We start from the raw sequence: 57,671 nt of genomic DNA, 5'->3' as shown, positions 1-57,671 counted from the left end.
CAACGGAGGCAACATTGATGATATGGCCGGAATTCTGTTCCTTCATTACGGGAATAGCAGCTCCGATCCCGTGCAGCACACCGCGAATATTGACATCAATCATACGGTTCCACTCCTCGATCTTTAATGCATCAAGTGGCGATAACGGCATCACACCTGCGTTATTTACAAGGGCATCAAGGCGTCCGAATTGATGAACTGTAAATTGGACGATTGATTTCATTTGCTCAAAATCCGTTACGTCGAGGGAATGGTATTCAGCAATCCCGCCCGCGCTTCTGATCTCCTCCGCCAGCTTTTCTAGCCTGTCCGTCCGTCTTGCACCGAGCACCACCTGTGCTCCACGCTTAGCGAGCCATTTGGCGGTCGCTTCTCCAATGCCGCTACTGGCACCGGTAATAAGCACTACTTTATCTTTTAATGTCGACATGCCACACCGCTCCTTTTATGAATGAAATACGCTTAGGTGTTACATGTTCATTATGCTGCCGACTTCAAAGCTTGCGGTAGCCGGATACTGTGAAGAGATTGCCTAATTCTCCAAAATGCAATAAAGTAAATTGTAATAGTCGCAGAATGGAGGAATACGCTTGACTGAATTGACCGAACGAATCGAACGTATTGCCGTACAAGATGGGACCATCGTTACCGCCTATCCTGCTCTTTCTTTTATTCGTTCTTCCGACATATCCGCGCCAGTGCCTGCGGTATACAAGCCATCCCTGTGTGTGATTGCTCAAGGTGCCAAGCGGGTAATGCTGGGACCGGAAAGCTATTGTTATAATCACGGAAGCTATCTGGCCGCTTCCGTGCACCTGCCAATTACCGGACAAGTCATTGAAGCCTCTCCAGAGACCCCGTACTTGTCCCTTCAGCTACAGTTCGATATGGATCAGATTTTGGATGTGATTCAACAATCCAATGTCACAGAAAACACAGGACAAGAACCTCCCCGCGCTTTGGTTATCAGCCGGATGAGCGATCCGCTTCATGAGGCTGTCATGCATCTAATCCGTTTGCTGGATACGCCGGATGATCTACCGGTGCTGGCTCCTTATGCAGTGCGCGAGATTCTTTACCGTATGCTGCAGACTGAGCAAGGGGACTCTATACGGCAGTTCGCTCTCTTGGGCAGCCGTGCCCATCAAATTGCCCACGTGATTGAAGGGATGAATCTCCACTATGCGGAACCCATGCGGGTGGAGAAGCTCGCGCAAGCAGCCGGAATGAGCAAATCATCTTTTTTTGCCTGTTTCAAAGAAGTGACGGCAATGACCCCCCTCCAGTATCAGAAACGCCTGCGGCTGACAGAAGCTCGGAAAATTCTCCTGGCGACAACGAGCGATGCGACAAGTGTCGCTTATCAGGTTGGCTATGAGAGCGCCACGCAGTTCAATCGTGAGTATGCCCGCTTGTTCGGCCAGCCGCCTATTCGGGATGTACATCGGTTCCGGGAAACGATATAGTTGCATCACACAAAAACACCGCCTATTCTCCTGAGAATGCGGTGTTTTTGTTATTCCTGTTATGTGGAAACTTGGTTTACTCCCGATACAAGACCATGCCTCCGTGATAGAGCACCGAATCGCGAAAATCACCATCGGCGGTGAAGCCGGTATCATCTACATATTCAATGTGATCACCTGTAATAGAATAACTTCCTTGATAAGCGCTTTTTCTGCTTCCGCGTGCTTCATCATAGCGGCCGTTAGGCAGCAATTCATGCCTTATATAACCATCTGCGGTTACCCACATCCCAATAAAAGGATGGGAGGGGTTAATGCTATCTTCCATTATATTCATCCTTTCTTTATTTATTTAGTTCTGCATGTTTATTATCCTCCTTCAATACAATGGGGGGTAGCCTGATTCATTGAGATTGTTGCCTAATCCTCCATTTAAGAGATTGAGAATATTATGACCAATTTAACCTCTTTTGTGGTGACACGGGTCTGCCATATCTGTCGTGCGTGCTTTACAGGCGCTTTTTATATCAGAATTAATCGATCAACAGCACGGCCTTACCGGAATATCTGCGTTCCAGCAGCGCCTCGGATACCTCCGCTATCTTCTCCCATGACGCTTCCACTTCAATGAGGGGTATTAATTGGCCTGTTGAGAGGAGGCCGGCCAGCAGTTTGAGATCGTCGGCTACGGAGTAACGGCTAACTTCTTCTCCAAGAAAGAAGCTGTACAAGGTTCTGCCGCCTAAGCCTCTGACATCAAGTGTGGAGTAAGGAGAGGCTGAATGTCCCATCGAGACTAGGGTCCCTCCCGGTTCCAGCTGAGGCATCAAAGCAGCCAGTGTATCACCGCCCACCGAATCCACGATTAGATGATAAGGCCCAAAAGGAATTGCCTGAGATATCGCAGCTTCTCCAACCACAACCTCATTAGCGCCGGCTTCCCGGGCAACCTGGGCTTTTTCCTTTGTTCTTGCTACACCTACTGTAAATGCCCCGGACTGTGCGGCTAACTGATGAGCCATGATTCCCACGCCTCCAGTGGAGCCGGTGATCAATATTTTCTTGCCGAGCAGCATCCCGCCCTTTCTAAGGGTGTAAAGTGCGGACAGGCCTGCTACAGGCAAAATGGCGGCTTGGGCGAAGGTTACGTTATCCGGTATCTCTGCCAAGAACGAAGCGGGGGCTGCTACCCGCTCTGCCCATGCCCCCATCGGAAGAAGTCCGGTGACACGGCTTCCTTCTCTGGGCCCGGTGCCGTTCCGGGCTTGCTGGACAACAGTTCCGGCAAAATCCCAGCCCGGCCGGAATCCCTCAGCCTCCTTCCTTGCATCAACAACTTCACCCCGGTTAAGGGAGAAGGCATGCACTCTAACGATTGCCTCCCCGGGCTGGGCCTTCGGTGCGGCGACTTCCTTGACGGTCAAATATCCCTCAGCCGGTGAGTCTGTAACAATTGCACGATTCATAGAATCTCCTCCATAAATATAATTAGATGCGTAATGGAAATTGCGCCCTGTTTTCATAGTGGAGTATACTGTAGGAATTGGCTTGTACCAAGAGTAGAACTACACCTCATTATGGATAAAGGCGGTGAGCCTGATGACTATACGTAAGGACCGGAACGTTCAGGAAGAAACATTGAAGGGCCTGATAGCTGAAATTGAGAACCTTCGCGTAACACGTCAACTGGATTATGCTAATCAACCCCATCCGTTGTTGAAACGGTTTACTCAGCAGGAGCTTAACGATATGGCTTGCCCTACGTATAAAAACCTATTAATGGGACGCTCACACCGCATGCCGGATCGCCGGATGATTATCTGTATTGCTGAATATCTGGAGTGTACAGCCGTTGAACGGAATGCTCTGCTGCTGGCTGCCGGTTATCTCCCGGTCTATCCGGCGCTTGAAGGCGCAGCTATGGAGCAGGCGCTGGAAGAAGTGAGGCAGATCCTGAGCAGCCTGCCGCTGCCGGCAATGATTGTGAACCACATGTTAAATATCAAGGCGGTGAATGAACGGTTTAGCCGGTTATTTGAGCTGCCTGCTTCCCCTGCTTTCTATAAGGGCTTGAATATGGCCGATCTTCATTTCAATGCTGATTATCCTGTGCGTTCCCGCTCAACCTTCAATGCCGCATCCTTTGAATTATGGGAATCTCATGCAGTGGAGGGTATACATGCTTACCAAAAATTACACACCGGCTCCAGACAGGAGCCATGGTATACGCATAGCCTCGAAAGACTCCGGCAATACAGTGATTTCAATAAGTACTGGAATAAGCGGCCTGACAACACAGGTAACGAATATGGTCAGCACAAAATGATCTTAGCCAGAATGGGTGCCTCAGATAAGTTGGTTCCTATCCGGTACAAGCAAATTCATATTTCCGCGGGCCATCATCTATATCCAAGAATTGAGGCCTACATACCGGTCGATGAAGCTGCTCATACAGTTTTTGAACAACTGGGAAGCTGCGTGTAAACTGGACATTATGTGTTTTCTGGAATGGAGGCAAGCCTTGTATGAAGTGTCTGACGATTCGCCAGCCTTGGGCCACCTTAATTGCGCTGGGTGAAAAACAGATCGAGACCCGTTCCTGGCCGACGTCTTACCGGGGGGATTTAGCCATCCATGCCGGTATGCAGGTAGATAAGGCCATATGCAAGACGGAGCCGTATCAATCAGTGCTTGCCCGGCACGGCTACACCGCGGATAATCTGCCCTCCGGAGTAATCCTTGCGACCAGCCGGCTGGCCGGTTGCTGTGGGGTTACGCCTCAGCAGGCGCAGCAGAGCTGGCCGGGCGGGAATGAATATGTGTTCGGTGATTATGCAGAAGGCCGGTATGCCTGGAAGCTGGAAGGGGTAGTTGCGCTGGCTCATCCTATACCTGCCAAAGGGCGCTTAGGTTTCTGGGAATATCCCGTTCTTGAGCAGGAGTGGTGAATCCGTTTGTGGCCAAATAAATAAAAATTTCATGCAGATCAGCTGTCAGCGGGTATGATAGGGATATTCAGCGGGTAATCTTCTTATATATAAGGAAAGCGGACTCTGCGGCGGTATGTTGCGGGAGCCAGGGCAGAATTGCCGGGAAGGAGCGTATGCATAAGAGATGGGCAGCCTTCTTATCGCATGGCTTTGTATGCTTTGTTTGTTTATTGTGTTTAAGGATCAGGTAAGCCGGAAGATCCTGTATCCCGTAGCGGCTGTGGTTATCTGCGGCACGCTTGGGTATTGGACGATTTTAATGTAATCTTTATCTGGGTATCAGCTTATTTTCAGGTAAGGGATGTATATTGGGGTTACCAAACATCCCCCGGTGTAATATGGTACCCTGAGGTCTTGCCGATCATGGCGGGCCTCTTTTTTATGAGGGGAGAAACGCTGAGAATTAACATCGCCAGAATGCTGTTCATCTCAAGGCGGTTGAATCCGGAGTGCCAAGACCCAGATATCTGCGCATGCGGATAGTAGACTGGGCGGTAATGACATCATCCAGCAGCAGCATCCGTTCATGGTAACCCCTGCAGACAAATTTGGCTTCAATGCCAACTTCCAGCTGCTGCTGTGCATAGACCTTCAGACCACGGGCTCTCATCTCGGTGCGGACATTCCGCAGGTCGGCTATGGCTGCGCCCGCCGCTGTCCGGACAACCTCCAGGTAAGGAGCGGGTGTGCGCAGCTCTGCGGATAGGATGGAAGCATCGCGTTCAAAGGCGGATAAAATGAGCGGCAGCAAGATATACGATTTCACCAGCATATTGTCCTGGCTCTCAGCTCTGTGCATCAATCTCACCCCCTTTGATGAGAACGTATATTCGTAATTTAACCCGAAGTTCAAAAAAAATCAATAGTATTTAAAAAAGAGGGCTATTAATGTGACATAATTCACAATAAAATAGGAAAAATTATTTTATATTAAAATTGAAATAATAAAGATTAAAAATAAATCAGTTTAAAAGGAGAATGGCAATGAGTCATGAAGGAAATCTCCGCCGCGGTTTATTATTCGGGTTATTCCTTAGCGTTCCGCTCTGGGTGTCAATGATTGGCTGGATTCAGCTGCTCTAAAAATGGATTCCTGCGTGTGCAGATTTTCAGCCCTCTACGCAAACTCCCTAGAACTGTCGATTAAAGACTGCTGCCAGGGTTTGCTTAGGCGCCAGTTTTTGTGAAAATATATGAATATCATAGAGCCCTTACTATAAAAGAGCTCTCCGGTATGAACGGAAAACGGGCGGTATCCTTAAAGGGGATAGCGCCCGTTTCTTCACGTTTACCATGGTGAGCTTTGCTTAAGCGGAGATGAGTTGGGGGAAGGGGGAAGGAATAGGACTAAAATACTAAATTTTAATATTTAAAATTGTAAGAAATAGCTATGTGAAAAGGAAAAAATACTGCGGCGAATTAGCGGGATTATCGACTTTTTTCGTCAGAAAGTTATATTCTCATCTTGTATAAACCCTTATATATAAAGGGTTTATCAATATTTTTTTATCAAAAAAATAGCTGTGAAATGAATTGGAAATATATTGACAATATGCCATTAGGCATCTAAACTGAAGTTAGTTCTAAAGTAACAAATATCACAGATTTCAGTTGGGTATTACATAAGCTTTTCCAATTTCATATCAATCATGTACAAACGCAAACCGTTTCGAAAGAGCGGGACGCAAAGTCAGGAATCTGATGCCCCTTAAGTCCGGGCTATGGTCGTCCGGCCGCCGTGAAGCTAACCCTTCGTGGCGGCCTTTTTTTTGTTATAGTTTTGCGGCGATTTCATAGAATAGTTGAATAGGAGGTGTAGATTATTGAGAAGAAAAATGCGAAAAGCGGCCGCCTTTATTCTGGCGGGCGTACTGACCGTAAGTAGCGCCTTTACTTGGGGGACGGAGGTGAGGGCAACATCTGGTGTGCCTTACAATCCAACGCCGGTCTTGGGGATTGCCGGGAATTTTAATGCTTTTATCTTTGACGATTTCACGCAAGGCAATGATCAAATTGAAGGCCGTCTTGCAGCGGGGGGGAATATTACTCTCTCTGGAGGTTACGGGGTAGCCAGGGCCTACAGGAATTCTTCAGCCACCGACGTACTCGTTGCCGGCAAGAAGTTTAAACATTCGGGCAGCGGAGAAATCTACGGAAACGTTGTGTATGGGGACACCATTGAAGCCAATGAGCCTAGTGTGAACATTATAGGCGCGAAGAAGCAGGGAAGCCCGATTGATTTCCCGGCTGAGAAGCAGTATCTGATCTCGCGTTCTGCAGCATACGGGGCATTGTCCGCTACGAAAGAAGTTGGTAATAATTATGGAACACTTACAATAAGTGCGCCGGATCTTTTCAACGTAGTTCATCTGGATGCGGCAACGCTGGCGAATACAAACAATATTCAATTCAACATTGCCCAGAATGCCACGTTAATTATTAACATAAGTGGAGCTACGGTCAATGTACCAAGTTTCGCAATGAATAACGGTAGAGCAAGTCAAGTGTTGTTCAATTTCTACGAAGCGACCAAGGTGAATATTGCGTATACGACCTTCTTGGGAACGATACTGGCGCCTAAGGCGGATGTCAATTATTCCGGTGCAGAGCTTTACGGAACGCTAATTGCCAAGTCTTTTAGCGGCGGAGTAGAAATGCACCTTGGAACATACGAGGGAGATGGACCGCCGCCAAGTCCGACGCCGACCGCAACACCAACACCCAGCCCATCGCCAACACCAACCGCAACACCAAGCCCGACACCAACAGTGAAACCGACTGCAACGCCAACGCCGACGGCGACGGTGAAACCAACTCCAACACTGACACCAACACCGACAGCAACGGTAAAACCGACACCGACGGTAAAACCAACCGCAACACCAACACCGACAGCAACGGTGAAACCGACACCGACGGTAAAACCAACGCCAACACCTAAGTGCACTCCGACGCCAACACCGACAGTGAAGCCGACACCAACACCAACGGTAAAGCCGACACCGACAGTGAAGCCGACGCCGACGCCGACACCAACGGTAAAGCCGACGCCGACAGTGAAGCCAACGCCGACACCTAAGTGCACTCCGACGCCAACACCGACAGTGAAGCCGACACCGACAGTGAAGCCAACACCGACAGTGAAGCCAACACCGACAGTGAAACCGACACCAACAGTGAAACCAACGCCGACAGTGAAACCAACGCCGACAGTGAAACCGACACCAACAGTGAAACCGACACCAACAGTGAAACCAACGCCGACGGTGAAACCAACGCCGACAGTGAAACCGACACCAACGCCAACGGCGGCACCGACACCAACGCCAACGGCAGCACCGACACCAACGCAAACAGCTGCACCGACACCAACGCCAACAGCGGTACCGACACCAACGCCAACAGCTGCACCAACACCGACACCAACGGCAGCACCGACACCAACGCCAACAGCTGCACCAACACCGACACCAACGGCAGCGCCGACACCAACGCCAACAGCTGCACCAACACCGACACCAACGGCAGCGCCGACACCAACGCCAACGGCGGCACCAACACCAACGCCGACGGCTGCACCGACACCAACGCCAACGGCGGCACCAACACCAACGCCGACGGCTGCACCGACACCAACGCCAACAGCGGCACCGACACCAACGCCAACGCCAACGGCAGCACCAACACCAACGCCAACGGCTGCACCGACACCAACGCCAACAGCGGCACCAACACCAACGCCAACGGCAGCACCGACACCAACGCCAACAGCGGCACCAACACCAACGCCGACGGCTGCACCGACACCAACGCCAACAGCGGCACCGACACCAACGCCAACGGCTGCACCGACACCAACGCCAACAGCGGCGCCAACACCAACGCCAACGGCAGCACCGACACCAACGCCGACGGCGGCACCAACACCAACGCCAACGGCAGCACCGACACCAACGCCAACGGCGGCACCAACACCGACACCAACGGCAGCACCGACACCAACGCCAACAGCTGCGCCAACACCAACGCCAACAGCGGCACCAACACCAACGCCAACAGCGGCACCAACACCAACGCCGACGGCGGCACCAACACCAACGCCAACAGTAGCACCAACACCGACCCCAACGGCAGCACCGACACCAACGCCAACGGCAGCACCGACACCAACGCCGACGGCAGCACCAACACCAACGCCGACGGCAGCACCAACACCAACACCGACGGCAGCACCGACACCAACACCAACGGTAGATCCAACACCAACGCCAACTGCAGCACCAACACCAACACCAACAGCAGATCCAACATCAACACCGACAGTAGCACCGACACCAACGCCAACGGCAGCACCGACACCAACACCAACAGCAGATCCAACACCAACACCAACAGTAGAGCCAACACCGACACCGACACCAACGGCAACACCAGTACCAACACCAACGGCTGAACCAACACCAACACCAACAACAGAGCCAACACCGACACCAACATCAACACCGACACCAACACCGACATCAACACCAACAACAGAACCAACACCGACACCAACAGCAGCACCGACACCAACGCCAACGGCAGAACCGACACCAACACCGACAGCAGCACCGACACCAACACCGACGCCAACACCAACAGCAGATCCAACACCAACACCAACGGTAGAGCCAACACCAACGCCAACGGCAGATCCAACACCAACACCAACACCAACACCAACACCAACACCAACAACAGAGCCAACACCGACACCGACACCAACACCAACACCGTCACCAACACCAACACCAACACCAACAACAGAGCCAACACCGACACCAACACCGACACCAACACCGACACCGACACCAACACCAACACCAACACCAACACCGACACCGACACCAACGCCAATACCAACACCAGAGCCAACACCAACACCAGCGCCGACTTTACCACCGGCACCAGTGCCATCGTCTGCACCGCCCGTCTTTATTAATGTAGTGCCAACGCCGACTCCAATAATCGGCTATATTGTAAATCCAGATACCATAATCATTGATGATCCGCTGCCTTTGGGCCCTGTGGCAACAGTAACACCTCGGCCGTTAGTGGTGACACCAAGTCCAACCCTAACGCCAAGCCCAAGCGCAACACCAAGTCCAACACCGATTGTGACAATCATTGATGAAGAGATTCCGTTAGGCAATGTACCTGCAGATGCCGCGCTCCCTAAGACTGGTGAGTCCAGTCCGGCTCCTTATTACTTAGTCGGTCTAGCCCTTGCAGGATTGGGAATATTCCTCGGCAGAAGATCCAGAACAGATAAACGTAAATAAATGCAATCCGTAAGATCCTTTCCGAAAGGCTGGCGATATGACCGCTAAATCGGGAAAAGGCTGCTTTGGGAGAAGACGTTCTCCTGAAAGCAGCCTTTTTTATATGGGATTTACATTTGTTATTATGTTTCCTCGTAAAAGAAAATGTGCTAAGGAGAAAGAGGTGCGTCTTTAAGATCATGGGCCCTCATGTTTATATTAAAATTTGCAATATTAAAATTAGTTCTTTATACATGGTTTCAAAATATTCTTGTAGGTGCCATCGAGGGCGTTGAGAGGATCGGGATTTAGGCGAAAAAGCTATAGATTATTAAAAAAAACCTTTTGTAACAGTGCTTTGGAATGAATCAGCAGATATAATCTATTACCAGATGTTTCAAAGGATTTCATTGACAATCAGCCTTGATAGCGGATAAACTAAAAATAGTTCCAAAGTAACGAATGTCATAGACATTGGTATAAAAGTTTGATTTAGTACATAATTTCACAACCTAATCTTCCACTGACGTATAAACGCAAACCGTTCGAAAGGACGGGACGCAAAGTCCAGGAGTCTAAAGCGCGATGGAGCGCAATGATCGTCCGACTGCCGTAAAGAGAGCAATCCTCTTTCCGGCGGTCTTTTTTTGTTATATAAATGTGGCCTATATCTATATTAACTGTGAGGTGAGCTGTATGTTCCAATTAAAAAAATTCAAACGTCTTACGGTGTTCGGACTTATATCAGTTCTGATTGTAGGAAGCGGCGGAATTATTTCACTGGGGAGCACCTCAGTTAAAGCCGAGGGCAACTCTTTGCCGGGTAATGCATCCAAGTATAATGTGTTCATCTTGGGAGATGTTGATGTTAAACATAGTGATATTGAAGGTAGATTAGCTGCCGGCGGAAACGTGAATTTAAATGTTAATTATTCTGTGGGACATAGTCTTACTAGTGAGGAAACGAAGGAAGCCTACTCTCTCATCGCCGGTGGTAATCTGTATTATTCCCAGGGAGAAACCGTGGGTGATGTAGTCTACGGGGGGAGTTATAGCGGCAGCGGCGGCCCGCGCGGGGGAACAGGAAGCTTACAACAACAAATAAATGTTGTGGACTTTGCAGCCGAGTTCAGTTTGCTCCGTGAGAAATCTCAACAGCTTGCTTCTCAGCCTGTTAATGGGGTTACCACTGCCAACTCCGGTAATTTCTTTTTGGAAGGTACAAATTCGGATGTTAACATATTTACTGTAGACGGCAGCAAGCTATCTAGTGCAAATGAGTTGAGAATTAAGATTCCCGATGGCTCAACAGCTATAGTTAACATCTCCGGTACTACAGTAACTATGAAGAATATGGGGACTGGAATTAATGGTAACGGAAATAAGGATAACGCTATGAACAGTAAAGTGTTATATAACTTCAGTCAAGCGACCAGTCTTCAAATCGAAGGTATCGGAGTTCTGGGATCTGTGCTGGCTCCATATGCCTCTATTCAATTTAATAATGGTCAAATCAACGGGAATCTGATCGGAGCTTCGCTCTTAGGATCGGGGGAATCGCACCATATTCCTTATAAGGGGCAAGATCCGCCAACGGCAACGCCGACGCCACCGGCAACGACGCCAACAGCAACACCAGCAGCGACACCGACGGCAACACCGGCAGCGACGCCGACGCCAGCAGCAACACCGGCAGCGACGCCGACGCCAGCAGCAACGCCAGCAGCGACGCCGACGCCAACGGCAACACCGGCAGCGACGCCGACGCCAACAGCAACACCGGCAGCGACGCCGACGCCAACAGCAACACCGGCAGCGACGCCGACGCCAACAGCAACACCGGCAGCGACGCCAACGGCAACACCGGCAGCGACGCCGACGCCAACGGCAACACCGGCAGCGACGCTGACGCCAACGGCAACGCCAGCAGCGACGCCGACGCCAACGGCAACACCGGTAGCGACGCCGACGCCAACAGCAACGCCAGCAGCGACGCCGACGGCAACGGCAACACCGGCAGCGACGCCGACGCCAGCAGCGACGCCGACGCCAACAGCAACACCGGCAGCGACGCCGACGCCAACAGCGACGCCAGCAGCGACGCCAACAGCAACACCGGCAGCGACACCAACGCCAGCAGCGACGCCGACGCCAACGGCAACACCGGCAGCGACGCCAACGGCAACACCGACAGTGGCACCAACGGCAACGCCGACAACAGCGCCAACGCCGACACCAACGGCAACGCCAACAACAGCGCCAACGGCAACGCCGACAGCGGCACCAACGGCAACACCGACAGCGGCACCAACGGCAACGCCGACAACAGTGCCAACGGCAACACCGGCAGCGGCACCAACAACAGTGCCGACCGCTGTACCGACAACAGCACCGACAGCAACCAGCACGAGCGTCTTTGTCCCAAGCTTCGTATTTCCGACATCAACCGCTCCGACAGTGATTGGGACTATTGTGACTGATACTGACACGACTATTATTGATGACCCGGTTCCTCTCGGGCCGGCAGCATCACCGGTTGTGACGGTGCTGACAACAACAGCGCTACAGCCAGTTGTGGAGGTTCCTGCACCTGGACCTTCACCTGTAGCAGGACCGGCACCTGAAGAAATCATTATCGATGACGAGATTCCTCTGGGCAGTGTGACTGCAGAGCAAACCCTGCCGCAGACGGGTGAATCAAGTCCTGCGCCGTACTATATTGCGGGTGTTGCTCTTGCCGGTCTGGGCCTGCTTCTTAGAAGAACTGCCAGAGTGAACAAGCGCAAATAATTATGATTAAGCCGCTGTGTTTGGATGAGGGCTGCTGCCGGAGAGATTCTCCGGGAAGCAGTCTTTTTGTATACGGGGAGCGCATTCAATTCGTAGCTCACTACTTACACACACCAGACAGCGCCGGACTGACGGCAGTGTTTTTAGTTGGACGGATACCATGCTATACTATGCTCAAATTATTCAAAAGCAAGAATACACATTTCCTCAAAGGGATGGTTGCTTACTGAAAGGGTGAACGTTATGTGGGGTATATACCTGCTAGTAGTGCTGGTTGTAATCGCGGGGATTTTGGCTTTTGCCGGATTTTACTTTTATGGAGTGGCTATTAAGCGGGCGCCCAAGGAATTCCTGGGCAAGACGCCGGATCTGAAGGTGGACCCGCCGGTAGCCGGAGCTTCGTGGGGGGAAGGGGCGGAATGGGTGGCACGGCAGAACTTCCGGGAAGTGGAGCTGGTCTCGGAAGATGGACTGAAGCTGCAAGGCTACTATCTGGCTTCAGAGCGTGCTGCGGGCCGTACCGTAATTATCGCCCACGGTTATTCCGGCAAGGCTAAGGACATGGGGGCAACCGCCAAAAACTATTATGACAACCTGGGATATAATGTACTGCTGCCCGACGCCAGAGGTCACGGGAAGAGCGAAGGGGACTATATTGGCTTCGGTTGGCCGGAGCGCCGTGATTATCTGCAGTGGATCGGATTTATTCTGCAGGAGACCGGGCCGGAGGCGCAAATTGTGCTGCATGGCGTATCTATGGGCGGATCGACAGTGTTAATGACCGCCGGTGAACAGCTTCCTCCGCAGGTCAAAGCCGTTGTTGCTGATTGCGGCTACACCTCAGTCAAAGCGCAGCTGACTTACCAGCTGTGGCGGATGTATCATCTGCCGGGCTTTCCCTTTGTGCAGATTGCCAGCCTGGTAACGCGGATGAAGGCCGGCTATTATTTCGGTGAAGCTTCAGCGCTGAATCAGGTGCGTAAAGCCCGGGTGCCCATTCTGTTTATCCATGGAGATGCGGATAAGTTTGTGCCTTTTGCGATGATGGATGAGCTGTATGATGCCTGCAAGAGTCCGAAGGAGAAGCTGGTGGTGCATGGAGCGGGGCATGGTCTTGCCTATGATACGGATAAAAGGGAGTATATCCGCACAGTAGGCGACTTCGTGGAACGTTACATACACAGTCCGGCAGCGGCTGATTGGGTCTAAAAAAGTCCCCGGAACGTAGACGCGCCCGATATCCGCAAACAGCGGGTATCGGGCGCTTATTATGTTCCACACATGGGGCCTTTCCCTGTGTCAGGGAAGCAGCCAGCCATGTCTTATCGGTATATGAATCCCCCGCCGTTTGTGAGCGAAACGGGTGTCGTTGTTCCTTGTTATTTCCAGCAGCCGTGTGGCGAGAGAAATCCTTCCAATACGACAAAAGCCCTACCTCTCTTTTGTCCTTGCGGCTCCGTGGCCGCGCCAGTGCGAATCGGAATGCTATGTTCGAATTTAATCTCATAAAAAGGAAAAGTACTGCAAGAAAACGTAAGATTTTGTGTCCAAACTGCCGATAGTAAAGACAAGTAATTCACCGGCCTGACATCTTCTTGATGGGGATAATCATACACGAAAACAAATATTATATTATTATAACATGTGATATATAGAAAAGCAAGCGGATATTGGGCTGAGGCCGGGACGGATGATGGGACAGATGAGATTATACAGAAGATTTTTGAAAAATCAGATCCGGAATTATATATTCGGCTCAGCAGTAGCGGTGCTGGCGGTAGGGAGTTTGATTCTGCTCTCCTCTCTGGAGATTAGCAGCATTGAATACTTCAGGCTCTTGCTTGTGCTCGCCTTGTCATTCGTGATTATGGCGGTCATGGAGATCGGGGTTTTTATCAATCAGATCAGACCGGTACGCAATGCGCTGTATGAAGAGAACCTTACTTTGTCTATGCTGGAAGAGGCGTATCTGCATACACATCAATTGCCCAAGCGCGCGGTTCAGCGGATTATGGGGCCTCACCTTCTGGGCTTGTCCCTCCCGGCTGTCCTGATGACATTCTGGATGATCTACAACGGCTGGATCACTATCCCGTATTTTTATCTGATTCTGGCTATGTGCGGCGCTGTTCTTGTGGCGTGTATGCATGCGCTGATTGAATTTTTTCTGACCTGTACGGCCATTATTCCGCTGATCAAAGAATTCAGGAACCGGGCGCTGGAGCAGTATGGCGTCGACTTTTCCCTGGAAGGCCATGTGTTTGTGCCTATTCGTCCCAAATTCCTGATAAGCTGCATGCTGATCGGCACCTTTCCGCTGTTTCTGTTTATCATGGCTACCCATATTCGTCTGAATGGTCATGTAGGTCCTGTAGTTGTGGTAGGGCTTCAAAGTTACTGGGCCTGGGCGAGTATGGTGCTGCTGATCGGCACGCTCTTCTCCTCCATTGCAGCATGGCTGCTGACCAACAGTGTGCAGCATCCTATTAATGAGCTGTATCAGGCAATGAATCATGTGAAAGACGGCAATATGATTCAGGTACAGGATGAATACTCCGATGAATTCTCCAAGCTGGTAGCGGGGTTTAATATGATGGTCCGGGGGCTGCAGGCCCGGGAGCAACAGAGTCGGCAGCTGCTCGACAGCTACTTCACTACACTGGCTGTAGCGCTGGATGCCCGTGATCCTTACACGGCAGGGCATTCCCTGCGTGTCGCGGAATACTCGGTCATTATCGGCCAGCTGGCCGGACTCACCGGGCAGCAGCTGGACGATCTGCGCAAGACGGCCCTGCTGCATGATATTGGCAAGATTGGGGTGAGGGACAGCATCCTGTTCAAGGAAGAAGCCCTGACCGATGAGGAGTTTGACCAGATCAAGAGCCATTCGGTGCTTGGAGAGAATATTCTGCGGCAGATTGAACCGGTAGAAAAGATGGCACCCTATCTGGGCGGCGTCCGTTCCCATCATGAACGTTATGACGGTAAAGGATATCCGGATGGCCTTGCCGGTACGGATATTCCTTTACATGGCCGGATTATCGCTGTGGCGGATGCCTATGATGCTATGACCTCTAACCGCCCTTACCGCAAAGGGATGGATCACGACCGGGCGCTGGCTATTCTGGAGCAGGGTAGGGGCACTCAATGGGACCCGGAATTCGCCGGCTTGTTTCTGTCTTACTTTGGACGGAAGCCGGAACCTCTTCAAACAGGCTGTCCCGTCAAAACAGGATGAGGATGCAGCGTTCTTCCGGTTATCCTTATATTTCTTGCAGAAGCGGATGCCATCCAGTTTATGGTGGGTTCCGCTTCTGCTTTGCGTGCCTATTTTGTGAACTGCCATTGAAATGCGACAATTAACGACTACATTCATTGAAGGATTGCGGGCGGACCGTTATAATTATTAAGTCTGGATTTTAATTAAAAAATAAGGGAGATTTCTATGAAACGCGCAGATGTGCTGCTGATTTCTATCGTTTTGATTGCTGCGCTCGCTTTTCTCGTGCCGAGATGGCTGTCAAATGATGCTGATAAAGGTGGGCCGGGCAAAGAACTTACGGCCAATATAACGGTAGACGGCAAGCTGTTCAAAACAGTAACGCTTACCAAAGAAGAGCAAACCATTGATATTCGCACAGATCGGGGCTATAACATTTTGAAGGTGCATGATTACGGGATTGAGATGTACGATGCGGATTGTCCCGATCAGGTATGTCTCGGCTTTGGATTTATCACGCTGCCCAAGCAGACCATAGTATGCCTTCCGCACCGGGTATTAGTTGAAATTGCAAGCGGGTCGGGGGAGGATGAAGTAGATGCCTATGTCCAGTAGTGAATCGGCTACAGCGCTGAAGCGGACGGTTATTATTGCGATTTTCGCGGCCGTTGCCGTAGTGCTGAGTATTGTCGAGGCTCAGATTCCGCTTGCTGGAATGGGGCTGATGCCCGGAGCCAAACTGGGTTTCGCCAATATTATGATTTTGACCTGTATTTACTTTTTGCGTGGACGAGATGTGTTCGTGCTGGTCATTCTGAAGACGCTGCTGACCGCATTTCTGCTCGGCACACTGTCCAGTCTGCTCTTCAGCCTGTTCGGCTCGCTGTTCAGCTTTGTGGTCATGTTCGCACTGGTGAAGCTCGGCGGCAAGAAATTCAGTGTGATCGGAATCAGCATTGCAGGGGGTCTGGCTCATAATACCGGCCAGTTGCTTGCGGCCTCGTTTGTATTCAATTCAACGAGTATTTTCTACTACTTGCCGATTCTGCTGATTACCGGGATTGTGACGGGGATTGCTGTCGGCTTCGCCGTGCGGTATGTCGTAGACTCGCTATCCAAGATATCCTTGTTTGAAGAGTTCCTGAACGGACCGGGCCACTAGCTGCGGAAGGATGACTAACATGAATCAATCGTACAAAGATACAGAGGCCGGTGAGGAACCGGCCGTTATTACGCTTGCTGGAGTCTCGTTCGGATATGATCCGGAGCATCCGATTCTCCACGACATAAACGTGTCTATCCCGCCGGGTCAATGGGTAAGCATTGTAGGACCCAACGGCTGCGGGAAATCTACGCTCGTCAAGCTTCTGAATGCACTGCTGCCCAAGAGTGCCGGGGAGATTACTGTCTGCGGACATACACTGCAGGAAGAGACCATTGGAGACATCCGGCAATGCATCGGGATGGTGTTCCAGAATCCGGATAACCAGTTCATCGGACAGACGGTAGAGGAAGATATCCTCTTCGGCCTGGAAGGCCTGTGTCTGCCCTACGAAGAGATGAAGCAGCGGCTTGATCTCTATACCGTGAAGCTGGGCATTGATCATCTGCTGTCCAAACATCCCGGAGAGCTGTCGGGCGGACAGAAGCAGCGTGTCGCGCTTGCTTCGATTCTCGCCATGAAGCCAGGCATCGTCATCCTCGACGAGGCCTCTTCTATGTTGGACGAAGGCAGCCGTGATGAGCTTATGGGCATTCTGCGGGACATGCAGGCAGAAGGGGCGTACACGATACTGCTGATTACACATGATCCGGATGAAATCCTGGCTTCGGACCGTGTGCTTGCGCTGCATGGCGGAAGCATAGCGGCGGATGTGCCGCCTGCGGAGCTGTTCCGTAATGAAGACCTGCTGGAGAAATGCCATTTGCGGGAACCCTACCCTTGGCGTCTTGCCCGTGAACTGCAGAACCGGGGGATTACGGTGGATGTACCCGCCAGCGAAAAGGAGCTTATAGACACACTATGGCCATACAACTTCAGCAAGTAAGCTATACGTATGCTGACCGCAGTATGTGGAAGCAGACGGCGCTGCATGGGATTAATCTGAATATTGCCCAGGGGTCGCTGACCGGGATTGCCGGGGCAACGGGCTCCGGTAAGTCCACGCTGCTCCAGCTGTTCAACGGGATTCTGAAACCGACAGAAGGTTCAGTGCAGGTGTTTGATATAACCATCACTGCAGGAGAGAAGTCGCCGAAGCTGCTTCCGCTGCGCCGCCGGGTCGGACTGGTCTTTCAATTCCCGGAGCAGCAGATGTTCGAAGATACGGTGGAGAAGGACCTCTGCTTCGGGCCGCTTAACTTCGGCGTGAGTCCGGAGGAGGCCAAGGAGCGGGCACGCAAAGCGATGACGGACATGGGCCTGGACCTTGCCCTGCTGGAGCGCAATCCGTTCCGCCTGAGCGGCGGACAGATGCGCAAGGCGGCCATCGCCTCGGTGCTGGCGATGGACCCGGACATTGTCGTGCTGGATGAGCCGACAGCGACGCTGGACCCGGTAAGCCGCGCCGAGCTGATCGCGCTGCTGGAGCGGCTGTGCCGTGAGCAGGGCCGGACGATCATCATCGTGACGCACCGGATGGATGAGCTGCTGCCGTATGCCGACAGCTGGGCCCTGCTTAAGGACGGCGGGCTCGCCTTCCAGGGCAGCGGCCAGGAGCTGGCCGCTGATCCGGCGATCCTGGAGCGCTGCGGACTGACGGTTCCGCAGTCTCTCCGGTACTGGCAGGCCGTCGCCCAGCGCTTCGGCCTGGCCGGCGAGAAGCCGCTCCTTACGGCGGAGGCCCTCGCGGAACGGATCGCCGCCCTGCTCGCAGAGCGCAAGAACGCCGCCGGCATGGAAGAAAAGGGGAATGGCCATGAATGAACGCCTGCTGCTGGGACGCAGCATTGATACGGGCTCATGGGTCCATAAGCTGGATGCCCGGTCCAAAATTACGGGCATGCTGCTCTATGTAGTGATTATTCTGCTGTCCGATTCGTGGATGGAGATTGGGCTGATAGCCGTGTTCTCCATCATTGTTATGGCAACCACCCGCATCCCGCTAAAATATTTCATTAAGGCTGCGAAGCCTTTGCGTTATCTGATGTTATTCATCTTCATTGTGCAGTCCCTGTCCGTGAAGGAAGGGGACGTCCTGTGGTCACTTGGCTCCTTCTCGCTGCATGAGGGAGGCCTGCGGCTGGGGGCGTTCTCGGTCATCCGCATGCTGTTCCTGCTGACCTTCACGGCACTGCTGACCTTTACGACAACACCCGGCAAGCTGAACCAGGGCCTTGAAGGTGTGCTTGCTCCGTTTAAGAAGCTCGGCCTGTCACCGGACCGGATTACGCTGATGATCAGCATCGCGTTGCGCTTTATCCCGACGATCCTGGATGAGGCGCAGATTATTCTGAAGGCGCAGGCCTCGCGCGGCGCAGATCTGAAGGAGCTCCCCTTGAAAGAGAAGGCGCGGATGCTAGTTTCCCTGCTGGTTCCGGTCATCGCCAGTGCTTTCCGGCGTGCCCAGGACCTGGTGTATTCGATGGAAGCCCGGGGCTTCCGTATGGATGCGCCGCGCAGCCGGTATCACCGCCTCAGGTGGGGCGCCGCTGATACGCTGTTTGTTGCTATGTTCGTTGTCTTAGGAATTGCAGTAGCATTATTGTAGGAAGTTTAGGAGGAAACAAGAATGGCACGTTATTTTAATGGTAAAGAGATTGAATTGTTGGCACCTGCCGGAACGTTTGAGATTTTCAAGGCTGTGATTGAATCGAAGTGTGATGCCGTGTATTTCGGCGGTCCGGTGCTGAATATGAGAATGATGCGCAAGGGCTATAACTTAAGTCATGAGGAAATAATTGAAGCCGTGTCGATCGCCCACAAGCTGGATAAAAAAGTATACGTCACCGTAAATAATCTGTTCAGCGAAGAAGACGTGGAAGAAGCCCGAGAGTACCTGAAGTTTCTGGATAGCGCCCGTCCGGATGCGCTGATCGTTCAGGATATGGCTGTGCTGGAGCTGATCCGCGAGATGGAGCTTACCGTTCCGGTTCACGCTTCGGTCATGATGAATGTGCATAATCTGGAGATGATTCACGCACTGAAGGAGCTTGGCGTCAGCCGGGTCGTTACCTCCCGTGAGATGGATCTGCAGACAGCGAAGCTGCTGGGAAGCAGAAGCGGTGTAGAGCTGGAATATTTCATCCATGGCGATATGTGTTCCGTGCACGGAGCGAACTGCTATTTCAGTTCCCAGGTGTTCGGGATGAGCAGCAACCGGGGCAAATGCATGAAGCCTTGCCGCTGGGATTACCGGATCAAACGTGACGGCTATGTCTTCCCTGCGGAATACCCGCTGGCCGTGAAGGATATGTTCATGTATGAGCATCTTCCGGAGCTGATTGAGTCCGGTATTACTTCCTTCAAAATTGAAGGCCGCATGCGCGACCAGGAATTTATGGTGAACCTGGCCAACAGCTATGGCGATGCGATTGACCGCTATATCGATGATCCGCTGGGCTTTGACCGTACGGTGGATTCCAAAGAGCTGTACAAGAACCGCAAACGTGACTTCTCCACCGCCTATGCTTTTGGCAAACCGGGACTAACGAATATCAACCGCCGCTATGAAGGTACAGGCAAGTTCTATAGCACTGGCAAAGTATTCAGTACACCGACTGCAGAGCGCGAGCTGTCCGAAGCACGGGTAATGCAGCTGCGCGAACGGATGGCCGAAGATAAACGCAGTAAGCAGACGAAGCCGGAGCTGGCTGTGCGGGTGAACAATATGGAACAGGCGCGCCTCGTGCTGGAGATGGGTGTAGAGAGCTTATATATTCCGGGTGATGTGTTTGAGCCGGACCGTCCGTTCACGAAGCAGGATATTAAGGAGCTTGGAGCCATCAAAGGCCGGACCAAGCTGTACCTCGGAATGCCTCGGATGATGACGGAGCTGCATTTTGATCAATATGACCACTTGCTGAACGGGGAGAAGCTGCCGATTGACGGCTTGATGATTACGAACCTTGGAGCAATCCGCCGCTACCGCGGGACCGGTTACCCGATGATTGGCGATGCCAACCTGAATGTTTACAACCACCTGTCTGCCGGACTGTATACCGGACTCGGCCTTACGAAGCTTACAGTTTCACCGGAAATGACGTTGGAGCACTTTGCCTCCTTCATCTCGCGCAGCGATTTGCCGCTGGAAGTTGTGGTTCACGGAACGCCGGCGCTGATGTATATGGAGCATGATCTGTTCGAGAATACAGAAGTGATGGAGCCGATTGGTGAGGAAGACAACCAGTTTGTCAGCAATGATGTGCTGGTGCTCAAAACCGACAAAGGTGAGAATCCGGTCTACCGCGACCAATATGGTCGCTGCCACCTGCTGTTCGCCAAAGAGCTGTGTTATCTGCCGATGCTGGATGAGATGAACGGACTTGGGATTGCGAGCTTCCGGATCGAAGGGGCTACTTACAGCACAGATGAACTGCGCACGATTATTGCTGCTTACCAGGCTGCGCTTAACGGACCGAAGCTGGATGAGGATCTGCTGGGCGGACTTAAGCCGGTATACGCGGGCTACACACTGGGCTCACTGCAATTTAATTAATAATAATTCAATTTTAAAATAACGCTTCGGCGAGTATAATAACGGTAAGCGGCGCATTTATAAGTTATTTTTTTCACAATCTAATAAGCCTGAATCGTATCTTCTTATTCACATTATGGCCATCATCTTGGATTATCAGCAGCTGAAAGCGAGGGAACCTTCATGGAACAGAGCAACATCATTGGAAGAGATGCGGTAGCCGCCAAAAGAAAGCAGTATTTCTACCCGTGCACTGCACATTTTTACCGGGATGCCCCGCAACTGGTACGCGGAAGCATGCAGTACGTGTACGATGAGAACGGCAAAGAATATACGGATTTCTTCGCCGGGGTATCGGTTGTCGCCTGCGGCCACTGCAATCCGGCGATTACCTCCCGCACGATAGCGCAGCTGCAGCAGCTGCAGCATACCTCGACCGTCTATCTGACCCAGCCGAATGTAGATTTGGCCGAGCGTCTGGAGGGTCTGCTGCCGGGCGCGTTGCGCCGGACCTTCTTCGTTAACAGCGGCTCGGAAGCGAATGAAGGGGCACTCCTGCTGGCACGGATGCATACCGGACGCAAAGGGTTCATTGCCCTGGAAGCCGGACTGCATGGACGGACCAATCTTACAATGAGCGTGACCGGCCTGCAAATGTGGCGGACAGACGCTTACCTGGATGAAGATGTGACGTTCATTGAGCGTCCGTATCATCCGGAGATGACGCTGGAAGAAGCTGCTGCGCGGTCGATTCAGAGCCTGAAGCGTGTACTCGCCGAGAAAGGGGATACTATCGCCGCCATGATCGTTGAACCGATTCAGGGGAATGGCGGCATGATTATGCCAGCCCTGTCTTATTTCCGCGAGGTAAAAGCGCTGCTGGAACAGTACGGTGTACTGCTCATTGACGATGAGATTCAGACCGGCTATGGCCGTACGGGAGCTATGTTTGCGATGGAGCATTTCGGCGTAGTTCCGGACATCATCAGCATGGCTAAGGCACTGGGCAACGGAGTTCCTGTCGCCGCATTTTCGACTACAGATGAGATTGCTGCATCGCTGAACAAGCCTTCGGCCTCGACGTTCGGGGGCAACCCTGTATCCGCGGCTACGGCGCTGGCTGTGCTGGATTATATCCAGAGTGAACGGCTGCCGGAACGTGCGGCTGAGCTGGGCGGACGTTTGAAGGAAGGCTTGCTCCGGCTTCAGGAGCGTTATCCTGCGCTGATCACCGATGTGCGGGGGACCGGATTCATGCTGGGTGCCGAGCTTGCCGGTTCCGAAGCTGAGGGGGCGGCTGAGCGGACAGACCATGTCCTTGAAGAGATGAAGGACCGCGGCTACCTGATCGGCAAAAACGGTATAGGCCGCAATGTTCTCGCCTTCCAGCCGCCGCTGGTCGTCACCGCAGAGAATATTGATGCTATGCTTGCTGCCTTGGATGAAGTACTGTCCCTGGTCAAGCAAGCGATTCATTGAAGAAAGAGGCACAACATTATGGTTATCATTAATGCTTTTAAGCATACGGCACTTAAATTGAAAATGTTCAGCGAGCTGGTTATGTTCTCCCATACGCTGTTCTCCCTGCCTTTTGCCATCATCTCGATGGTGTGGGCGGCGGGAGGCTGGCCTTCCGGCCATATGATGCTGTGGGGGCTGATCGCTCTGATCGGCGCGCGTAACGGGGCCAATGCGTTCAACCGCCTGGTGGACCGTACCTTTGACGGTAATAATCCGCGTACCGCACACCGGCATCTACCGCAGCGTCTGATCGCTGAGAAGGAAGTTATTCTGTTCATCATCATCAACTATGCGTTGTTTATTGTCGCTTCCGGGATGCTGAATCTGCTCTGCCTGATGCTGTCCCCGGTGGCCATCGTGCTGATCTCGAGCTATTCGTATACGAAGCGTTTTACCTTCCTGAGCCATCTGTATCTGGGCTTCGTGATTGCCTCGGCGCCGATCGGTGCCTGGTTTGCAGTAACTGGGAATATTGCCTTCACTCCATTCGTTATCGGAACGGTGGTCATGCTCTGGATAGCCGGCTTTGACATCATCTACGGGACCCAGGACATCGATTTCGACCGGAAAAATGGCTTGTGGTCCATTCCGAGCTTCTTCGGATTGGAGAACGCGCTACGGATCTCCAAGGGTCTGCATTTCATTATGATTATGCTGCTGCTGTTCCTGTATCTCTGGCGTGATCTCGGCTGGATGTATCTGGTCGGCATCGGGATTGCTACACTGCTGCTCATGACAGAGCATAAGATCATCAAGCCTTCGAACCGCAAGATGATGAAGGTGGCTTCTTATAATTTGAACCAGGTGATCAGTATGGTGATATTGCTGTGTACGTTGATTGATTATTTTTACGTTAATTAGTTTGCTAGGGGCTAGGTATGCGCTGGCGAGAGTGAGGTTGGGATGCTGCACTGCGCGGAATATTTGGACTTCCGATCGCTGTTAAGCTCGGAGTCCCTGATTAGAACCGCTGTGAGCGGTAGGAATCCGAGCTTAAAGGCGAACGCTGACGCTTCTCCAGTTCCAAAATTCCTCTCCGTTCCGTCCTAACCTCTCCCCAGGCAAGATTAACTTCAAAAAGACAACAAGCCTACCCAGCGGGGCGGGCGGCAAAGAGCGCGACAAGCTTAGGCTTCGCGCTTTTCTTTTTGTCTGCGTGAGACCCCCCCCAAGAGACAACCCACAAGGATAAACCCCAAGAGCCCCCCCAAGAGACAACCCCAAGAGACAACCCCCAAGGGACAACCCCCAAGGGACAACCCACAAGAGCAAACCTAAAAAGCAAAACCACTAAGCTAAACACGCTCACGTTCGCGTTGCTGCGTTCGCTTGTTTAGCAACATCAAACGGGTAGGAATAAAGCCTGGCTTAACTATTTCTGCTGCGCGCCGTACAATAGAAATCCATCAAAAAACACGAATGAGTCGTACCTATTGCGTTCTTGTATAGTTTAGGTCTCTATAAAGTACCTGAGTAACTCTGTACGGGCATAATGTTGTACGTTTTACAACTCTGATTCATCAATAGTAGGGTGTTCGGACGGATTGTTGTATGAAATACAACAATTGTTCCGCTAAGCGGCTCGGAGGAGAAAAAATGCTGCAGTTTGTACAACAATTTTACTTTAAGGCCCAGTTTATGAGCGAAATGTTGTATTCTGTACAGGATTTTCATAAGAATCACTGGGATATAGGCGGGGATTCGCATATAGCAAAAAAAACGAGCCCCAAAGGACTCGTTTACTTAGAAATTGATATAGCGTGCAGTGGTTAACCTGCTGCACGGACAATAGCTCCGGCTCACCGGTCGCGTCCAGCGAAATACTCCAGCAGGATCTCCAGATCGGCATGCGCCGGGAAGCTGGAGAGCTGCTGCACAATCGCTGCGGCCTTGGACAGGTAGTCCTGGCTGACAGCTTCTGTGCGGGCCAGAGCGTCGCTGTTCTTAACCAGCTCCAAGACATGCGCAACCTCTTCGGAAGAAGAAGAGGGGCCAATCCGGCGGATCACAGGAGCAAGCTCAGGATCCTGCAGGGCGAAGAGTACAGGCAAGGTAACCTGGCCATGGCGCAGGTCACTGCCTGCGGGCTTGCCGAGCACATCCGCCGACTGGGTGAAGTCGAGGATGTCATCCTGAATCTGGAATGACATGCCGAGCGATTCGCCGAAATTATAGAGAAGATCGGCGACTTCTTCGGTGCTTTCTGTGGATAGTGCACCTACCCGCAGGCAGGTAGCCATCAGCAGCGCTGTTTTGTTACGGGACTTCTCCAGGTATTGCTCAAGTGTCAGGTTGTAATCAAAGGCATGCTCCATTTGCTGGTATTCCCCCAGACATAACTGGGCAGTGGCCACAGAAGACAGATCGTGAACGTAACGGTTCTTATCACCTGAATACTTGCTTAGCAGCTCGATGACGCGGGCGGACATATAATTGCCGATATGCACAGCAGATAAGATGCCGGTCTTGGTATGCAGCGCAGGCTCGCCCCGCCGCAGTTCGGCGTCGTCAATAATATCATCATGAATCAATGAGGCGGCGTGGATGAATTCAGCGGCTGCGGATAATTGCAGGGTTCTGCGTCCGGCCGGCTTGCGTCCGAACCGGCTGCCGGCTATGACCATCAGCGGGCGTAGCCGTTTGCCGCCGGAGCCGGTCAGTTCGAGAATACTCTGCGCCAGCAGCGACTTTTTGGGAACATCCTTATCGCGGGTCACCAAATTCTTAATTTCGCGGTTAATTTCATCCAGATCAATATGCAAGGCTTCGTGCAGCTTCATCTTTTGTGTTCCCACCTGTCAAATGGCTTTGCTTGTGCGGCTTCGCTGTCTGCGCTCCTGAATGAGGAATTCATCAAACCCCTGGGCCGGATCCTGTTCCGTGAAATCTCCATTTGACCGTCCAATTTGCATTTTTTTGATTGAGGGAGCCAAATATGCAACCAGATCCAGCTCTCGGCATTTCACTGCAAACTGCAGGTAAAAGCTGTATAGGTAATCTCCATCCAAAATGCTGCGGGTCAGGTCAGGATGATGTGGGACACATTCCATATGGCGCTGTGCAGCCACGGTAAGAATGGTATAAATACCTAGCAAATGGACTTTGCGGTCATATTCCAGATCATGGCGTTCCAGTACCGAGAGCAACTGCTCGCATTCTGCCGGAGAGAGATACAACTGAATTCCGGCGATCGGGGACATTTCAGCCTGAAGCATCCGGAATGTATCTTCAATGAGTTTTTTGTTCACAAGATTCTCTCCTTCTTGTCGGTTTTGCCGGAAGAAACCACAGCCCTGATTATCCCTACAAAACCATTCTGTACATCTTTATGCAGATATGTGCTTTCCCCTTGTTAAACAAGGAGAGTAATGTGTCCTAGGGACACATTACTCTTAAGAACATCATATTCAGCTTGCAGCAGCGCAGCATGTGCGTACGCCGCTACTGTATTTGAGTTATACACTTACTAAGAAGTTACCCGTATGATCAGTCGGTAAACAGATACCAGCGCCGGACGAGTGGAATCCTCTTCCACTGCTTCTTGAGCCAAGGAAGAACATAGTAATCCAGACCGAACACGCTGCCGGATCCGCCGATGCAGGCAATAGCCGCCCCAACGTACCAGAGCATTTCTGTAGCTGCCATCTTGGTGGTCCAGATCATGACCGCCATACCTATAGTAGCCAGGGAAGAAATAGCTGTGAACAAACCAACGATAAGCATAACACCGAAGACGATTTCGGCACAAACCATGCCGATTTGGAACCATTTAGCCAGGAAGGTGTAAGAACCATCCGGGTTGTAGAACATAAGATCCATGAACCAGTTAGAAATATCGTAGATGAAGCCTGGAACCGGCAAAGCCGATACTGCTTCTTTAGCAGTGGATACTGCGGAAGCTGCAGACTGGGCATCTACGGTGTCTTTAACGGCATCCACAGCCACGCTGGCTGCAGAAGTAGCATCTGCATAAGGAGCTGCAGGAATCAGGAAAATCTTATTAGGATCAACCCAGATTTTTCTGATCTTCTCTATACCTTCATATAGCCACATGCCACCCAAAAGCATACGGAGCGGAACGAGCCAGAAGTTCGGCGAGCGCTTGGAGAAGTATCCGCCGACAAAGCTCTTGCGGTTCTCAACATGGAAGAACTCGTGCATCATGTAAGTCCATACTTTGTTGAAGCCTACAACCTGGGACAGGTAGAACATATTGATGAAATGTTTGGACAGCATAGCCATGAAGCCGGTCAGCATGAAGAATTTGCCCGGAAGACCAACGTTCGCTACACCGTAGCGGCTGCCGATCGAAACCATGGTGCCATGGAATCCTGGTTTGTAAGCTTTTTTAGGCGTGCCCTTGATATCGGCAGTAATATTGCCCGCGATAACAGGTGCAGCTTGTTCAGCATTCTCAACCATTTGTGGAACTGGACGTTCTTCGCCTTCAGGGATGAAGAAGATGTTATCCCCTACAACGTATACGTTCTTATGGTCAACACTTTCAAGGTGTTCATTCGTAACAATACGTTTGCGGCCTTGCTGCTGAACATCAAGACTGCCAACGATTTCGGAGCCTTCAACACCGGCAGTCCAGACGATAGTCTGAGCATCCACGATGTTTTTCTCGCCGAGGGCTACAGAACCTGTGCCAACTTCGGTGATTTTGGCGCCGGTAACGATTTCTACATTCATCTTACGCAGACGGGCTTCGGCTTTCTGAATCAGCTTCTCTGGAAGGATAGGCAGAATCTTCGGAGCCATATCAGCTACAATCAATCTTACTTCAGAAGGATCAATGAAGAATTCCTTACACAGTTCTTCACGTTGCTCAGCCATTTCACCAACCAGCTCGACGCCAGTGAAGCCGGCACCGATGATTACGAAGGTCAGCATGGAACGGCGTACTGCCGCATTCTTTTCCTTCGCAGCTTTGGTGTACATGTCGCGGATTTGACGCTTCAGGGCAACTGCATCGTCATAAGACCAGAAGGAGAAGGTATTCTCTTCAGCTCCGGGAATTCCGAAGAAGGTTGGTTTGCTTCCTGTGCCGATTACCAGGTAATCATAAGCATAGGTAGCTTTGTCGGACTTCAGCTTCTTGTTCTTGAAATCAATGTTGCTGATTTCGTCGAGCACAACATCCACTTTCAGGCCGGCAAAGATTTTCTTCAAGTCAATTTTGATCGAATCCTCAGGTGCGCGATTCGCAGAAACCTCATGCAGCTCAGTCAAGAGAGTGTGGTATGGATTTCGGTCGATCAGTTTGATTTCTACATCTTTGTCGTTCTTAAATTTCTTTGCCAGTTTCTTAGCCGTGAGTACGCCGCCGTAGCCGCCGCCCAAAATGACTATTTTCTTCAAGAGAAACTCACCTCATTCGTCTGATTAGCTGCAAAAGGATAGCGAATAATTATTTCGCGCCTTCAAGTGCTTTTTGTGCCAGTGTGAAATATTCGCCAACGTGGATAGATACGCCGGAAATTGCATCTGTTTTGCCTTCAGCATCCAGGGTAGGAGCTGCGCCTTTATTTTCAAGGAAGTATTTCTCAGCAAGAGCGATTTCTTCGTGCCATTCAGCAGAAGCGCCGCCAGCTTTCATTCCATACTTACCGTCTACAGAATATTGTTTCTTATCATCGCCTGCAGCATTCACGCCGCTGAAATTAACAGCTACAACGTTACCGCCGGCAACGGATACAGCTACAGTGGATTTCCAGCCGGATTCAGCATCCATTTCGCCTTCAGCTTTGTAACCGCCGTCTTTGTAAGGACCTACTTGTACTGGACCAGCAGCAAGAGCAGCTTGAGCAGCGCCTACGAAGTCACTAACATGTACGGATACGCCGGATACAGCGTCAGTATGTCCTTCAGCATCGAAAGCGAGTGCAGCCGGATCTTGTTTTTCAATCAGGAAAGCTTCAGCTTTAGCTGCTTGCTCATGCCATTCGGATTGAGCGCCGCCAATTTTAACCAAACCGTAGTTGCCGTCTTCAGATACTTTTTTCTTCAGATCGCCGGCTGTTTTGGTATTGAAAGCATTCCAGTCAGCTTTGGTGATTTTGCCGCCTTCTACAGTAAGCAGAACGAAAGTCTGCCAGCCAGTTTCTGCATCAACATCAACTGTTCCGTAGTAGGTGCCGTCTTGGTATTTGCCTGTTTCTGTTCCAGCGTTAGCTGCAGGAGCAGTTGTTGCGTCAGCAGCAGGAGCAGTGGTCGCAGCAGCAGGTGCATTAGTTGCAGCAGCGTTGCCCGCATTGTTGTTGTTACCACAACCCGCGAGTAAAGTGCCAAGTACCAGGGCGCTCGACAAGATTACAGAAGCTTTTTTCATTTTGATATGACCTCCAAGAAAATAGTTTAAAATATATATATTAAAATGTAAAACATTTTAATAGTAATTGGAAGTGATAAAAATCACTTTATAAATGACATTTGTCACTTTGAAATCGGTCTAAGGTCCCTTTTTGTAGCAGGCATACGACATATATCGGCAGGTAATAAGAAAAAATTTAATTATCTCGTTTCTTGTTCGATGGCATTCTAGCACAAGCTGGGAAATACTCATGTGAAAATAATCACTTAAATGATAAATAAATTTACTTCTGAAGTATATCAAATTTTAAAATATATGAACAGCTTTTTAAAAGACTATTATGTGACAAACTATGACTTTATTTGCGGTTTGCGCTGCAGTTCCATTATGGGGGCCTGTCCCGGGGGTTTGGATTCACACAAAGGGCCAACGGGTAATAATTCACTGAGAATTATTAGCTTGTGCCAAACAATAACCCACAGCTAAGGAGATGAGCTTGTAATGGACAACAATGTGCTAAAAGGTAAATGGTTGCAGATCAAAGGTGAAGCCAAGAAGCAATGGGGCCAACTGACGGATGATGACCTCGATGTAATAGACGGCGAAAAAGATAAACTGGTAGGTAAGCTGCAGGAGCGTTACGGCCATTCCAAGGATGATGCAGAGGCGGAATACCGTAACTGGGAGCAGTCGATCCGCAGCTAAACGAAGAATATGGCCAGGCCTCAGATCAGATCATCACAAATGCAGGGAGAGGCGGATGTCTATGAATAATTCCCCCGTCATTACAGGCCGGATTATTGAGATACATGCTAACCGGGTGCTGACACAGCAAGGAGATACCATCAGCACCTACCACCCCCGGTACTATATACTGCCGGAAGCAGAGACGTGGACACCGGCCGAAGTTGATCTGAATGAGGCACCTGTTATACAGCTTGGCGGCAATGGCGGAGCTTCCGTACCTAAAAGGCGCTGGAAGGCAATGATGCCCTGGTTCACGCCGCAGAAGAAGAGCGCAAATCGTATCTGATTTGCGCTCTTCTTCTGCGGACAGGCACAAGGGAGACTGCGTTTAAAAAGACCACCTCTTATACATATGCCATAACACTGTGGCTTCATGATTTCATTCCTCTATGATAGTATAAATAATAATCGTTGTTATATCATTTTTGGCTGCAGGAGTGAGGCTATGGAATATGTAAAAATATTTTTTGTGAATACCGCTTTGCTGATTACCTTGTCTTATCTGGCAAACTTAATATACAAACATACGGTGACCTACGCTTCTGAACCTGTGAAAAAAGTAAGCTGGGTCCTGCTCGCGATCTTCGCCGGGTGGGTAAGTACAATTTTCGGATACAGGCTGGACGAGCATGTGATTTTTGACCTGCGGTTTGTGCCGCTTATTATTTCTACGCTGGCTTATCCCCAGCCTCTGGTCCTGATCATTATTGGGGTCGGCACCGGGCTTACGCGGTTGACCTTCGGGGTTACCGAAGCAGCTGTGGTAGGCGTGCTGAATTTATCTATCCTGGGCTTCGTCTGCGCTGGCCTGAGCCTCTGGATGCAGCGTTCTTCTGCCTCTGTGATCCAAAAGGGACTGATTGCTGTCCTGGTGGTAAATGTAGTGAATGCGTTGAATATTACGGTGTTTGGAGTCATTCCGGCGCAAGAATACATAACGGATATTCTGCCGGTCACGTTCCCGGCAGGCGTTGCTCTCAGTGTGCTGTTTGCGATGATTATCCGCGACTTCCAGCTGGATCTGATGCGCACCGGACAGATTGTTAGAGCCAATGAGCTTTTGTCAGAGCAGACGGAGGAGCTTCATAAGAATAAAATCGTGCTGGAGGAGAGGGCTAAACAGCTGATGCTTGCCTCGCAGTTCAAGTCGGAGTTCCTGGCCAATATGTCCCATGAGCTGAGAACACCGCTTAACAGTATCATTAACCTGTCCCAGCTAATTGAAGAAAGCGAAGATGAACTGAGCGTGGAAGAGCTGGCAGAATACGGCGGGATCATTCACCGCTCGGGTGAGGATCTTCTCTCGCTTATTAATGATATTCTGGACTTGTCCAAGGTAGAAGCCGGGAAGCTGGATATTATTAATGAAGACTTCAATGTCAGTGAGATCCCTGATCTGCTCCTTCAGCAGTTCAGTGTGGTAGCCAAACAGAAACAGCTGGCCTTCGATATTTCACTGGATGCAGACATGCCGGGGGTTATCCATACGGATCCCCAGCGGGTGCAGCAAATTCTCCGCAATCTGCTCTCAAATGCCTTCAAATTCACTATGACAGGCGGTGTATCGGTGAATGTCCGCGTAGTGGAACGGCAAGAGGGGCTCTCCTCGCGGAAATGGGCCGCCTTTGAGGTGCAGGATACCGGGATAGGCATTCCGCCGGAGAAGCATGATCTGATCTTCGAGGCATTTGAGCAGGCGGATACAAACATCGGCCGCAAGTACGGCGGAACAGGGCTGGGCTTGTCAATCAGCAATGATCTGGCCAGACTGCTTGGCGGGTTCATTACTTTGCACAGCCGCGAGGGACAGGGAAGCTTATTCTCCCTGTATTTGCCGCTTTAACCCCAGAGAATGGGCAGATTCCGGGCTCCAACTTTATTTGTGATATCGGTGTATTGACAGGAGATTGATGCGGAGTAGAATGAAGCAAAAGCCGCATCAAAGGAGTGTTATCACCCCATGAACATCATGAGAAACCGGCCGCTGCGGAACCGCTCCAAGGAAGTCCGCAAGGCCTCGATACATCGTAAGAATCTGCAGATCGCTACCTTTGAGGGGATACCAGCCACAATATTTCAGGTGCTGCTGCAAGGGCAGTTCCTGACAGGCTTTCTGTTATATTTAGGGGCGAGCTCCAGCCAGATCGGATTCGTTCTGGCGCTTACGACCCTGGTGAATGTGGCACAGATTGGTGTAGCTTTCCTGATCCAGAAGCTGCCGAGCCGTAAATGGGCTATGGTTACTTTTATCGGCTTGCACAGACTGCTCTGGGGATCTACCGGTCTTGTGCCGTTCATTTTTCCGCAAGAGTATTGGGTTACCGCTTTCATAGTTATGTATACAATCGCTTTCATTGCCAATACGGCAGGCGGCGTGCTCTGGAGCTCCGTTATTAGTGACCTGGTTCCAGCGCGGGTCAGAGGCCGGTATTTCGGCATCCGTAATACATTGCTGAATGCGCTTGGAAGCCTGGTGATGTACGGAGGCGGCATTATTCTGGACCGTTATCCGGGCGGACACGGGTTCCTTATCCTGTATATTATCGTGTGGATTTTCTCGCTTTCCAATGTTATTGTGTTCTTCTTCTACCCTGATGTTCCGTTCGAGAAATCAGAAGAGACAGAATTTCTGCCAATGTTTAAGAAGCCGCTTCACGATAAGCTGTTTATGAAGTCCACGCTGTTCCTGGCCGCATGGCTGCTGCTGCAGAATTTGACCGTGCCGCTGTATTCCTATGTGATGCTGCAGCTGCTTCATATCAATTATGAGAAGCTGTCGCTGCTGAATGTATCGCAGACAATCTTCATGATGGGCAGCTTCTATGTATGGGGGAATCTGAACGCCAAGTACAGCAACAAACGGCTGCTGCTCTGGACGCTGCCGATTATCGCAGTCTCCTCGCTGATGTGGGGCCTGCTGTCCGTATTGCCTATGCTGCCGGTTCTGTTTGCCGCGCATATTGTATTTGGCATGGGCGTGGGGGGCTTCAACCAGCTGGCCTTCAACTTCATTATCGGGGATACGCCGAAGAAGGAACGGCCGATGTATATGGCTATGTATGCGGCACTTACGGGTCTGGCAGCCTTTTTCGGTCCGCTGCTGGGCGGCCGCATCTACGAATGGATTAAGAATTGGCCCGAATGGACGCAGGTGTACGGCATGCAGCTTGTGGTAGGGACGCTGATGATCACTTTGGCGCTGCTGCTGGGCCGGCGTATTTTGCGGGATGAATAGTGAAATGTTCTTAATAAAGGAGGCAGCCGGGTGACAAGAATTGCGTTAGTACTGGGAGCTACGGGGCTGGTGGGCAGTGCCCTGACAGAGGATTTACTGAATGGTGACTGGGATGAGGTCCGCGTGCTCGTCCGCCGGCCGCTGAAGCTGCAGCATGCGAAGCTTCGGCAGATCCAGATCGACTGGGATCAGCTTGGACAATATAAGGAGCAGTTCGCAGGAGTGTATGCGGTATTCTGCTGTCTGGGAACCACGATTAAGAAGGCGGGTTCACAGGAGCAATTCGAGAAGGTGGATCTCGAGTATCCGCTGGCCGCTGCGGCTATTGCCAAAGCGTCTGGTGTGAAGCAGTTCCTGGCGGTGTCTTCGATAGGTGCGAACGCGAAATCACGCAACTTCTATACCCGTACCAAGGGCCGGGTAGAGGACGGGCTGATTGCGGCCGGATTCCACGGTCTGCATCTGTTCCGGCCATCCCAGCTGCTCGGCGACCGGGAGGAATTCAGGCTGGGGGAACGTGTGGCTTCCGTGATCATGAAGGGGCTGGATTTCGCTATGGTCGGCAAAGCTGCGAAGTACCGGGCCATCCCCGCTGCCAAGGTGGCGCGGGCGATGAGGAATATTGCCCTTGCCGATACAGGCGGTGTGCATATTTATACCAATGAAGTAATTCATGTGATCGGCAAGCACTAGAACATCAGAGGGTTTGCAATAAGCAGACCACAGGACTTACAATGAGACATAAAATGATGTGTACATAACGGCCCACAGGCCGCGTACAGCAAGCAGGAGGAGCGAGTCATGAGTAAAAAGCAGGTAGCAACAAGCAAAGCCCCGGGGGCCATCGGACCGTACAGCCAGGCAATTATTGCCGGCAACTGGGTATACACCTCCGGCCAGCTTGGTATGGACCCGGAAACGGCCGCACTCGCGGACAATGTGCAGGAGCAGGCACGCCAGTCACTTAGCAATGTGAAGGCCATTCTTGAAGAGGCCGGCGCATCTATGGACCATGTAGTCAAAACAACGGTATATCTGAAGGATATGAATGATTTCGCAGCCGTTAATGAAGTATACGCCACTTTCTTTACTGAGCCTTATCCGGCACGCAGCGCAGTCGAAGTTGCGCGCCTGCCGAAGGATGCACTTGTTGAGATCGAAGCGGTAGCACGCAAGAAATAAGCTTTACTGAAGATAGAACCCGAAATGCTTGGCCGAATCCCACGTACCTCTTTGCAGGTGCGTGGGATTTTTGCTGCGGAATGGTGTGGAATAGAAAAAATTATTGAAGTTGTTGACATTCTACCTACTAGTAGGTATACTCGAATCAAGAGGTGAAGGAAATGAGCAGAGCCGATGAAATCATGGATGTGGCCAACCATTTTATTCTTGAGAGGGGGTACAGTGCGTTCAGCTATGCGGATATTGCCGGGGAGATCGGGATTCAGAAGGCAAGCATCCACTACCACTTTCCTTCCAAGGCTAATCTGGTGCAAAGTGTAGTAGGCCGTTACCGGCAGCAGATTAAATCCAATCTGGCTTTGCTGGACGGGATGGAAGGTGATCCGCAGGAGAAGCTGACACAATATTTGAACTATTGGGAGGTCTGCCTGGAGGCGCAGGCAACAGATATCTGTCTCTGCGCACTGCTGGCGTCGGAGATTCCGATTCTTCCGGATGAGGTGCGCAGTGAGATCAAGGCGCATTTTGAGGAGCTGACGGACTGGTTCACGAGGCTGCTTAAGGAGAGCAAGGTGCCGCTGCAATATACAACTGCTGATGTATCGGATGAAGAAATGGCTCATGGAATACTGGCAGGTATTCACGGCGGAATGCTTGCTGCACGGACATTTAATGATGTAGGGCAATTCCGGATGATCAAGAGCGGATTGCTGCATCAGATTCACCCGGCAAAGTAAGTTCAGTTAAAGATACCCGTCATATACTTGGAGCGGCAGAGTGACGGGTAAAGCAGAGCGAGCTTCATACAAAGATATAAGCCGTAAGGCATAACATATAGGTGGGGAAATCAGATTAAGAAAAGTAAAGTGAGATTATATTTTTTTATCTATAACCTACCTACTAGTAGGTAAAAACAAAGGAGATGTTTATAATGACAAAACCAACCATTATTTTTATCCACGGTGCGTTTGTAACCCCTAAGAGCTTTGAAACACTGATGGGCTATTTCAGCAGCCAGGGGTTCCCGGTGCTTGCACCGGCCTGGCCTTATCACGAAACGAAGGCGGCTAAGCTGAAGAGTGATCCTTCCGGTCAATTGGGCGGAGTCGGCCTCGGTGAACTGGTTGAGCACTATGCCCGTATTATCCGCACCCTGCCCCGGAAGCCGGTTATTATCGGTCATTCCTTCGGCGGAGCCCTGACCCAGCTCCTGATGGACCGGAATCTGGGCCTGGCCGGAATTGCCATTGATTCTGCAGGCACCAAAGGGATCGTCGCGGCGGCTTATCCGACAACTACCCGGACCATTGCCCGCATCTTCCTGACCCCCTGGAAGAAAACCTTCCTCATGAACCCGAAGGAATTCAAATACGGCTTCGTTCATAATATGCCTAAAGCTGAACAGGAGCAGGCATACCGGGAGCATGTGGTGCCGGAGACCTCACGGATCTTCTTCCAGGCCGCCGCCGCACCATTCTCTGCCAAGACGCCGGCAGCGGTCAATTACAACAACGGCGACCGCGGGCCGCTGCTCATGATTGCAGGAGAGGTGGACCGGATCATCCCTGCGAAGATGGTGCGCAAAAACTTCGGCTTCTACAATCAGAACTCGGGAGCGGTGACCGAATACAAGGAGTTTGCCGGCCGCAGCCACTGGATCATTGCCGAGCCGGGCTGGGAAGAGGTGGCAGAGTATATGGAGAGCTGGCTGGAACGCCAGCTGCCGTCAGATTTGAGCTGACAAGCAAATCCTCCGGTAAGCCGGTAATGATAAAGGCTGTCCCGTCCCTTTGCAGGAGCGGGGCAGCCTTATGTCTTTTCACCGATATCGTTAATATCTGCTGCGGGTACGCGGCGGGGTGAGCAGCAGCCAGATGCTGTAGAGCAGCAGAAGTCCTGCGGCAATCAGCCCGGTGAAGAAAATATTATCTGTATCCTTCTGTTCGATAGCAATGGCAATGAAGGCCCAGACGAAGACGAGCGGATAAATGCTGTCCCGGTGAGGGAAGCTTACAATAACAGCCAGCACTGCACCAACACAGAGCATAATTACAGCCCAGAGTGAATCGCTTAGCCCGAAGCCGTCCCAGTTGTTCTTCTCCAGCACGATGCTGACATTAACGATGGTAGCTACAGAGATCCAGCCGAGATATATGCTAAAGGGCAGTCTAACCAGCCATTTCTCGCCGGAGGTAGGGTCCGGGATGCTGCGGGTACGGCGGTAGATTACGATCAGTGAAACCAGCATAAGCACCATGACAACCAGCGACAGCTCGATGTACAAATAATGCCAGAGGAACAGCCAGCCCATATTAAATATACAGCTGAGCATGAACCATATGCCTATACGCTGCACGGAATCTCTGCCTCCGGTATCACTGCGGAACTGATAAATAATGAACCCGGCAAGCAGCAGGTAGATCAGAGACCAAATGGAGAATGCGTAGCCGGCCGGTGTAAGGTAAGTATGATATCTGTCTGAAATTTCTCCGGTACTGTTCCCGCCAAGCGGCAGCGTCACCGACAGCGTATTGACGGCAAGCACGCCGAGGTACAGCAGCAGATTCCACCACTTATAAGGGTTGCTTCTTCTCATGTTCTTGTCACTCCCTAAGTTAGGTTATTAGTACGTGCCTATCCTTGGCCTACATAGAATATACCCGCTTTAACAGCAATTAAGACTATCCCCGGCAAAAAAATGACCAACAAGTCATGAAATTAACGGATAGCATTCCGTAAGCTCGGGGTAATATGTAGAGAAGAAGAGCTAATACGGGAACGATTAAGATCAAGCAGGCAATAGCCGAAGGGGGACAAAAGGCATGGAGAGCAGCGAGGCGATACGCCCCGAGAAGATGGGACCACTCGTAATGAAGGAGACCTGGAACACTCCGGGAAGCGTGGTTTCCTGGGAACGGTCGGAGAATGTCTATATCTGCCGCGGGGAATGCGCCGGGGTTGTCTTTATCTTTTTGAGCGATGATATGTTCCGGATGAAAGTCTTCCATGGTGAGGTTCCTGACCTGACCACATCGGAGGCGGTGATGAATGAGAGCTGTATCCCGCATCTGTTTCCTGTGGATGAGACGGAGGAGCAGCTGATCTTCACGACGAGCGCCATCCGGCTGATTATCGAGAAATCATCGTTTCTTCTCCGCGTGGAGAATACCTCGGGCAAGGTGATTATGCAGCAGAATCTGACCAGCTGGAACCCGCGCGGCGCAAGTCATGCGGAGTATGATATGCAGCCGGATTCGCATTTTTACGGACTGGGTGAGAAGTCGAGCTTCCTCGATAAACGCGGGGAGCGTTATACGAACTGGAATACCGATGTTTTTGCCCCGCATTTGCCGGAGATTGAAGCACTCTACGAATCTATTCCGCTGCTCATTCACATGCACGGCGATCTCTCCTACGGATTATTTCTGGACAATACGGGCCGGAGCGATTTCGACATGCGCTCGCATGGCGTTGCTTTTACCATTGGCTGCTCTACGGGAGAATACGACATTTATTTCATTAACGGGCCTGAGATGAAGGATGTGGTCAAAAGATACACCTCGCTCACCGGCCGGATTGCGCTTCCTCCCAAATGGGCGATCGGCTACCACCAGTCGCGCTACAGTTATATGAACCAGCAGGAGGTGCTGCAGCTGGCCCGTACCTTCCGTGAGAAGGATATTCCGTGCGACGTTATTTATCTGGATATCCATTATATGGACGAGTACCGCGTATTCACCTTTGACCCCGTCAACTTCCCTGATCCGCAGAAAATGATCTCGGAGCTCGGGGAGCTGGGTGTGCGGATCGTGCCCATTGTGGACCCAGGTGTCAAAAAAGACCCCAAATACGAGGTGTACAAGCAAGGTGTGCTGGAAAAGCATTTCTGCCGCCGCCTGGAGGGCGATATCTTCTTCGGCGAGGTCTGGCCGGGGATCAGCGCATTTCCCGATTTCAGCGACAGCCGGACCGCCGAGTGGTGGGGCGACCTGCACAAGTATTACACGGACCTGGGCATCCAGGGGATCTGGAATGATATGAACGAGCCGGCGGTCTTCAATGAGACCAAGACGATGGATCTCGATGTGATGCATTTCAACAACGGCCGTCCGGTTACCCATGAGGAATACCACAATCTGTACGGGATGATGATGTCTAAAGCCACGTATGAGGGACTTGCCGAGCATATGGGGGGCGAGCGGCCTTTTGTGCTGACCCGGGCCGGTTATGCGGGCATTCAGCGGTATGCAGCCGTATGGACCGGGGATAACCGCAGCTTCTGGGAGCATATGGCGATGGCGATGCCGATGGTGCTCAATATGGGACTGTCGGGACTGGCGTTCTCCGGGCCGGATATCGGCGGGTTCGCCCATCATACGTCGGCACAGCTGCTGGTGCGCTGGACGCAAATGGGCGTGTTTTTCCCATACTGCCGCAATCATTCCTCCATCGGAACGCTGCGTCAGGAGCCCTGGTCCTTCGGGGAAGAAGTGGAGGGGATTCTGCGTGAATTCATCGGCCTGAGGTACCGCTGGATGCCGCATTTGTACAATCTGTTTCATGAGGCGGAAATGTGCGGGCTGCCTGTGATCCGTCCGCTTATCCTTGAATATCCGCGTGACCCGCATGTGACCAATCTGTGCGATCAGTTCCTGCTTGGCGAGAATGTGCTGATTGCTCCCGTCTACCGCCCGGATACAGATCACCGCTCGGTCTACCTGCCCGAAGGCTGCTGGATTGACTATTGGGATGGGGAGATTCACGAAGGCGGCCGTCATATTCTTGCTGCTGCACCGCTGCATATTATGCCGATGTATGTAAAGGCGGGCAGCTTCACGGCCGAAGGTCCGCTGAAGCAGTATGCGCTGGAGGACACGGAAGAGACGGTCATCTTCCATCTGTACGGAGCGGAAGCTGCCAAAGGATTCTCGGCGGCCTTCAAGCTGTATGAGGATGACGGGCACAGCTTCGGTTACCGAAAAGGGCAATATACGGAGCTTGCTGTGCAGGCTACGGGGACTGAAGGCGGTTTGGTGCTGCAATGGGTATATGGCGTACATGATTATAAGCCGCGCCGGGAGATGCTGCGGTTTGCGCTTTGTTATCCGTTCTTCACCGTGGCTGCGGTGGACGGCCTTGAGGAGATCACCCTGGAACAGCTGAATGAAGGCAAAGAGGGCTGGGTTTATAACGGCAAGAAGGGTGCGATTATTGTACAGGTAGCGGATGCTGCAGACGGCGGGGAGCTGCGGATTCAGGCGGACAAGTAACCCTTTTAGTCTATAAAGAGCCGGCTTCGCCTCGCATAGAGGGGAGGACGGTTCTTTGTGCTGCCTGGATAAAATCAGTTTTGCCGGGCACAGGTGATGTAAAGGACCGGAGTAGTTGGATTTTCTCCACCTGCTGGCAGATGAGGGGCCCTCTGATAAACAACAGTTGGAAAAAGAGCACTTAAATTTCTGCATATGGGCCAAGCCAGCAGTAATGGACGAAATTAAGTAGCGTTTATCCAATTATTTGATGAGAATGGCTTAAAATAGCCGAATTAAGTTACATTATTCCACTTAATATTCTATTGATGTCCTTTGTAAGGACTGAAAATGAGTTTGCACAATCCTGCACAAAATACAACATTCCTATCATGAAATCTACCGGAATCGGAAATTGTTGTAAGGAATGCAGCATTTTCTCTCATTCAAGCGGCGTGGGGAGATAATTCTTGCATTTCATACAACATTCCTTTCGGAAGCCTTCGTATTATGGGATCAAGGTTGTAATACATACAACATTTTGGATTTATTTGATCTGACCACCGCCGATTGAGCGGTTGCGTGTTTAAAATTAGTTTTAAATACTTAAATACGGCTATCAGAGTTTAATTGCGGCGTATGGGATGAGGGGAAATGAGGAAGGTGGTATTGAGTTCTCAAGGTGCCATGGAGTTCTCAAGGTGCCATGGAGTTCTCAAGGTGCCATGGAGTTCTCAAGGTGCCATGGAGTTCTCAAGGTGCTAGTGAGTTCCCTAAGTACTATTGAGTTCCCGCTATGTCATTAAGTTTCCTGAATTGCCTGCGAGTCCTGTACAGTGCAGTTGAGGTCCCCGAAAGACATGCTAATTACACAATATTCCTAGTGGCGTTAGGCTGACGCTTGCGGCTGCCGGTTTTGCTGTGCCCATGGTGTGGGATATCTGACAATTGGGTTAATGATTATCGTAGGAGGTACCAAGGGCTTAGTCCAATTGCGAGGCAAGTCAAATGACTTCAAGCTTCAAGCAGCCCCGATTGGGTCTGAGGACCCCTCCGGAATGCTGACGGAACTGCGAATGGGGCAGATTTGCAAAAAAATCTGCAGATTTTCTGCAGAAAACGTGCAGAAAAGTTTTTAAATATAGACTTTTTCGTATAAGATGAAGGGATGAAGAAAAAAGTTGCAGTGATAACCACAATGGGATGGCTGTACAGTTACTGCTGCTAGTACAGCTTCATAATATATTTCTCGCAGAGAAGGAAACAGTCTTCCCGCTGGGACGGACTGGCTCTTTCTGTTTGCTTAAAAGAATGGAGATCATCAATGATTAAGCATCTGTATGCAATATGGTTAGGGGACGTATTATTTTGCTTCTCGGGTGAAACTTCTGAGCCGAAGGTGGACGCGTGGACACGTGTGATTAAACGGCTGGAATTTCAGAGCGGCTGGCGTCCTTTTGCGGGTGCTGCGCTGCGGCTGGCGGAAGTGAAGTATCCCGCCGCCACCGCCGTGGAAGGGAAGACGGCGCGGCGCGGAATGCCGGGGCGCACCCTCGAAGGGCTGGCCCTGTCGCCCAAGGACGCTTTCGAGCTGCTCCTTGCCTGGGATGAGCAGGCAAGCCGCGCCCAGGGCATAGAGCCGGGCGGAGAACTGCGCTACTGGTCGGCTGCTGCCCGGTTTGCGCTGGAGCTGATGGGCAAGGGCGGGATTGTCCCCGGCGCTCAGCCGCCGCGCAAGGTGGGCTCACGCCGCCGCGGAGGCGAGCAGGCGGCAGCGGTATGCTGGTCGCCGGCTTTCCGGGAAGAGGCCGATAAGGAATTCTTCCTGCAGATGGCGGCTTCCATGCCGGTGCTTGCGCTCGGCACTCACGTTGCCGAGGAGGGGGATCTGTCCTCGCGTGAGGAAGCAGGCGGGTACGTGCTCTATTCGTTCCTGCAGGCTGTGATGACAGCGGAGATCAAGAATGTGGTCGCGGCCAACGAGAGTGCGCTGAGTCCCTTCAAAGCGAACTACCGCCGCGGCTACTCGCCGCTTACTGAACTGTGGTGGAACAGTCTGCTGACCGGCAGCCGGGATATCCCTGTTCAGGGGACTCCGGCTGAAGTGACCGAGCTTCTGGCTGCCGTGAGTGAGACGGCAGGCAACGAGGTGCCGCATTTCGAGACTGAGGAGGCACGCAGCGGACAGCTCAGCCTGGGCCTGCGGCTGGAGCCGCCTGCGGACGACAGTGAGCTGTGGCGGCTGACGTTCTGGGCGGAGAGCCGGGAGGAAGGTGAATTCTGGATTCCGGCCGAAGCGGTCTGGAGCAGCCGGGAACGGGAATTCACGCTGTGGGGCAAGCGCTACCGCAACATTCAGCAGCAGCTGCTTGCTGCGCTGGGGCGGGCAGCCAAGATCTCGCCGGACATTCAGCGAGCGCTGGCCGAACCGGCGCCGCGCGGGGTAGAGCTGCTTCCGGAGCGGCTGTATTTCTTCCTGAAGGAGAGTGTACAGCAGCTGCGTGAACGGGGAATTACGGTGCAGATGCCTTCACGCTGGAGCCGCGAGGGACGGCGGCGGATCGGGATGAGAATGAAGATGCAGCCGCCGCCAGGCGGAGTGGACGGCCCTGTACAAGCAGCGCTGGGCATGGAGGAGCTGATCTCCTTCCGCATCGAGGCCTCCCTGGGTGATTCGGAGATCAGCGAGGACGAACTGAATGCTCTGGTGGAAGCGGGAGTACCTTTTGTACGTTTCCGGGGCGAATGGATCGAAGTGGACCCGAAGGAGGTCCGTCAGGTCCTGAGATATATGAAGCGCAACGAGAGCGGAGAGATGACGGCAGCAGACTGGATGCGCCTGGAAGCCGAGGATGGCGAAGAACGGCTATGGAAGGGCATGTCGGTCACGGGCATGGAGACCTCCGGTTTGCTGGCCTCTCTTATGCATGGCGATGTGCTGCGCGGGCTGCCCATGCGTCCGGTGCCGGAAGACCTGAACGGTACCCTGCGGCCTTATCAGGAGCGGGGATATCAATGGCTTACGGCGCTTAGCGGCCTTGGCTTCGGGGTCTGTCTGGCCGATGATATGGGGCTTGGCAAAACCGTGCAGGTGATCACCTGCCTGCTGGACCGTGCCCTGAATGCGCCGCCGGGCGAGAAGCAGGAGCCTGTGCTTATTCTCTGCCCGACCTCACTGCTGGGGAACTGGCAGCGGGAACTGCAGCGGTTTGCACCTTCGCTTAGTGTGCATATCCATCATGGCGGCCGGCGGGTACGCGGAGAAGGATTCACCGAGCTTGCCGCCAGCCATGAGATTGTACTGACTACGTATCATCTGGCAGGCCGGGACAGTGAGGATCTGGCCGGGGTGCGCTGGTCAACCGTTGTGCTGGATGAGGCGCAGTATATTAAGAACCACCGCACCAAACAGGCGCAGAGTGTCATGAAGCTGAACGCGCCGCACCGGATTGCGATGACCGGTACTCCGGTAGAGAACCGGCTCGGCGAGCTGTGGTCGATCTTTCATTTCTTGAATCCGGGGTATCTCGGAACCTATCATTCCTTCCGCCAGCGGTATGTATCCGGCGAAGGCGGGGAACGGCTGCGTGAGCTTCACCGCCTCGTATCGCCATTCCTGCTGCGGCGCCTGAAGAGTGATCCCGATATTTCGAAGGATCTTCCCGAGAAGATTGAGCTCAAGTCGTATTGTCCGCTAACAGAAACGCAGGCAGCCCTGTATCAGGGCGTTGTGGATGAGATGCTCGGCGTAATCGGTGAGCGGTCGGGCATGGCCCGGCGGGGGCTGGTGCTGTCCTCGCTGACCAAGCTGAAGCAGATCTGTGATCATCCGCAGCTGTTCCGCAAGGATGACGGCCGGAGCCTGCGCAGTGAGCCATCCGGCAAAATGGATGTGATGTTCGAGGTGCTGGACAGCATCTCCGAGCTTGGAGAGTCCGCACTGATCTTCACGCAGTATGTGGCGATGGGCGAGCTGCTCGTCAGCCGGCTGGCCAGAAGGTACGGACAGACACCGCTCTTCCTGCATGGCGGTATTCCGAAGCGTGAGCGCGACGAGATGGTGCATGCTTTTCAGGAGGGGGAAGGTCCTGCATTCTTCGTCCTGTCCCTCAAAGCCGGGGGCGTAGGCCTCAATCTGACGAGAGCCAATCATGTGCTGCATTATGACCGCTGGTGGAACCCGGCAGTGGAGAACCAGGCTACGGACCGGGCATTCCGGATCGGGCAGCACAAGAATGTTCAGGTGCATAAGCTGATCTGCCAGGGAACGCTGGAGGAACGGATCGATGAACTGATTGAGCGTAAAAAAAGTCTGTCCGAGCAGGTAGTCGGCTCCGGCGAGAATTGGTTGACCGAAATGTCCAACCATGAGCTGAAGGAGCTGATCGAGCTGCAAGGACAGGACTGGATGTAAATGATAGCTGTATTGCAGAAAGAGGGGAACATTCATGAGTGAACTGCTGGAGTTGAAGCTGGAGGTGCTGCCGGGAAAGATCAAGGCCACCGGGAGCCTGGGAACCGCTGCTGCGGAAGGTGTAGGCAGACGGAACGGCAAATCCGGCGCAGTTGCAGAGGAACAAGCGCAGCGCGCGGTGTTCACTTTGCATATTCCGGAATGGACGGCCGCCCGGAAGAATGAGGTGCTGCTACAGCTCTCTGCGCATCCGGGTGAATTGTATGAGCTGCTCCAGGGCAGCCTGGAAGGCGGACTTGCTGCCCTGGAGGTGCTGCCTGCTGATGCCGAGCTGGAACAGGCGGCCAATGAACAGGGCACAGGCTTGCTGCCCGCTGGGGAGCTGCGGCTTCGGGTGAAGCAGCAGCTGGCGAAGGAGCCGCTGCTGGCTTTTGCCCTGCGCGGCCTGTCCAAGGAGGAGCTGCTCTCCGGGGTGTTTGCTCTCTGGGCGGAGCAGGAGAATGAGCGGGTTATCGAAGAAGGGATGCCTGCACCTGTAACGCTTGCGTCCGAGCTGGCCCGGCTGGAACGTAAAGGTCCGGCGGTGTCCTCGGGAGAATGGCTGGCCGAAGCGGCTGCGGAGGGCTCACTCCATCAGCCGGGGCCGCTGTTTCATGAGATCTCTGCCCGGCCATTTCCGGCAATGCCTGATGTCATTGAACCGGAAGAGGACTGGAGCGCCCTGCTGCCGCAGACGCCCAAGGCCCGGGAAGGACTTGCCCTGCTGATGCGCCGGGTATCAGAGGCCGCCGCCAAACGTGCGGCTGGCTTGAATAAATTGTAAGCGCACAACGCGAATAAAGGCAGTACTTTAACATCCTAGCCGTTAAAGTACTGCCTTTATTGTATACAAATATACTTATACTAAGGGATCATTACTGCTGCCTTCCGCTTCTGACAGTTCGAGGATCTCCCGGCGCAGGCGGAGCATCTTCTGATCCAGTTCATCAGCGGCACGAGCAGCCTCCTTCAATTCCTCAGCCACATGCGGCGGCAGCTGTTTGTCAAATTTATAGTAGAGAATATGCTCCATGCTGGCCCAGAAATCCATAGCGAGTGTACGGAGTTGAATTTCGGCTTTGACCCAGCGGGTTCCTTCCAGCAGCACAAGAGGGATGGCGACGATAAGATGCAGACTCTGATAGCCGTTAGGCTTCGGATGGGCAATGTAATCCTTAATTTCCAACACACGGATATCCTCGCGCGCGCACAGGTGATCCACCAGCCGGTAAATATCCTTCACAAAAGCACAGACGATCCGCATACCTGCAATATCGTGAATGTGCTGCTCCATATTTTCCAGCGTAAAATCATGGCCTTTGCGTTCCATCTTCTGTACAATGCTCTTTGGTTCCTTAATGCGTGACTTCACATGCTCAATGGGACTGAAGCCGTCGCGCACCTGCCACTCTGTGCGGATGACATCAATTTTATTCTCAAGCTCATTCAGAGCATGTCGGTAAAGCGCCGGCAAAGCTTTGAAATTCTCAACCTGCTTGGCAAAATCTTCGTGTACCTGCCACTTCTGCATATCCTTCACATGGACCTGCAACTTGTGTAGTGTAACCTGTGTATCGTATTCTTCCACTGAAACTCTCCCGGTATTCGTTATTTGTGACTGTAGACCATGAACGGATGACTACGGCGTTCACATAAAATGCGCTGCAGTTTATGTGATTCTATTTTAACCGAAGTACAGCCCCGGAAGCAAAACAAAGCCGGATGAAGCAGAAGAGAAACATTCTTCCCGGAGCCGCGTATTAGCTCACAATAGGCCTATCTGTCAGTCGGGACGGGGCTTTCCGTTCCAGATTAGGGCGGCAGAGCCGTTTCTACTTGTTAGTCGGAGAACCGCCGCCGTACCCTTCATCCTGGTAGCCGGTATTTCCAAGCCTCTGCAGAACATTCATTTCATCAATGAGCCCGCGCGTTTCGTCTGTGCCGTGGTCATGCAAATACTGGAATAGATGAATGGTGGCATCGTCAAACTGCTCCGCAGCATCATCATGATCGGCTGATTTATAGGGGACAAAAGCACGCCGGAAGGCATAGTCGTCCTCACCGGCCAGACCTTTCAGAAGATCCTGGAGCACGGTAAGCTCTTCATCCGAGAGCAGAACCTCAAATTCGTTCGAGTCGTTACGCACATCCTGGATCAGGCCATGATTCACGGATACGAAATATCGTTTATGGTTATCGTCAGGCAATGTTATCCCTCCATTATTCGATAATGTTCGTCATGTAGTATTTAACACCTGACGACAAATAATGAATCTGTCAGGGACTTTTGGTATGATAGAGTCACGTTTCCACTGCTGTACGGAGCGATAAGGATGTATGGGTTATTTTGCGGCTGCGAATCAGCCTATTCTCACTCTGGAGAAGGAGGAACTACAATGAATTTTCTGCAACGCATTAAAGACGGTGCCAGCCGGGTGAGTGAAAAAGCGCAAAGCTCGGTGGAAGTAGGCAAGCTGAACGGGCAAATTTCTGATATCGAACATGAGATGCAACTTGAATTTTTGAAAATGGGAAAGCTTTTCTACGAAGGATATCGTTCCAGAGATATGTCGGTGGCAGAGGGGCAGATGATCGAGCTGGCGCGCGGCTGTAACAAGCTTCAGGAGCAGATTGAGGGCGTGCGCTCAAGAATTGCCGAACTGAAAAATGAACGGCTCTGCGCCTGCGGCCAGATCGTAGCACTGGATGCCAACTTCTGTCCGCACTGCGGACGCAAGCTTGAGGAGCTGCCACTGCGCAAGGAACCGGTGCTGAGCAAGGAACCGGCGCCAACCGTTACGGTACATACCGTACATGAGCACGAAGATGAGGAAGATCAATACTACGGTGAGGAAGAATTGACAGAAGCGGAGCGGGAACTCGCTAAGAGACCTGAACAGCCTGTCCAGTACGCCGACGTCTTGCCGGTAATTGAAATTGAACCGGAGCCTGAAGAGTATGAACGGGTTCTTCCGGATACAGAACGGGGCCGCCGCGAGGCCGATGAACTGGAGCGTGAACGTGAGCGCCAGCTGGAGCTGGACCGCCGGATCCGCGACTGGAAAGCCAGTGAGCCTGCAGAAGAGACTGCCGTCAGCGAATCGGGTACACGGGATATTGTGAAATGCCAGATTTGCCGCGCCGATCTGCCGAAAGGCTCAATGTGGTGCCCGCGCTGCGGGTCGGAGCAAATTTAGACAGGGTTAGACAGACAGCTTAGGGGGACAACATAGATGGAACAGTTGCTGCTGCATCTGCGCAATTTGGGTTTCACAGAGATGGAATCCAAAATTATGGTTGAGCTGGCCACCAAGGGCCAGGCTTCGGGCTACGAAGTGGCAAAGCAGCTAGGAGTATCAAGATCGAATGTATACGCGGCGCTTCAGCGCCTGACTCAACAAGGCTACGTGCGCTGCGGGGAAGGGGAGCCGGCCCGCTACAGCGTGCTGGACCCTGAAGAGCTGGCAACGATGATATCCGGCCGGGTACAGGCGTCGCTGGCGTATATGGAAAGTGAAATGCCGCGCGGAGGCCCGGTCAGCCCTTCATTCTATAACGTGGAAGGTGACCGCAACGTAACGGGAGCCCTGAGCCGCCAGCTGAATCTCGCGGCTCAGGAGATCGTGGTCGATGTATGGCGGGAGGAAGCCTCGCTGCTGCGCAGCGAGCTGGAGCAGGCAGAGCTGCGCGGAGTGAAGCTGCTGTGGGCTTTTGACGGCGGCAACGCGGCCTCTGCACCATACCCGGTATGGCCGCCGCTGGACGGTAAGCCACAGCGCAGCGGAGGGCGGAAGTTTTCTTTTGTCATCGACCGTTCCTGGTGTATGCTCGGCATGCGTTATGAGGACGGAACCGCGCAGGCGGTGGTTACCGAGCACCCGGTGCTCGTGGAGCTGCTGCTGAATCATTTTACACAGGAAATGGTATTGTTCGAGCTTGAAGAAGATATGGGGCCTGAGCTGCAGAAGCGGTACGGGGAACGCTATGGCCGGATATACAGCAAATATGTACTGCATGACCAGGATGAAGCCGGGGAAGAACAGGCGGAGTAGCTCCTGGGATGCAGAGGGTACTAAGCTAGGGAGGTGACAAGCGTGGAGTGTATTGTTCATTTTGATGTGCAGCATTCGGAAGGCGTGAAGCCGTTACGCGGATTGCTGTTTTTGGACGAAGGGAAGACCCCGGGAGAGCAGGATCTGATCGGCATGTTTAAGGACATGAATTTTAATGTCCGGCTGGAGGACAGGGAGAAGTTAGTGTTCAAACCTGTGGGACCTGGAGAGAAGTATTCAGAGATTCGGATTACGAGCTTTGACAACGGCAAGAAGAACAGCAAGCAGGATAACGAGCTGAAGTCGATTGTCGGTAATCTGCTGCCCCAGAAACCTACGGGTCTGTAGCAGACGAAGCAGGGTCCATTTGAGGATAGAGGAGGAGCACGGATGGAGTTATTGAGACAAAAGGTCATTAACGAAGGTATTGTTCTCGGCCCTGGTGTGCTCAAGGTTGATTCTTTTCTGAATCACCAGATGGACCCTTTCCTGATGCGTGAAGTAGGGCGCGAGTTTACCCGCCGTTTCGCCGGGGAAGGAATCACCAAGGTGCTGACCATCGAATCCTCGGGGATTGCCCCCGGCATTATGACGGCGCTGGAGCTTGAGGTCCCGATGATTTTTGCCCGCAAGCAGAAGTCGCTGACGCTGACGGAAGATATTTATGTGGAGAAGGTCTACTCCTTCACGAAGAAGGAAACCAATGAAATTACCGTCTCCCGAAAGTTCATCGCACCCGGTGAGCGCGTGCTGATCGTCGATGATTTCCTGGCGAATGGTGAAGCGGCCTTCGGGCTGGCCCGGATCGTTGAACAGGCGGGCGGCAGTGTTGCCGGGATCGGGATTGTGATCGAAAAAGCTTTCCAGCCCGGCAACCGGCTGCTGAAAGAAGCCGGCTACCGCGTGGAGTCGCTGGTGCGGATCGCTTCGCTGGATGACGGCGTTGTTGGCTTCGTGGAGGAATAGGAGAACTGCCGGGTGGACTTTTGCGGCAGAAGTGAATAACAGGCAGGCCCACGGAGGTTATCCGTGGGCCTGCCTGTTTGTGTTTGAAGGCGGAGCGCAGATAGCGCAGATAGCGCGGCTGAAGCTGCAGGTGGGGGTGGGGTGCAGGCTGCAGCCCCGCGTAAAAGCAGGGCCGCTCACGGCTGACGCATCCAGCGTGCGGCCAGCCATACGCCGCCCGAGCTTCGGCCCGGCGCTGGTTTTGGCCTGCTGAGTAATGGGGGGCGGACTGAGTCGAATCTGCTGGACTGAAGCTGGAGGGATGAGCGAGCTAGTTTGTGAGTAGCATGGGCCTTGAGGGGCAGAAGAGTGAGTTGATGGGAGCATGGGGTGATGGAGTTGCGGCGGGCCGAAGAGTGAGTTGATCGGGGAAAGGGATGATGGTGTTACGGGGAGAATGGAGTGTGCATTGTAGAAGCTGGTGTGAGTAATGCAGGTGTTGTGCGAGAGCGGGAGGGTATGAGTGAGTTGGTTTGTGAGTAACTGGGGTTCGGGCGGGCTGAAGAGTGCGTTGGGAGCAAAGGATGATGGTATTACGGCAGGACGGAGAGTGAGTTGATGGGGGAAAGGGATGATGGTGTTACGGAGAGAATGGAGTGTGCATTGTAGAAGCTGGTGTGAGTAATGCAGGTGTTGTGCGAGAGCGGGAGGGTATAAGTGAGTTGGTTTGTGAGTAACTGGGGTCAGGCGGGTGATAAGTATGTGCAATGTACTACGCGGACTGAAATGCGCTTATTTGGGAAATTTGGCGTGTTTTTGCTGCCAAGCGGACTCCAGTGCGCTTATTTGTTCATTTGGGGCATCAGATCACTCAATTTGTGGGGCATAGCGGAATCTCAGTCCGCAAGTCAACTAAAAACCCCCTTGCCGGAGAGAATAAGGTCCTCTCAGTCCGCAAGGGGGTACACAGTGGCTAGATCGCCGAAACGTTGTTGGTGGAAGCAGCCTTAAGCGGTAAAGGGTGCGTTGGCTGCTGCGACTGTGGACGGTACCGGCTGCAAGCATTGAGACCACAGCCAGCCGCTTTTGCCGGCGCAGCCGTTAGCTCAACCGGCCGTGCCTCCTGCCGTCCACGCCCCGGCTCCCTAGCCGCAGCTGCACGCGCCCCGCCTAGCCGCTCGCGTGGCACGGCCCGGCCGCGCCCTGCGCGCCGGCCGCCGCCAGCGGCGAGAGCACGCGCAGCGCCCCCGGCTCGCAGCGCACGGCCAGCGGCGCGGTGCCGAGGCCCTCGCCGTCGCCGATGGCATGGCGCGGCTGCGCGAAGTGGACGGCTACGCTGCGTCCGCGCAGCATGGTGACGTAGGGCAGCGCAACATGCTTGCCCTTCACCACCGTCGGGAACAGCCGCAGCAACTGCCCGCGGCTGATCCCGTGGACGACGCAGACGTCGAGCAGGCCGTCGCCTGACTCCGCCTGCGGGCAGATCAGCAGCCCGCCGCCGTAGCTGGGCAGGTTGCAGACCGAGACCAGCCACGCCCGGTCGAAGGTCTGCTCCCTGCCGTCGCAGGTCACGCTGACCCGGCAGGACTTGAAGGTGATCAGCGTATGCAGAATGCCGATGATATAAGCCAGGCGGCCGGCACCGATGGCATTGCACAGCCGTTTGTAGCGGCTGTTGTTCACATTGACGGCTACCTGGGCATCGAAGCCGCTGGCTACGGCGGTCAGGGTGAGCCCGTCCGCGCCCGAGAGCAGATCAGCTTCGAGGCAGCGGTCCTGCAGCGCGTTATCCAGCGCTGCCTCCGGAGTGAGCGGGATGCCGAAGCCCCGCGCGGTGTCGTTGCCGGAGCCGGCGGGGATTACGCCGAGCGGCACCCCTCTGCGCCGCAGTGCGCCCAGCACGCTGTGGATCGTGCCGTCGCCGCCGATAACGATGGCGGCGCGCCAGTCCTCGCGGCGTGCAAGGGCGTGCAGCACCTGATTCTCCGCGCTGTCTGCGCTTTGCGTGAACAGTGCTTCATGCGCAATGGCACGTGCCTTGAGCATGGCTTCAACGGTATGCCAAGTCCGCAGCCCCGCTCCGCCGCCCGAGCGGGAATTTATGATCAATAAATACATGGTTGTTCCCCCAGCCTGTAAAGATTCCTGTAAGTCCTGATTCCATTGTACGGAGAGGACAGGCAAAAGGGAATCTTTTTTACCGGTTACAGCTGCCGCAGCTGACTCTCGGCAATTGCTCCTGCCCAGGGCAGCTTATACCATCTTCCGCCCAGTGCGTGGTAGATCATCAGCAGCCATACGGCGAAGCCCAGCAGGGAGAGAAGGGCGGCCACGACAGGACCGAGAAAAGGGATGAAGCCGCTCAGTACATGGGCTACCATCAGCACCCCGAAGGTAATCAGGGATTGCAGCGAGTGGAACAGGACGAACCGGCTGCGCTTCTCCAGCGCGAGGAACACAATGGCACCAATGAACGGGAAGAAGTAACACAAGGCGGCGGCAATATTATCGGGCAATCCGGTGGAAGATCTGAAAGGGGACAAAGGGCTCACTCTCCTTGGTTTGGAGAAGAAAGGCACGGATAATCAACCTTCTTCCCTTCAAGCCTATGAAGAATCACGTTAAAGTATGAGCTGCACAGGGGATATGTCCAATATTTTCTGCAGCATTGGGTAGACTAATATCAGGTTCCCGAAGCTGGCGGCAGACATACTATATATTTTAGCCACAGGGGGCCGGACGCGTTGCTGAGGTCAGGTCAGGAGTAGCGGTTGTAGCGGAAAATGAGGAGCTTACTTAGCGTGGAAGCTAAAGAAGTATAAAAAATTTCCATTCGCATATTTTACAAGGAAAGGTGGAACTTGGACTGGAATATGATACAATATAACGATAAAGCCCGAAAGGAGTGATTCAGCAAGTGGCTCTTCGGGTAACTAAAGTGTCAAGGTGTCTTTACTCTGAGACATCCTTACTCTCAGCCCAAATCACGACGAACCTGCTTCACCGGCAAGGCGGATTTCCGGAATACCGGAAGGATAGTCAAGGCGGATAATGCAAGCCACGTATGTGTAATGGTTTCTTAACTTGCATTTCAAGGTTACGGCGGACTTTTCATCATGCATTCTCTACAACGGAGCATTCATTTTCAATGTTTTGGGAGGGAACTGATCATGGCAAGTAAAGGTCATAACGAAGTCAAGGAAAGTCTACGGGAAATGACACGCATTTTCCGGCCCAAAGATCCCAAGAAATTTGTGAAGGAGTACGTCCGGAAGTATCGGATCACGGGAGGCTATGAAGAAGAGCTGACCATGGTTGTGGAGCATGAACTGGTAAGAATGAATTCGTCCGTTTCTTAAACAACAGATAGAATTGTTCTGCTTCTGCTTTTTGATGACAACATTTTGCGCTATAACATCCATGAGGATTCTCATAAACCGTGCCCGGGCAGCCTGCTGCCGCTGGAATCGGTTTTTTTTGTATGCCCGGTTTACCGGATACAGGTCCATATAATTAGTCAAATGAATTAATAGACACAAATACATATAAATACGCTTTAAAAGTAGTTTAACAGTTCTTGGCTTATTTTGAAAGCGCTTTTAAAATCAGTAAGGACAAGCTTTTTTCTTTTTCAAAATGATTATGTGAAATTGTTGTGAACGATTGACAAAACAGTGGGGCGAACTTATATTAATAGTGATTGTTATAATTGACAGGAAAATACTCTAATCTACGAATTCGGGAAAAGCGGGGTAGATCAATGATGAAAACGTGGCAGGCTGGAAAGCGGCTTCTTCCCATGACCGCAGCGCTTGGACTCATTCTTGCCGGATGCGGGCGGGAAGACTTGTCGGTACTCAGACCGCAGGGACCCGCAGCGGAAAGCTCGTTTGCACTAATGAAGCTGTCGATCTCAATCATGATCGTGGTGCTTTTGGTCGTCTTCTCCATTGCAGCTTATGTATGGATCCGTTTCCGCCGGAAGCCGGATCAGAACGAGATTCCCAAGCAGGTGGAAGGCAGCTTCAAGCTCGAAGTGCTGTGGACGGTCATCCCGCTTATTCTCGTAGTTGTGCTGGCGGTTCCTACGGTGAAGGCGGTGTTCGCTGCCGGCAATGATCATTCGGAGGATAAGGATGCCATTAAGGTCAAAGTGACCGGCCATCAATACTGGTGGGAGTTTGAATATACGGATTACGGGGTGACAACAGCACAGGATCTGGTGATTCCCGCCGGCAAGGATATCGCTTTTGAGCTAAGCACCAAGGATGTCCTGCACTCCTTCTGGGTACCTTCACTCTCCGGCAAAATGGACACCAACCCCGACGGAACGGTCAACCGCTTCAGCTTCAGTGCGCCGAATGAAGGCGTTTACCGCGGCAAATGTGCGGAGCTGTGCGGGCCTTCCCACGGCTTCATGGAGTTTAAGGTGAAGTCAGTCAGTAGTACGGCCTTTGAGGAGTGGTTAGCTTCGATGAAGGCTCCTGATTCCGTGTTGCCGGATGATCCGGCGCTCGCGGAGACCTTCAAATCCCAGTGCCTGACCTGCCATGCGACTGGAAGTATGCAGGATCTTTCCCAGGCTCCCAATCTGACCGGAATCGGCTCCCGCGAATCGGTGGCCGGCATTCTGCTTAATGACGACACGCGCGTGGACGGGGCACCGGTAGAAGAGAATCTGAAGACGTGGCTGCATGATCCCCAGAGCGTGAAGCCGGGCAACAAGATGCCGGATCCCAAGGATCTGGGCTTAAGCGATGAAGAGATTGACGGAATTGCCGAGTTTCTGGCCGGTTACACGCTGGACTGAAGCTGGATAGCCTATAGCCCGAAGCGGAAGCAGCATATTTGAAAAAGGGGGTACGTACCTTGGCCGAAGCAGCGCAATCCTTGCATCCCTCCCAGCCCTTGAAGCATGGCCACAGCGTTAAACGGCATACCGGGCTAATGGACTGGATCACCACCGTCGATCATAAGAAGATCGCAATTCTCTACCTGTGGGCTGGAGGCATCTTCTTCGGCATCGGCGGACTGGAAGCGATTCTGATCCGTATTCAGCTGATCAAGCCGATGAATACCTTTCTGGATGCCCAGACCTTCAACGAACTGATTACCATGCATGGCACAACGATGATCTTTCTTGGCGTGATGCCTGTTATCTTCGCACTGATGAATGCAGTCATACCGCTGCAGATCGGTGCGCGTGACGTAGCCTTTCCTTTTCTCAATGCGCTCGGATTCTGGACCTTCCTGTTCGGCGGTATTCTGCTCAACCTCAGCTGGGTAATGGGCGGCGCGCCTGATGCGGGCTGGACCTCATATACCCCGCTCTCCAGCACGGGCTACAGCCCCACGCACGGGGTGGACTTTTATACCATCGGACTGCAGATTGCAGGCCTTGGCACACTGATTGGCGGCATTAACTTCCTGGCCACCATCATCACGATGCGCGCACCGGGGATGTCCTTCATGCGGATGCCGATGTTCGCCTGGACCACTTTTATTACTTCAGCCATTATTCTATTCGCTTTCCCTGCTATTACTGTTGGCCTTGTCCTGCTTACTTTCGACCGGATACTGGAAGCCAACTTCTTCAATGTGGCCGGAGGCGGCAATCCGGTGCTGTGGCAGCATATCTTCTGGATCTTCGGCCATCCCGAAGTATACATTCTGATTCTTCCGGCCTTCGGCGTCATCTCTGAGGTTATTCCGACCTTCTCGCGCAAGCGGCTGTTCGGGTACAGCTCCATGGTGTTCGCGACGATTCTGATCGCTTTCCTGGGCTTCATGGTCTGGGCGCATCATATGTTCACCACCGGCCTCGGTCCGGTAGCGAATGCGTTGTTCTCAGTCTCCACCATGCTGATCGCCGTTCCGACCGGGATCAAGATCTTCAACTGGCTGTTCACCATGTGGGGCGGACAGGTACGCTTCACCACCCCTAATCTGTTCGCAGCCGGCTTCATCCCAACCTTCACCATGGGCGGGGTAACGGGGGTCATGCTGGCCTCTGCACCTGCGGACTTTCAGTTCCATGATACTTACTTCGTAGTGGCGCATTTCCACTATGTTATTGTCGGCGGTCTGGTGCTCGGGCTGTTTGCCGGACTGCACTACTGGTGGCCGAAAATGTTCGGGCGGATGCTCAGCGAGACGTTAGGCAAGTGGACCTTCTGGACGTTCATTATCGGCTTCCACCTGACGTTCTTCGTGCAGCATTTCCTGGGACTGATGGGCATGCAGCGCCGTGTATTCACCTATTTGCCGAATCAGCAGTTTGATCTGCTTAACCTGGTCAGTACTATTGGTGCGATGCTGATGGGGGTCGGCATGCTGATCTTCCTTACGAATATCTTCCTGACCTCGAGACGGCCGGCTGATGCAGCCGATGATCCGTGGGAAGACGGGCGGACACTTGAATGGACGATTCCTTCACCGCCGCCGGAATATAACTTTAAGCAGACGCCGCTGGTGCGGGGACTGGATGCCTTCTGGAAGGAAAAAATGGCCGGACACAAGGCGATGACCCCGTCCGAACCGGTGGGCTCGATTCATATGCCTTCGGCAACGATCCTGCCGTTCCTGATGTCGGTCGGGATTTTCATAGCGGGACTGGGCTTCATGTTCAGCCGTGATGAGTTCAGCAGCAGTATAATGAGCTTTCTGTTCAATAACTATATCGTTACGGCACTGGGACTGCTTATTACCTTCGGGTCCATGCTGATGCGGTCGCTGTTCGATGATCCGGGCTGGCATATTGAACCCGAAGAGCTGGAAGGAAGGTGAGCGGATATGACTACAGCACATGCTGAAGCAGCGAATGGGACACTCCCGCATGAACCGGAAAAAGCAACACTCGAAGGACGCAACAAGGTGCTGGCCTTCTGGCTGTTCCTTGGTGGGGAAGCGGTGCTCTTCGGCACCCTCTTCGCAACCTTCCTGGCGCTGCGCAATCAGACCAATGAAGGCCCGTCTGCGAATGAGCTGTTTCATCTTCCGCTGGTCGCGGCGGCAACTTTTCTTCTGCTGGTCAGCAGTCTGACCAGTGTCTTCGCGATCCAGGCGATGCACCGGGGCCGCGTCACCATGCTGCGGAACTGGCTGCTGGTCACGGTACTGCTCGGACTATGCTTCCTGGTCCTGGAGATTTACGAATTCAGCGTATACATCAGGCATGAGGAATTCGGAATGACCACCAGTGCATTCAGCTCGGCTTTTTATACCCTGGTCGGCTTTCACGGTGCCCATGTGGCCTTCGGTATTCTGTGGATATCAGTACTGATCGGCCAGTTAATGCATAAGGGGCTGACGGTGGTAACTGCACCGAAAATCTATGTGTCGGCGATGTACTGGCATTTCATTGATGTGGTGTGGGTCTTTATCTTCACGGTAGTATACCTCCTCGGAAAGGTGGGATGAAGCCATGGCGACGAAGCAGCATTCTCCGGACTCTCCGGTGAAGCACCGTCACCGCCCGGAAGGACCGCAGCGGCATATTGTAGTCTTTGTCTTCTCCATTGTACTGACGCTGATCGCCTTTGCCGCAGTAGCTGCCGGAGGGGTAAATCCCACCTTCGCCGTTATTCTGCTGCTGGTGATGGCTGTGCTGCAGGTAATTCTGCAAATGGGCTTCTGGATGCATCTGAAGGACAAAGGGCATATGATGCCGATTATCTTCATGCTGGGCGGATTTTTTATCGCGGGCACTTGCATTATAATGTCGCTCTACTGGGTATGGTGGGATTAAGACTGTACGGGGGGAGGGCTTGCCATGATGCCGGGATTACAATACTTCAGCTTTACTGAACTGTGGAGTCCGCTGTTTCTGGCCCTGATGCTCCTGCTGACTGCCGGGTATTTTGTGCTGATAGGTCCGCTGGCCTCCCGGTTTGAGGGCAGTACTGCAGTCCCCTTCTGGCGGAGGGGGCTGTTCTTATGCGGAATGCTGGCCCTCTATCTGGCGCAGGGCGGTCCTGTCAGTCTGCTGGGGCATATCCTTTTTTCGTTCCATATGGTCAGTATGGCCTTGTCTTATCTTGTCGCAGTCCCGCTGATTATGCTGGGGATTCCTGACTGGTGCTGGCGTGCGCTGCTCCGGGTGAATCCGCTGCGCGGCCTTGCTTTTCTGGCTAAGCCCATCGTTGCCGCACTGCTCTTCAACGGATTATTCTCGCTCTACCATATCCCGGCGATTCATGATTATGTCATGCTGCATTTCGCGGTTCACCGCCTGTATTACGCCGTATTATTCCTGACTTCAGGGCTCATGTGGTGGAATCTGATTAATCCCCTGCCGGAATACCGGGCGCTGGGCGGCCTTGGTCAGGTGGGGTTCATCTTTCTGAACATGGTCCTGCTGACACCGGCCTGCGGGCTGATTATTTTTGCCGGTTCTCCCTTGTATGCTACGTATAGTGACCCCAATACCTGGGCGATGGCCATGGGCTACTGTGTACCGCAGAGTCCGGCTGCTTTGCTGCAGGCTTTTGGCGGTCCCGGCTTCTTCGGATCTCTGTCCCCCAAGGTAGATCAGCAGGTCGGCGGCATCGTGATGAAGTTCATTCAGGAA

At 52.6% G+C, this 57,671-nt stretch carries 49 protein-coding genes and 2 riboswitches (2 of these 51 only partly in view); of the genes, 36 read left to right on the top strand and 13 right to left on the bottom strand.

What is annotated here, in order from left to right:
• Positions 1–430, bottom strand: the 5' portion of a protein-coding gene (locus MHI42_RS18005) for an SDR family oxidoreductase (RefSeq protein WP_342424652.1). The gene continues 308 nt to the left of window position 1, outside the view; the window shows 430 of its 738 coding nt (coding positions 1–430); it begins with the start codon at positions 428–430; its stop codon lies beyond the left edge, outside the window.
• Positions 431–590: 160 nt separating this feature from the next.
• On the opposite strand from MHI42_RS18005, the gene MHI42_RS18000 reads away from it, so the two are divergent.
• Entirely contained in the window at positions 591–1,466 is an 876-nt protein-coding gene (locus tag MHI42_RS18000) for an AraC family transcriptional regulator (RefSeq protein ID WP_231575271.1), read from the top strand.
• Between the two features lie 76 nt (positions 1,467–1,542).
• On the opposite strand, the gene MHI42_RS17995 is transcribed toward MHI42_RS18000, so the two are convergent.
• Together MHI42_RS17995 and MHI42_RS17990 are read right to left on the bottom strand one after the other, a co-directional pair.
• Positions 1,543–1,794, bottom strand: coding sequence for an Atu4866 domain-containing protein (locus MHI42_RS17995; protein ID WP_342424651.1), 252 nt, complete (start codon positions 1,792–1,794; stop codon positions 1,543–1,545).
• Between the two features lie 205 nt (positions 1,795–1,999).
• Positions 2,000–2,932: a zinc-binding dehydrogenase gene (locus MHI42_RS17990; RefSeq protein ID WP_342424650.1), complete on the bottom strand. Its 933-nt coding sequence runs from the start codon at positions 2,930–2,932 to the stop codon at positions 2,000–2,002.
• Positions 2,933–3,065: 133 nt separating this feature from the next.
• Between MHI42_RS17990 and MHI42_RS17985 the strand changes: the two genes are divergently transcribed.
• Positions 3,066–3,950, top strand: a complete 885-nt coding sequence (locus MHI42_RS17985) for a hypothetical protein (RefSeq protein ID WP_342424649.1) — start codon at positions 3,066–3,068, stop codon at positions 3,948–3,950.
• Between the two features lie 41 nt (positions 3,951–3,991).
• A complete protein-coding gene (locus MHI42_RS17980) occupies positions 3,992–4,414 on the top strand; it encodes an ASCH domain-containing protein (protein WP_039307636.1) in 423 nt (140 codons plus the stop codon).
• Between the two features lie 466 nt (positions 4,415–4,880).
• On the opposite strand, the gene MHI42_RS17975 is transcribed toward MHI42_RS17980, so the two are convergent.
• Complete coding sequence (locus tag MHI42_RS17975; RefSeq protein WP_042133162.1) at positions 4,881–5,255, bottom strand: hypothetical protein; 375 nt, start codon at positions 5,253–5,255, stop codon at positions 4,881–4,883.
• An 849-nt stretch (positions 5,256–6,104) separates the two neighbouring features.
• Positions 6,105–6,197: riboswitch (cyclic di-GMP riboswitch) on the top strand.
• 82 nt (positions 6,198–6,279) lie between these two features.
• Between MHI42_RS17975 and MHI42_RS17970 the strand changes: the two genes are divergently transcribed.
• From MHI42_RS17970 to MHI42_RS17915, 12 genes are all read left to right on the top strand, one after another.
• The gene (locus MHI42_RS17970) at positions 6,280–9,777 is read left to right on the top strand and encodes a collagen-binding domain-containing protein (protein WP_342424648.1); all 3,498 of its coding nucleotides are present in this window, start codon (positions 6,280–6,282) and stop codon (positions 9,775–9,777) included.
• Positions 9,778–10,281: 504 nt separating this feature from the next.
• Positions 10,282–10,371: riboswitch (cyclic di-GMP riboswitch) on the top strand.
• 81 nt (positions 10,372–10,452) lie between these two features.
• Complete coding sequence (locus tag MHI42_RS17965) at positions 10,453–12,546, top strand: choice-of-anchor A family protein (RefSeq protein WP_342424647.1); 2,094 nt, start codon at positions 10,453–10,455, stop codon at positions 12,544–12,546.
• A gap of 243 nt (positions 12,547–12,789) precedes the next feature.
• Positions 12,790–13,755, top strand: coding sequence for an alpha/beta hydrolase (locus MHI42_RS17960; RefSeq protein ID WP_342424646.1), 966 nt, complete (start codon positions 12,790–12,792; stop codon positions 13,753–13,755).
• A 514-nt stretch (positions 13,756–14,269) separates the two neighbouring features.
• Positions 14,270–15,784, top strand: a complete 1,515-nt coding sequence (locus MHI42_RS17955; protein WP_342424645.1) for an HD domain-containing phosphohydrolase — start codon at positions 14,270–14,272, stop codon at positions 15,782–15,784.
• Between the two features lie 207 nt (positions 15,785–15,991).
• On the top strand, positions 15,992–16,381 hold the full coding sequence (locus MHI42_RS17950) for a NusG domain II-containing protein (protein ID WP_039309813.1): 390 nt from the start codon (positions 15,992–15,994) through the stop codon (positions 16,379–16,381).
• Positions 16,365–16,928: a Gx transporter family protein gene (locus MHI42_RS17945; protein ID WP_171720249.1), complete on the top strand. Its 564-nt coding sequence runs from the start codon at positions 16,365–16,367 to the stop codon at positions 16,926–16,928. The genes MHI42_RS17950 and MHI42_RS17945 overlap by 17 nt, the downstream gene beginning before the upstream one ends.
• A 19-nt stretch (positions 16,929–16,947) precedes the next feature.
• Complete coding sequence (locus MHI42_RS17940; protein WP_342424644.1) at positions 16,948–17,814, top strand: ATP-binding cassette domain-containing protein; 867 nt, start codon at positions 16,948–16,950, stop codon at positions 17,812–17,814.
• Positions 17,790–18,692, top strand: a complete 903-nt coding sequence (locus MHI42_RS17935; RefSeq protein ID WP_342424643.1) for an energy-coupling factor transporter ATPase — start codon at positions 17,790–17,792, stop codon at positions 18,690–18,692. The genes MHI42_RS17940 and MHI42_RS17935 overlap by 25 nt, the downstream gene beginning before the upstream one ends.
• Complete coding sequence (locus MHI42_RS17930) at positions 18,685–19,476, top strand: energy-coupling factor transporter transmembrane component T (protein WP_342424642.1); 792 nt, start codon at positions 18,685–18,687, stop codon at positions 19,474–19,476. The genes MHI42_RS17935 and MHI42_RS17930 overlap by 8 nt, the downstream gene beginning before the upstream one ends.
• A gap of 21 nt (positions 19,477–19,497) precedes the next feature.
• A complete protein-coding gene (locus tag MHI42_RS17925) occupies positions 19,498–21,423 on the top strand; it encodes a U32 family peptidase (RefSeq protein ID WP_342424641.1) in 1,926 nt (641 codons plus the stop codon).
• A 162-nt stretch (positions 21,424–21,585) separates the two neighbouring features.
• On the top strand, positions 21,586–22,881 hold the full coding sequence (locus MHI42_RS17920; RefSeq protein ID WP_342424640.1) for an aspartate aminotransferase family protein: 1,296 nt from the start codon (positions 21,586–21,588) through the stop codon (positions 22,879–22,881).
• Between the two features lie 18 nt (positions 22,882–22,899).
• Entirely contained in the window at positions 22,900–23,784 is an 885-nt protein-coding gene (locus tag MHI42_RS17915; RefSeq protein ID WP_342424639.1) for a UbiA-like polyprenyltransferase, read from the top strand.
• Positions 23,785–24,722: 938 nt separating this feature from the next.
• Here MHI42_RS17915 and MHI42_RS17910 read toward each other — a convergent pair.
• The 4 genes from MHI42_RS17910 to MHI42_RS17895 all read right to left on the bottom strand — a co-directional run bounded on the left by MHI42_RS17910 (position 24,723) and on the right by MHI42_RS17895 (position 29,257).
• The gene (locus tag MHI42_RS17910) at positions 24,723–25,703 is read right to left on the bottom strand and encodes a polyprenyl synthetase family protein (RefSeq protein ID WP_342424638.1); all 981 of its coding nucleotides are present in this window, start codon (positions 25,701–25,703) and stop codon (positions 24,723–24,725) included.
• Positions 25,704–25,721: 18 nt separating this feature from the next.
• A complete protein-coding gene (locus MHI42_RS17905; protein WP_039309806.1) occupies positions 25,722–26,171 on the bottom strand; it encodes a hypothetical protein in 450 nt (149 codons plus the stop codon).
• 238 nt (positions 26,172–26,409) lie between these two features.
• A complete protein-coding gene (locus MHI42_RS17900) occupies positions 26,410–28,287 on the bottom strand; it encodes an FAD-dependent oxidoreductase (RefSeq protein WP_171720242.1) in 1,878 nt (625 codons plus the stop codon).
• A gap of 49 nt (positions 28,288–28,336) precedes the next feature.
• Positions 28,337–29,257, bottom strand: coding sequence for an FMN-binding protein (locus tag MHI42_RS17895; RefSeq protein ID WP_342424637.1), 921 nt, complete (start codon positions 29,255–29,257; stop codon positions 28,337–28,339).
• Positions 29,258–29,740: 483 nt separating this feature from the next.
• Between MHI42_RS17895 and MHI42_RS17890 the strand changes: the two genes are divergently transcribed.
• The 8 genes from MHI42_RS17890 (at position 29,741) to MHI42_RS17855 (ending at position 36,144) form a co-directional block, all read left to right on the top strand.
• On the top strand, positions 29,741–29,944 hold the full coding sequence (locus MHI42_RS17890; RefSeq protein WP_042133189.1) for a CsbD family protein: 204 nt from the start codon (positions 29,741–29,743) through the stop codon (positions 29,942–29,944).
• A 61-nt stretch (positions 29,945–30,005) separates the two neighbouring features.
• On the top strand, positions 30,006–30,272 hold the full coding sequence (locus MHI42_RS17885; RefSeq protein WP_342424636.1) for a hypothetical protein: 267 nt from the start codon (positions 30,006–30,008) through the stop codon (positions 30,270–30,272).
• 159 nt (positions 30,273–30,431) lie between these two features.
• Positions 30,432–31,829 (top strand): ATP-binding protein, encoded by a 1,398-nt coding sequence (locus tag MHI42_RS17880; RefSeq protein WP_342424635.1) that lies wholly within the window; start codon positions 30,432–30,434, stop codon positions 31,827–31,829.
• Positions 31,830–31,955: 126 nt separating this feature from the next.
• The gene (locus MHI42_RS17875) at positions 31,956–33,221 is read left to right on the top strand and encodes an MFS transporter (RefSeq protein WP_231575388.1); all 1,266 of its coding nucleotides are present in this window, start codon (positions 31,956–31,958) and stop codon (positions 33,219–33,221) included.
• A gap of 30 nt (positions 33,222–33,251) precedes the next feature.
• Positions 33,252–33,914, top strand: coding sequence for an NAD(P)H-binding protein (locus tag MHI42_RS17870; protein ID WP_171720238.1), 663 nt, complete (start codon positions 33,252–33,254; stop codon positions 33,912–33,914).
• 108 nt (positions 33,915–34,022) lie between these two features.
• Complete coding sequence (locus tag MHI42_RS17865; protein WP_171720237.1) at positions 34,023–34,403, top strand: RidA family protein; 381 nt, start codon at positions 34,023–34,025, stop codon at positions 34,401–34,403.
• 161 nt (positions 34,404–34,564) lie between these two features.
• Positions 34,565–35,140: a TetR/AcrR family transcriptional regulator gene (locus tag MHI42_RS17860; RefSeq protein ID WP_342424634.1), complete on the top strand. Its 576-nt coding sequence runs from the start codon at positions 34,565–34,567 to the stop codon at positions 35,138–35,140.
• A gap of 194 nt (positions 35,141–35,334) precedes the next feature.
• Positions 35,335–36,144 carry an alpha/beta fold hydrolase gene (locus MHI42_RS17855; protein WP_171720235.1) on the top strand — a complete coding sequence of 270 codons (810 nt, stop codon included), beginning with the start codon at positions 35,335–35,337 and terminating at the stop codon, positions 36,142–36,144.
• 90 nt (positions 36,145–36,234) lie between these two features.
• Here the strand turns inward: MHI42_RS17855 and MHI42_RS17850 are convergent, their stop codons facing one another.
• Positions 36,235–36,999, bottom strand: coding sequence for a tryptophan-rich sensory protein (locus tag MHI42_RS17850; RefSeq protein WP_342424633.1), 765 nt, complete (start codon positions 36,997–36,999; stop codon positions 36,235–36,237).
• Positions 37,000–37,225: 226 nt separating this feature from the next.
• Between MHI42_RS17850 and MHI42_RS17845 the strand changes: the two genes are divergently transcribed.
• From MHI42_RS17845 to MHI42_RS17835, 3 genes are all read left to right on the top strand, one after another.
• A complete protein-coding gene (locus MHI42_RS17845; RefSeq protein WP_342424632.1) occupies positions 37,226–39,673 on the top strand; it encodes a TIM-barrel domain-containing protein in 2,448 nt (815 codons plus the stop codon).
• Positions 39,674–40,976: 1,303 nt separating this feature from the next.
• Positions 40,977–44,066 carry a DEAD/DEAH box helicase gene (locus MHI42_RS17840; protein ID WP_342424631.1) on the top strand — a complete coding sequence of 1,030 codons (3,090 nt, stop codon included), beginning with the start codon at positions 40,977–40,979 and terminating at the stop codon, positions 44,064–44,066.
• A gap of 34 nt (positions 44,067–44,100) precedes the next feature.
• A complete protein-coding gene (locus tag MHI42_RS17835; RefSeq protein ID WP_171720231.1) occupies positions 44,101–44,889 on the top strand; it encodes a hypothetical protein in 789 nt (262 codons plus the stop codon).
• 75 nt (positions 44,890–44,964) lie between these two features.
• Here the strand turns inward: MHI42_RS17835 and MHI42_RS17830 are convergent, their stop codons facing one another.
• Complete coding sequence (locus tag MHI42_RS17830) at positions 44,965–45,636, bottom strand: GTP pyrophosphokinase family protein (RefSeq protein ID WP_171720409.1); 672 nt, start codon at positions 45,634–45,636, stop codon at positions 44,965–44,967.
• 301 nt (positions 45,637–45,937) lie between these two features.
• Complete coding sequence (locus MHI42_RS17825) at positions 45,938–46,312, bottom strand: hypothetical protein (protein WP_171720230.1); 375 nt, start codon at positions 46,310–46,312, stop codon at positions 45,938–45,940.
• Between the two features lie 189 nt (positions 46,313–46,501).
• Between MHI42_RS17825 and MHI42_RS17820 the strand changes: the two genes are divergently transcribed.
• Genes MHI42_RS17820 through MHI42_RS17805 form a run of 4 tightly spaced genes read left to right on the top strand, consistent with a single transcriptional unit; the run spans position 46,502 to position 49,123 of the window.
• Positions 46,502–47,302, top strand: a complete 801-nt coding sequence (locus MHI42_RS17820; protein ID WP_342424630.1) for a zinc ribbon domain-containing protein — start codon at positions 46,502–46,504, stop codon at positions 47,300–47,302.
• 36 nt (positions 47,303–47,338) lie between these two features.
• Positions 47,339–48,157 (top strand): helix-turn-helix domain-containing protein, encoded by an 819-nt coding sequence (locus MHI42_RS17815; protein WP_342424629.1) that lies wholly within the window; start codon positions 47,339–47,341, stop codon positions 48,155–48,157.
• Between the two features lie 42 nt (positions 48,158–48,199).
• Positions 48,200–48,505 (top strand): hypothetical protein, encoded by a 306-nt coding sequence (locus MHI42_RS17810; protein WP_171720228.1) that lies wholly within the window; start codon positions 48,200–48,202, stop codon positions 48,503–48,505.
• Between the two features lie 42 nt (positions 48,506–48,547).
• On the top strand, positions 48,548–49,123 hold the full coding sequence (locus MHI42_RS17805; RefSeq protein WP_042133215.1) for a xanthine phosphoribosyltransferase: 576 nt from the start codon (positions 48,548–48,550) through the stop codon (positions 49,121–49,123).
• A 1,149-nt stretch (positions 49,124–50,272) separates the two neighbouring features.
• Here MHI42_RS17805 and MHI42_RS17800 read toward each other — a convergent pair.
• Entirely contained in the window at positions 50,273–51,220 is a 948-nt protein-coding gene (locus tag MHI42_RS17800) for a diacylglycerol kinase family protein (RefSeq protein ID WP_076246092.1), read from the bottom strand.
• 86 nt (positions 51,221–51,306) lie between these two features.
• Positions 51,307–51,645 carry a hypothetical protein gene (locus MHI42_RS17795; protein ID WP_076246096.1) on the bottom strand — a complete coding sequence of 113 codons (339 nt, stop codon included), beginning with the start codon at positions 51,643–51,645 and terminating at the stop codon, positions 51,307–51,309.
• Positions 51,646–52,272: 627 nt separating this feature from the next.
• Here MHI42_RS17795 and MHI42_RS17790 point away from each other — a divergent pair.
• The 6 genes from MHI42_RS17790 to ctaG form a co-directional block, all read left to right on the top strand.
• Positions 52,273–52,461, top strand: a complete 189-nt coding sequence (locus MHI42_RS17790; protein WP_019913840.1) for a hypothetical protein — start codon at positions 52,273–52,275, stop codon at positions 52,459–52,461.
• A 401-nt stretch (positions 52,462–52,862) separates the two neighbouring features.
• On the top strand, positions 52,863–53,912 hold the full coding sequence (gene coxB, locus MHI42_RS17785) for a cytochrome c oxidase subunit II (protein WP_342424628.1): 1,050 nt from the start codon (positions 52,863–52,865) through the stop codon (positions 53,910–53,912).
• Positions 53,913–54,049: 137 nt separating this feature from the next.
• Positions 54,050–55,888 (top strand): cytochrome c oxidase subunit I, encoded by a 1,839-nt coding sequence (gene ctaD / locus MHI42_RS17780; protein ID WP_340990726.1) that lies wholly within the window; start codon positions 54,050–54,052, stop codon positions 55,886–55,888.
• 6 nt (positions 55,889–55,894) lie between these two features.
• Entirely contained in the window at positions 55,895–56,521 is a 627-nt protein-coding gene (locus MHI42_RS17775; RefSeq protein ID WP_039306709.1) for a cytochrome (ubi)quinol oxidase subunit III, read from the top strand.
• Between the two features lie 4 nt (positions 56,522–56,525).
• Positions 56,526–56,849: a cytochrome C oxidase subunit IV family protein gene (locus tag MHI42_RS17770; RefSeq protein WP_171720225.1), complete on the top strand. Its 324-nt coding sequence runs from the start codon at positions 56,526–56,528 to the stop codon at positions 56,847–56,849.
• Positions 56,850–56,876: 27 nt separating this feature from the next.
• On the top strand, positions 56,877–57,671 hold the 5' portion of the coding sequence (gene ctaG, locus MHI42_RS17765; RefSeq protein WP_340949016.1) for a cytochrome c oxidase assembly factor CtaG. The gene runs 132 nt beyond the window's last position; only the first 795 of its 927 coding nucleotides appear in the window; the start codon lies at positions 56,877–56,879; its stop codon lies off the right edge, out of view.

The organism is Paenibacillus sp. FSL E2-0178 (genome assembly GCF_038593005.1).
In the GTDB taxonomy this organism is placed as follows: Bacteria; Bacillota; Bacilli; order Paenibacillales; family Paenibacillaceae; genus Paenibacillus_AQ; species Paenibacillus_AQ phytohabitans.
This window is presented reverse-complemented; position numbering and strand designations above follow the sequence as displayed.

What these genes read in the sequence shown, in the direction of transcription:
- MHI42_RS17995 (WP_342424651.1), bottom strand. Translation starts at nt 1,794, where the DNA reads ATGGAAGATAGCATTAACCCCTCCCATCCTTTTATTGGGATGTGGGTA.
- MHI42_RS17990 (WP_342424650.1), bottom strand. Translation starts at nt 2,932, where the DNA reads ATGAATCGTGCAATTGTTACAGACTCACCGGCTGAGGGATATTTGACC.
- MHI42_RS17985 (WP_342424649.1), top strand. Translation starts at nt 3,066, where the DNA reads ATGACTATACGTAAGGACCGGAACGTTCAGGAAGAAACATTGAAGGGC.
- MHI42_RS17980 (WP_039307636.1), top strand. Translation starts at nt 3,992, where the DNA reads ATGAAGTGTCTGACGATTCGCCAGCCTTGGGCCACCTTAATTGCGCTG.
- MHI42_RS17975 (WP_042133162.1), bottom strand. Translation starts at nt 5,255, where the DNA reads ATGCACAGAGCTGAGAGCCAGGACAATATGCTGGTGAAATCGTATATC.
- MHI42_RS17965 (WP_342424647.1), top strand. Translation starts at nt 10,453, where the DNA reads ATGTTCCAATTAAAAAAATTCAAACGTCTTACGGTGTTCGGACTTATA.
- MHI42_RS17960 (WP_342424646.1), top strand. Translation starts at nt 12,790, where the DNA reads ATGTGGGGTATATACCTGCTAGTAGTGCTGGTTGTAATCGCGGGGATT.
- MHI42_RS17950 (WP_039309813.1), top strand. Translation starts at nt 15,992, where the DNA reads ATGAAACGCGCAGATGTGCTGCTGATTTCTATCGTTTTGATTGCTGCG.
- MHI42_RS17945 (WP_171720249.1), top strand. Translation starts at nt 16,365, where the DNA reads ATGCCTATGTCCAGTAGTGAATCGGCTACAGCGCTGAAGCGGACGGTT.
- MHI42_RS17940 (WP_342424644.1), top strand. Translation starts at nt 16,948, where the DNA reads ATGAATCAATCGTACAAAGATACAGAGGCCGGTGAGGAACCGGCCGTT.
- MHI42_RS17935 (WP_342424643.1), top strand. Translation starts at nt 17,790, where the DNA reads ATGGCCATACAACTTCAGCAAGTAAGCTATACGTATGCTGACCGCAGT.
- MHI42_RS17930 (WP_342424642.1), top strand. Translation starts at nt 18,685, where the DNA reads ATGAATGAACGCCTGCTGCTGGGACGCAGCATTGATACGGGCTCATGG.
- MHI42_RS17925 (WP_342424641.1), top strand. Translation starts at nt 19,498, where the DNA reads ATGGCACGTTATTTTAATGGTAAAGAGATTGAATTGTTGGCACCTGCC.
- MHI42_RS17920 (WP_342424640.1), top strand. Translation starts at nt 21,586, where the DNA reads ATGGAACAGAGCAACATCATTGGAAGAGATGCGGTAGCCGCCAAAAGA.
- MHI42_RS17915 (WP_342424639.1), top strand. Translation starts at nt 22,900, where the DNA reads ATGGTTATCATTAATGCTTTTAAGCATACGGCACTTAAATTGAAAATG.
- MHI42_RS17910 (WP_342424638.1), bottom strand. Translation starts at nt 25,703, where the DNA reads ATGAAGCTGCACGAAGCCTTGCATATTGATCTGGATGAAATTAACCGC.
- MHI42_RS17895 (WP_342424637.1), bottom strand. Translation starts at nt 29,257, where the DNA reads ATGAAAAAAGCTTCTGTAATCTTGTCGAGCGCCCTGGTACTTGGCACT.
- MHI42_RS17890 (WP_042133189.1), top strand. Translation starts at nt 29,741, where the DNA reads ATGGACAACAATGTGCTAAAAGGTAAATGGTTGCAGATCAAAGGTGAA.
- MHI42_RS17885 (WP_342424636.1), top strand. Translation starts at nt 30,006, where the DNA reads ATGAATAATTCCCCCGTCATTACAGGCCGGATTATTGAGATACATGCT.
- MHI42_RS17880 (WP_342424635.1), top strand. Translation starts at nt 30,432, where the DNA reads ATGGAATATGTAAAAATATTTTTTGTGAATACCGCTTTGCTGATTACC.
- MHI42_RS17875 (WP_231575388.1), top strand. Translation starts at nt 31,956, where the DNA reads ATGAGAAACCGGCCGCTGCGGAACCGCTCCAAGGAAGTCCGCAAGGCC.
- MHI42_RS17865 (WP_171720237.1), top strand. Translation starts at nt 34,023, where the DNA reads ATGAGTAAAAAGCAGGTAGCAACAAGCAAAGCCCCGGGGGCCATCGGA.
- MHI42_RS17860 (WP_342424634.1), top strand. Translation starts at nt 34,565, where the DNA reads ATGAGCAGAGCCGATGAAATCATGGATGTGGCCAACCATTTTATTCTT.
- MHI42_RS17855 (WP_171720235.1), top strand. Translation starts at nt 35,335, where the DNA reads ATGACAAAACCAACCATTATTTTTATCCACGGTGCGTTTGTAACCCCT.
- MHI42_RS17850 (WP_342424633.1), bottom strand. Translation starts at nt 36,999, where the DNA reads ATGAGAAGAAGCAACCCTTATAAGTGGTGGAATCTGCTGCTGTACCTC.
- MHI42_RS17845 (WP_342424632.1), top strand. Translation starts at nt 37,226, where the DNA reads ATGGAGAGCAGCGAGGCGATACGCCCCGAGAAGATGGGACCACTCGTA.
- MHI42_RS17840 (WP_342424631.1), top strand. Translation starts at nt 40,977, where the DNA reads ATGATTAAGCATCTGTATGCAATATGGTTAGGGGACGTATTATTTTGC.
- MHI42_RS17835 (WP_171720231.1), top strand. Translation starts at nt 44,101, where the DNA reads ATGAGTGAACTGCTGGAGTTGAAGCTGGAGGTGCTGCCGGGAAAGATC.
- MHI42_RS17830 (WP_171720409.1), bottom strand. Translation starts at nt 45,636, where the DNA reads ATGCAGAAGTGGCAGGTACACGAAGATTTTGCCAAGCAGGTTGAGAAT.
- MHI42_RS17820 (WP_342424630.1), top strand. Translation starts at nt 46,502, where the DNA reads ATGAATTTTCTGCAACGCATTAAAGACGGTGCCAGCCGGGTGAGTGAA.
- MHI42_RS17815 (WP_342424629.1), top strand. Translation starts at nt 47,339, where the DNA reads ATGGAACAGTTGCTGCTGCATCTGCGCAATTTGGGTTTCACAGAGATG.
- MHI42_RS17805 (WP_042133215.1), top strand. Translation starts at nt 48,548, where the DNA reads ATGGAGTTATTGAGACAAAAGGTCATTAACGAAGGTATTGTTCTCGGC.
- MHI42_RS17800 (WP_076246092.1), bottom strand. Translation starts at nt 51,220, where the DNA reads ATGTATTTATTGATCATAAATTCCCGCTCGGGCGGCGGAGCGGGGCTG.
- MHI42_RS17790 (WP_019913840.1), top strand. Translation starts at nt 52,273, where the DNA reads ATGGCAAGTAAAGGTCATAACGAAGTCAAGGAAAGTCTACGGGAAATG.
- coxB (WP_342424628.1), top strand. Translation starts at nt 52,863, where the DNA reads ATGATGAAAACGTGGCAGGCTGGAAAGCGGCTTCTTCCCATGACCGCA.
- ctaD (WP_340990726.1), top strand. Translation starts at nt 54,050, where the DNA reads ATGGACTGGATCACCACCGTCGATCATAAGAAGATCGCAATTCTCTAC.
- MHI42_RS17775 (WP_039306709.1), top strand. Translation starts at nt 55,895, where the DNA reads ATGACTACAGCACATGCTGAAGCAGCGAATGGGACACTCCCGCATGAA.
- MHI42_RS17770 (WP_171720225.1), top strand. Translation starts at nt 56,526, where the DNA reads ATGGCGACGAAGCAGCATTCTCCGGACTCTCCGGTGAAGCACCGTCAC.